General features: G+C 58.7%; 59 protein-coding genes and 2 pseudogenes (1 of these 61 running past the window's edge). 46 read left to right on the forward strand and 15 right to left on the reverse strand.

Going from position 1 to position 55,520, the window contains the following annotated elements:
• The first annotated feature begins 309 nt into the window (after positions 1-309).
• The 11 genes from OL236_RS00005 to OL236_RS00055 all read left to right on the forward strand — a co-directional run bounded on the left by OL236_RS00005 (position 310) and on the right by OL236_RS00055 (position 10,133).
• On the forward strand, positions 310-1,569 hold the full coding sequence (locus tag OL236_RS00005; RefSeq protein WP_265070861.1) for a DUF2318 domain-containing protein: 1,260 nt from the start codon (positions 310-312) through the stop codon (positions 1,567-1,569).
• Between the two features lie 19 nt (positions 1,570-1,588).
• Entirely contained in the window at positions 1,589-2,860 is a 1,272-nt protein-coding gene (locus OL236_RS00010) for an ABC transporter permease (protein WP_265070862.1), read from the forward strand.
• Between the two features lie 6 nt (positions 2,861-2,866).
• Positions 2,867-4,021, forward strand: coding sequence for an ABC transporter permease (locus OL236_RS00015; protein ID WP_265070863.1), 1,155 nt, complete (start codon positions 2,867-2,869; stop codon positions 4,019-4,021).
• Positions 4,022-4,030: 9 nt separating this feature from the next.
• The gene (locus OL236_RS00020) at positions 4,031-4,732 is read left to right on the forward strand and encodes an ABC transporter ATP-binding protein (RefSeq protein WP_006193832.1); all 702 of its coding nucleotides are present in this window, start codon (positions 4,031-4,033) and stop codon (positions 4,730-4,732) included.
• Entirely contained in the window at positions 4,729-5,232 is a 504-nt protein-coding gene (locus OL236_RS00025; protein ID WP_265070864.1) for an FMN-binding protein, read from the forward strand. The genes OL236_RS00020 and OL236_RS00025 overlap by 4 nt, the downstream gene beginning before the upstream one ends.
• A 58-nt stretch (positions 5,233-5,290) precedes the next feature.
• Positions 5,291-6,331 carry an FAD:protein FMN transferase gene (locus OL236_RS00030; protein ID WP_265070865.1) on the forward strand — a complete coding sequence of 347 codons (1,041 nt, stop codon included), beginning with the start codon at positions 5,291-5,293 and terminating at the stop codon, positions 6,329-6,331.
• Positions 6,328-6,747 (forward strand): NusG domain II-containing protein, encoded by a 420-nt coding sequence (locus tag OL236_RS00035; RefSeq protein WP_265070866.1) that lies wholly within the window; start codon positions 6,328-6,330, stop codon positions 6,745-6,747. Before OL236_RS00030 ends, OL236_RS00035 begins: the two co-directional genes overlap by 4 nt.
• Positions 6,744-7,358, forward strand: a complete 615-nt coding sequence (locus OL236_RS00040) for a Gx transporter family protein (RefSeq protein ID WP_265070867.1) — start codon at positions 6,744-6,746, stop codon at positions 7,356-7,358. The genes OL236_RS00035 and OL236_RS00040 overlap by 4 nt, the downstream gene beginning before the upstream one ends.
• 64 nt (positions 7,359-7,422) lie before the next feature.
• Positions 7,423-8,076: a cupin domain-containing protein gene (locus tag OL236_RS00045; RefSeq protein ID WP_265070868.1), complete on the forward strand. Its 654-nt coding sequence runs from the start codon at positions 7,423-7,425 to the stop codon at positions 8,074-8,076.
• Between the two features lie 200 nt (positions 8,077-8,276).
• Entirely contained in the window at positions 8,277-9,575 is a 1,299-nt protein-coding gene (eno, locus tag OL236_RS00050; RefSeq protein WP_009646950.1) for a phosphopyruvate hydratase, read from the forward strand.
• A 186-nt stretch (positions 9,576-9,761) separates the two neighbouring features.
• The gene (locus tag OL236_RS00055; protein ID WP_264917573.1) at positions 9,762-10,133 is read left to right on the forward strand and encodes a heavy-metal-associated domain-containing protein; all 372 of its coding nucleotides are present in this window, start codon (positions 9,762-9,764) and stop codon (positions 10,131-10,133) included.
• A 56-nt stretch (positions 10,134-10,189) separates the two neighbouring features.
• On the opposite strand, the gene OL236_RS00060 is transcribed toward OL236_RS00055, so the two are convergent.
• Both OL236_RS00060 and OL236_RS00065 read right to left on the reverse strand, forming a co-directional pair.
• Positions 10,190-11,368, reverse strand: a complete 1,179-nt coding sequence (locus OL236_RS00060; protein WP_009646983.1) for an HD-GYP domain-containing protein — start codon at positions 11,366-11,368, stop codon at positions 10,190-10,192.
• A 51-nt stretch (positions 11,369-11,419) separates the two neighbouring features.
• Positions 11,420-12,586 (reverse strand): HD-GYP domain-containing protein, encoded by a 1,167-nt coding sequence (locus OL236_RS00065; RefSeq protein ID WP_265070869.1) that lies wholly within the window; start codon positions 12,584-12,586, stop codon positions 11,420-11,422.
• A gap of 238 nt (positions 12,587-12,824) precedes the next feature.
• On the opposite strand from OL236_RS00065, the gene OL236_RS00070 reads away from it, so the two are divergent.
• Positions 12,825-13,523, forward strand: coding sequence for a hypothetical protein (locus tag OL236_RS00070; RefSeq protein WP_265070870.1), 699 nt, complete (start codon positions 12,825-12,827; stop codon positions 13,521-13,523).
• A 50-nt stretch (positions 13,524-13,573) separates the two neighbouring features.
• Here the strand turns inward: OL236_RS00070 and OL236_RS00075 are convergent, their stop codons facing one another.
• A complete protein-coding gene (locus tag OL236_RS00075; RefSeq protein WP_265070871.1) occupies positions 13,574-13,924 on the reverse strand; it encodes a hypothetical protein in 351 nt (116 codons plus the stop codon).
• Positions 13,925-14,454: 530 nt separating this feature from the next.
• Here OL236_RS00075 and OL236_RS00080 point away from each other — a divergent pair.
• The 8 genes from OL236_RS00080 (at position 14,455) to OL236_RS00115 (ending at position 20,471) form a co-directional block, all read left to right on the forward strand.
• Entirely contained in the window at positions 14,455-16,287 is a 1,833-nt protein-coding gene (locus tag OL236_RS00080) for a hypothetical protein (RefSeq protein WP_265070872.1), read from the forward strand.
• The gene (locus tag OL236_RS00085) at positions 16,235-17,101 is read left to right on the forward strand and encodes a hypothetical protein (protein ID WP_265070873.1); all 867 of its coding nucleotides are present in this window, start codon (positions 16,235-16,237) and stop codon (positions 17,099-17,101) included. The genes OL236_RS00080 and OL236_RS00085 overlap by 53 nt, the downstream gene beginning before the upstream one ends.
• Positions 17,092-17,844: a DUF6339 family protein gene (locus tag OL236_RS00090; protein ID WP_265070874.1), complete on the forward strand. Its 753-nt coding sequence runs from the start codon at positions 17,092-17,094 to the stop codon at positions 17,842-17,844. Before OL236_RS00085 ends, OL236_RS00090 begins: the two co-directional genes overlap by 10 nt.
• Position 17,845: 1 nt before the next feature.
• Positions 17,846-18,151, forward strand: a complete 306-nt coding sequence (locus OL236_RS00095) for a nucleotidyltransferase family protein (RefSeq protein ID WP_265070875.1) — start codon at positions 17,846-17,848, stop codon at positions 18,149-18,151.
• Positions 18,141-18,293 (forward strand): HepT-like ribonuclease domain-containing protein, encoded by a 153-nt coding sequence (locus tag OL236_RS00100; protein ID WP_265070876.1) that lies wholly within the window; start codon positions 18,141-18,143, stop codon positions 18,291-18,293. The genes OL236_RS00095 and OL236_RS00100 overlap by 11 nt, the downstream gene beginning before the upstream one ends.
• Complete coding sequence (locus tag OL236_RS00105; protein ID WP_265071833.1) at positions 18,239-18,364, forward strand: hypothetical protein; 126 nt, start codon at positions 18,239-18,241, stop codon at positions 18,362-18,364. Before OL236_RS00100 ends, OL236_RS00105 begins: the two co-directional genes overlap by 55 nt.
• A complete protein-coding gene (locus tag OL236_RS00110; RefSeq protein WP_265070877.1) occupies positions 18,354-18,857 on the forward strand; it encodes a nitroreductase family protein in 504 nt (167 codons plus the stop codon). Before OL236_RS00105 ends, OL236_RS00110 begins: the two co-directional genes overlap by 11 nt.
• Before the next feature lie 303 nt (positions 18,858-19,160).
• Positions 19,161-20,471, forward strand: coding sequence for a dicarboxylate/amino acid:cation symporter (locus OL236_RS00115; protein ID WP_265070878.1), 1,311 nt, complete (start codon positions 19,161-19,163; stop codon positions 20,469-20,471).
• Positions 20,472-20,490: 19 nt separating this feature from the next.
• Here OL236_RS00115 and OL236_RS00120 read toward each other — a convergent pair whose 3' ends face one another.
• Together OL236_RS00120 and OL236_RS00125 are read right to left on the reverse strand one after the other, a co-directional pair.
• Positions 20,491-21,672: a multidrug effflux MFS transporter gene (locus tag OL236_RS00120; RefSeq protein ID WP_265070879.1), complete on the reverse strand. Its 1,182-nt coding sequence runs from the start codon at positions 21,670-21,672 to the stop codon at positions 20,491-20,493.
• A gap of 527 nt (positions 21,673-22,199) precedes the next feature.
• Entirely contained in the window at positions 22,200-23,678 is a 1,479-nt protein-coding gene (locus OL236_RS00125; RefSeq protein ID WP_265070880.1) for a class I adenylate-forming enzyme family protein, read from the reverse strand.
• A gap of 199 nt (positions 23,679-23,877) precedes the next feature.
• Between OL236_RS00125 and OL236_RS00130 the strand changes: the two genes are divergently transcribed.
• From OL236_RS00130 to OL236_RS00185, 12 genes are all read left to right on the forward strand, one after another.
• Positions 23,878-24,906 carry an ABC transporter substrate-binding protein gene (locus OL236_RS00130; RefSeq protein WP_009646958.1) on the forward strand — a complete coding sequence of 343 codons (1,029 nt, stop codon included), beginning with the start codon at positions 23,878-23,880 and terminating at the stop codon, positions 24,904-24,906.
• Between the two features lie 110 nt (positions 24,907-25,016).
• Entirely contained in the window at positions 25,017-25,238 is a 222-nt protein-coding gene (locus tag OL236_RS00135; RefSeq protein WP_009646993.1) for a hypothetical protein, read from the forward strand.
• Complete coding sequence (locus OL236_RS00140) at positions 25,210-25,815, forward strand: zeta toxin family protein (protein WP_009646960.1); 606 nt, start codon at positions 25,210-25,212, stop codon at positions 25,813-25,815. The genes OL236_RS00135 and OL236_RS00140 overlap by 29 nt, the downstream gene beginning before the upstream one ends.
• Before the next feature lie 187 nt (positions 25,816-26,002).
• Positions 26,003-26,218: a preprotein translocase subunit SecG gene (gene secG / locus OL236_RS00145; protein WP_006193800.1), complete on the forward strand. Its 216-nt coding sequence runs from the start codon at positions 26,003-26,005 to the stop codon at positions 26,216-26,218.
• 147 nt (positions 26,219-26,365) lie between these two features.
• Positions 26,366-27,115 carry an alpha/beta hydrolase gene (locus OL236_RS00150; RefSeq protein WP_265070881.1) on the forward strand — a complete coding sequence of 250 codons (750 nt, stop codon included), beginning with the start codon at positions 26,366-26,368 and terminating at the stop codon, positions 27,113-27,115.
• Between the two features lie 23 nt (positions 27,116-27,138).
• Positions 27,139-27,564, forward strand: coding sequence for a PaaI family thioesterase (locus OL236_RS00155; protein ID WP_265070882.1), 426 nt, complete (start codon positions 27,139-27,141; stop codon positions 27,562-27,564).
• Positions 27,551-30,154 (forward strand): ribonuclease R, encoded by a 2,604-nt coding sequence (rnr, locus tag OL236_RS00160; RefSeq protein WP_265070883.1) that lies wholly within the window; start codon positions 27,551-27,553, stop codon positions 30,152-30,154. The genes OL236_RS00155 and rnr overlap by 14 nt, the downstream gene beginning before the upstream one ends.
• A gap of 54 nt (positions 30,155-30,208) precedes the next feature.
• Entirely contained in the window at positions 30,209-30,685 is a 477-nt protein-coding gene (gene smpB / locus OL236_RS00165) for an SsrA-binding protein SmpB (protein WP_006193795.1), read from the forward strand.
• Positions 30,686-30,794: 109 nt separating this feature from the next.
• Positions 30,795-31,046, forward strand: a complete 252-nt coding sequence (locus tag OL236_RS00170) for a type II toxin-antitoxin system RelE family toxin (RefSeq protein WP_265070884.1) — start codon at positions 30,795-30,797, stop codon at positions 31,044-31,046.
• A complete protein-coding gene (locus tag OL236_RS00175; RefSeq protein ID WP_265070885.1) occupies positions 31,043-31,246 on the forward strand; it encodes a phosphoribosylaminoimidazolesuccinocarboxamide synthase in 204 nt (67 codons plus the stop codon). The genes OL236_RS00170 and OL236_RS00175 overlap by 4 nt, the downstream gene beginning before the upstream one ends.
• Before the next feature lie 152 nt (positions 31,247-31,398).
• Complete coding sequence (locus OL236_RS00180) at positions 31,399-31,701, forward strand: ArsR/SmtB family transcription factor (protein ID WP_265070886.1); 303 nt, start codon at positions 31,399-31,401, stop codon at positions 31,699-31,701.
• 52 nt (positions 31,702-31,753) lie between these two features.
• Positions 31,754-33,484, forward strand: a complete 1,731-nt coding sequence (locus OL236_RS00185; protein WP_265070887.1) for an FAD-dependent oxidoreductase — start codon at positions 31,754-31,756, stop codon at positions 33,482-33,484.
• Positions 33,485-33,557: 73 nt separating this feature from the next.
• Here OL236_RS00185 and OL236_RS00190 read toward each other — a convergent pair whose 3' ends face one another.
• Entirely contained in the window at positions 33,558-34,040 is a 483-nt protein-coding gene (locus tag OL236_RS00190) for a pyridoxamine 5'-phosphate oxidase family protein (RefSeq protein WP_265070888.1), read from the reverse strand.
• Between the two features lie 322 nt (positions 34,041-34,362).
• Between OL236_RS00190 and OL236_RS00195 the strand changes: the two genes are divergently transcribed.
• The 4 genes and pseudogenes from OL236_RS00195 to OL236_RS00210 all read left to right on the forward strand — a co-directional run bounded on the left by OL236_RS00195 (position 34,363) and on the right by OL236_RS00210 (position 38,717).
• Entirely contained in the window at positions 34,363-35,718 is a 1,356-nt protein-coding gene (locus OL236_RS00195) for an MATE family efflux transporter (RefSeq protein WP_265070889.1), read from the forward strand.
• 59 nt (positions 35,719-35,777) lie between these two features.
• Positions 35,778-37,334 (forward strand): SH3 domain-containing protein, encoded by a 1,557-nt coding sequence (locus OL236_RS00200; protein ID WP_265070890.1) that lies wholly within the window; start codon positions 35,778-35,780, stop codon positions 37,332-37,334.
• A gap of 57 nt (positions 37,335-37,391) precedes the next feature.
• Positions 37,392-37,610, forward strand: a pseudogene (locus OL236_RS00205) (nuclease); the annotation flags it as partial.
• A 33-nt stretch (positions 37,611-37,643) separates the two neighbouring features.
• Entirely contained in the window at positions 37,644-38,717 is a 1,074-nt protein-coding gene (locus OL236_RS00210; RefSeq protein ID WP_265070891.1) for a recombinase family protein, read from the forward strand.
• Positions 38,718-38,760: 43 nt separating this feature from the next.
• Here the strand turns inward: OL236_RS00210 and OL236_RS00215 are convergent, their stop codons facing one another.
• The gene (locus tag OL236_RS00215) at positions 38,761-39,204 is read right to left on the reverse strand and encodes a MerR family transcriptional regulator (RefSeq protein ID WP_265070892.1); all 444 of its coding nucleotides are present in this window, start codon (positions 39,202-39,204) and stop codon (positions 38,761-38,763) included.
• A 320-nt stretch (positions 39,205-39,524) separates the two neighbouring features.
• Between OL236_RS00215 and OL236_RS12495 the strand changes: the two are divergent.
• From OL236_RS12495 to OL236_RS00255, 9 genes and pseudogenes are all read left to right on the forward strand, one after another.
• Positions 39,525-39,659 (forward strand): annotated as a pseudogene (locus OL236_RS12495) (aldo/keto reductase); the annotation flags it as partial.
• Positions 39,660-39,719: 60 nt separating this feature from the next.
• A complete protein-coding gene (locus OL236_RS00220; RefSeq protein WP_265070893.1) occupies positions 39,720-40,805 on the forward strand; it encodes an alpha/beta hydrolase in 1,086 nt (361 codons plus the stop codon).
• Positions 40,806-40,841: 36 nt separating this feature from the next.
• The gene (locus tag OL236_RS00225; RefSeq protein ID WP_265070894.1) at positions 40,842-41,936 is read left to right on the forward strand and encodes an alpha/beta hydrolase; all 1,095 of its coding nucleotides are present in this window, start codon (positions 40,842-40,844) and stop codon (positions 41,934-41,936) included.
• Between the two features lie 193 nt (positions 41,937-42,129).
• Positions 42,130-42,723: a cupin domain-containing protein gene (locus tag OL236_RS00230; RefSeq protein WP_265070895.1), complete on the forward strand. Its 594-nt coding sequence runs from the start codon at positions 42,130-42,132 to the stop codon at positions 42,721-42,723.
• A gap of 23 nt (positions 42,724-42,746) precedes the next feature.
• Positions 42,747-44,459: a carboxylesterase/lipase family protein gene (locus tag OL236_RS00235; protein WP_265070896.1), complete on the forward strand. Its 1,713-nt coding sequence runs from the start codon at positions 42,747-42,749 to the stop codon at positions 44,457-44,459.
• 48 nt (positions 44,460-44,507) lie between these two features.
• Positions 44,508-45,161, forward strand: coding sequence for a flavodoxin (locus OL236_RS00240; RefSeq protein ID WP_265070897.1), 654 nt, complete (start codon positions 44,508-44,510; stop codon positions 45,159-45,161).
• 12 nt (positions 45,162-45,173) lie between these two features.
• Positions 45,174-46,031, forward strand: a complete 858-nt coding sequence (locus OL236_RS00245) for an aldo/keto reductase (protein WP_006689645.1) — start codon at positions 45,174-45,176, stop codon at positions 46,029-46,031.
• 19 nt (positions 46,032-46,050) lie between these two features.
• A complete protein-coding gene (locus tag OL236_RS00250; protein ID WP_265070898.1) occupies positions 46,051-47,064 on the forward strand; it encodes an alpha/beta hydrolase in 1,014 nt (337 codons plus the stop codon).
• A 17-nt stretch (positions 47,065-47,081) separates the two neighbouring features.
• Complete coding sequence (locus OL236_RS00255; RefSeq protein ID WP_006689641.1) at positions 47,082-47,531, forward strand: flavodoxin family protein; 450 nt, start codon at positions 47,082-47,084, stop codon at positions 47,529-47,531.
• Positions 47,532-48,372: 841 nt separating this feature from the next.
• On the opposite strand, the gene OL236_RS00260 is transcribed toward OL236_RS00255, so the two are convergent.
• The 7 genes from OL236_RS00260 to hisC form a co-directional block, all read right to left on the reverse strand.
• Positions 48,373-48,849, reverse strand: a complete 477-nt coding sequence (locus tag OL236_RS00260; protein ID WP_265070899.1) for a DUF2752 domain-containing protein — start codon at positions 48,847-48,849, stop codon at positions 48,373-48,375.
• Positions 48,850-48,852: 3 nt separating this feature from the next.
• Positions 48,853-49,224 carry a DUF4234 domain-containing protein gene (locus tag OL236_RS00265; protein WP_264919798.1) on the reverse strand — a complete coding sequence of 124 codons (372 nt, stop codon included), beginning with the start codon at positions 49,222-49,224 and terminating at the stop codon, positions 48,853-48,855.
• Between the two features lie 54 nt (positions 49,225-49,278).
• The gene (locus OL236_RS00270) at positions 49,279-49,965 is read right to left on the reverse strand and encodes a DUF4234 domain-containing protein (RefSeq protein WP_265070900.1); all 687 of its coding nucleotides are present in this window, start codon (positions 49,963-49,965) and stop codon (positions 49,279-49,281) included.
• A 91-nt stretch (positions 49,966-50,056) separates the two neighbouring features.
• Positions 50,057-50,461, reverse strand: a complete 405-nt coding sequence (locus OL236_RS00275; protein ID WP_006193774.1) for an Asp23/Gls24 family envelope stress response protein — start codon at positions 50,459-50,461, stop codon at positions 50,057-50,059.
• A 104-nt stretch (positions 50,462-50,565) separates the two neighbouring features.
• Positions 50,566-51,753 (reverse strand): serine hydrolase, encoded by a 1,188-nt coding sequence (locus OL236_RS00280; protein WP_265070901.1) that lies wholly within the window; start codon positions 51,751-51,753, stop codon positions 50,566-50,568.
• On the reverse strand, positions 51,747-52,721 hold the full coding sequence (locus OL236_RS00285; RefSeq protein ID WP_265070902.1) for a polysaccharide deacetylase family protein: 975 nt from the start codon (positions 52,719-52,721) through the stop codon (positions 51,747-51,749). Before OL236_RS00285 ends, OL236_RS00280 begins: the two co-directional genes overlap by 7 nt.
• A gap of 67 nt (positions 52,722-52,788) precedes the next feature.
• A complete protein-coding gene (gene hisC / locus OL236_RS00290) occupies positions 52,789-53,841 on the reverse strand; it encodes a histidinol-phosphate transaminase (RefSeq protein WP_265070903.1) in 1,053 nt (350 codons plus the stop codon).
• 172 nt (positions 53,842-54,013) lie between these two features.
• Here hisC and OL236_RS00295 point away from each other — a divergent pair, with 172 nt between their 5' ends.
• Positions 54,014-54,658: a lactate utilization protein gene (locus OL236_RS00295; RefSeq protein WP_265070904.1), complete on the forward strand. Its 645-nt coding sequence runs from the start codon at positions 54,014-54,016 to the stop codon at positions 54,656-54,658.
• Between the two features lie 490 nt (positions 54,659-55,148).
• On the opposite strand, the gene OL236_RS00300 is transcribed toward OL236_RS00295, so the two are convergent.
• Positions 55,149-55,520 carry the 3' end of a glycoside hydrolase family 3 protein gene (locus OL236_RS00300; protein ID WP_265070905.1) on the reverse strand. It continues 825 nt past the right edge of the window, so 372 of the gene's 1,197 nt are visible here — the last part of the coding sequence; the start codon falls outside the window, past its right edge; the stop codon is at positions 55,149-55,151.

Below are 55,520 nucleotides of genomic sequence, written 5' to 3' on the forward strand. Positions count from 1 at the left end.
GTGAAGCTGATTGGGCAACGGCTCGTATGCGAAAACGTCCCGCAAATCAAGCCTGAAGGGCGAAGATGAGCGGCAGACGTTGACCGCTGCTGACCTGTCCGTGAGACGAACCTCGAAGAGGTGAAGGCGAACGGGAAACAGGTCGTATGCGAAAACGTCCCAAGAGCGCAAGCCGAAGGCGCAGTGCGATTGGCAGACGTTGACCGCCCACGAAGCAAGTCTCTCCTAAAGGGCATAAGCCCACCACCATCCAATGGGTGGCGGTGGGCTTTGCTTTCATATTCCTATAGCTAAAGTGAGGTGCAGAATATGCTGCAGATGTTCCTGCAACAGTTTGTGCCGGCGATGGAGCAGGTGCTGACGCTTGCTGTGCCGCTCGGCATCCTTTTCGCCATCCTGCGGCGGCTGCCGCTCGAAAAGTATCGCCGCAATTATAACACTGCGATTCATTGGGGCTTCTGGCTTTCCGTCGCCATCGTGGCAGCTCGCGTCGGCACGCGAAATGCCGTGAGCCGCGAGGTCGCTGAAGCCGGCGCGATTGCCTTCGCCATGATCGCCGAGGTCGTGCTCGTCGCCATGCTCGCGCGCGGCGCGGGGCAGAAGGAGGAGCTTTCGCGCCCGCTGCAGGTTTCCGCCTGCGTCATCGGCGTCTTGCTCTTCTTCTATCACGGCATGGAGCTTTGGCTCATCCCCGTCGGCACGATCATCTCGGCGGCGGGCGACTACATGACGCAGACGGTCGCCGTGAAGCTCGCGGGCTTTGCCGCGGGGCTGTTCTTCGGCGTCGTCAGCTCCTTCGTCGCCTACAAGGCGGCGGCGGCGCTCAACCCGAGGCGGCTCTTTTTCGTCTTCGTCATTCAGGCGGGCGCCATGTTCATCCAGCAGGGGATCTTCCTCGTGCAGGTGCTGATGGCGCGGCACATCCTCGACAGCGCGGCGCTGCTTTCCATCATGGCGCCGATCATCGACCACTCGTCGTGGCTCATCTTCATCATCTTCTTCGCGCTGCTCTTCGTGCCGCTGACGCTCTTCTCCCAGAAGAAGCCGGCGCGTCCTGCCGGCACGAATCCCGCCGAGTACCGCCGCATGATCATGCAGGCGATGCACAAGAGGCGCTGGGGCACGGCGACGGTGCTGTTTCTCGCGGGCATGGTCTTCTTGTCGAGCTTCGGCGCGAGCTATGCGAACCGCAAGGAAGAACTCGTGCCCGCTGTCCCCGTGACGGCGGTTGACGGCTTCGTCGACGTGGATCTCTCGGTGGTCAACGACGGACATCTGCACCGCTTCGTCTATCAGACGGCGAGCGGCCAGATGGTGCGCTACATCGTGATTTTGAAGGGCGGCAATTCCTACGGCGTCGGGCTTGACGCCTGCGAGATCTGCGGTCCGACGGGCTATTACGAAAAAGACGGGCAGGTCATCTGCCGCCTGTGCGACGTCATGATGAACAAGGCGACGATCGGCACGAAGGGCGGCTGCAACCCCATACCGCTCGAATACAGCGTGGCGGACGGCAAGCTGCGCGTGCCGCAGGACGCCTTGGACAAGGCACGCGACGTGTTCCGCTGATGCGTGAAGGAGGGATACAATGTTTTGGCAGATGGTAAAGGGCGCGCTGATTCGCCAGAGGAAGCGCTTCTTCCTCATCGCGCTGACGGCGGCTCTCGGCGTATCGCTGGCCGCCGCCATGCTCAACGTCATGTTCGACATCGGCGAGAAGGTCAATCAGGAACTCAAGGCTTACGGCGCAAACATCACGGTCACGCCGAAGACGGCTTCCGTGCTGCAGGACGTCTACGGCCTTGAGGGCGGACGCAAAGAATACTTGAACGAGGCGGATGCGGCGAAGATCAAGACGATCTTCTGGACGAACAACATCGTCGCCTTCGCGCCCGAACTTTCGGGCGAAGTCGCTCTCGCGGACGGCAAGAATGTGCCGATCATGGGCACGTGGTTCGACCACGAACTTGAACTGCCGACAGGCGAGAAGATGCAGACGGGCGAGAAGGAAATGAAGTCGTGGTGGAAGATCGACGGCGCGTGGCCGACGGAAAGCCCCGACGAGGCGCTGGCGGGCGTGAAGCTCGCGGACGCTCTGGGGCTGAAGCCCGGCGATACGGTTTCCTATCGCACGAAGGACGGCGCGGAAAGGACGCTGAAGATCACGGGCATCGTCACGGGCGGCGGCGCAGAGGATGACGCTCTGACCGTGAACCTCGCGCTCGCGCAGGAGCTTCTGGGCGCTGCCGGAAAGATCGACAAGATCGAAGTCTCCGCCGTCACGACGCCCGAAAACGATCTTGCGCGAAAGGCGGCGGAGAACCCCGAGCGCCTTTCGCAGAAGGAGCGCGAGATCTGGTACTGCACGGCTTACGTCAGCTCCATCGCCTTCCAGATCGAGGAGGCGATTCCCGGCTCTTCGGCGCAGCCCGTGCGGCAGATCGCCGAGTCCGAGGGCAAGATTCTTGAAAAGACGCAGATGCTCATGCTGCTCATCACAGGGCTTTCGCTTCTGTCGGCGGCGCTCGGCGTGTCGAACCTCGTCAGCGCGAACATCATGGAGCGAAGCCGCGAGTTTGGCCTCATGAAGGCGCTCGGCGCGACCGACCTCTCCGTCGTACTCATGGTGCTCGCCGAGATCTTCATCGCAGGCGCCTTGGGCGGCTTCTTCGGCTACTTCGGCGGCCTGGCGCTCGCGCAGGCGATCGGGCAGACGGTCTTCGGCTCAAACATTGCGAACAATCTCGTCGTCATCCCCATCGTGGGCGGACTCATGGCTCTGATGCTCCTCATCGGCAGCCTGCCCGCCATCCGCATGCTTCTCTCCTTGCAGCCCGCAAGCGTCCTTCATGGCAGGTGATTTGATATGGCAGGAAGAATAAAGATACTCGAAATGTTTCTGCGCATGATCGTGCGGGCGCTCTTCCGCCAGAAGTCGCGCATGTTCGTCGCGCTCCTGGCGGTCGCGGTCGGCGCGGCGATCATCTCGGGCATGATCACGGTCTACCGCGAAGTGCCCGCGCAGCTCGGGCGCGAGTTCCGCGCCTACGGCGCGAACGTGCTGCTCTTGCCGGCGGGCGAGGCGAAGACCTTCGACTCCGCCGCCTTGCAGAAGGCGCGTGAGGCGCTGGCGGGACGCGACGTCGTCGGTCTCGCACCATTTCTCTACGAGCGCCTTGAGGTCAACAAGCAGCCTGTCCTGACGGGCGGCACGGACTTCGAGGAAATCAAGAAGGTCAGCCCCTATTGGATGGTCAAGGGCGAGTACCCGAAGGCGGGCGAGCGCGAGATCCTCCTGGGCGCAGAGATGGCCTCGAAGATCGCACGCGATACGGACAAGCTCATCGGCCAGACCGTATCGGTCAGCGCGGGTGAGGGCAAGGCCATGCTCTCCTTCACCGTCTCGGGCATCGTCTCGACGGGCGGCAAGGAAGAGCAGTTCGCTTTCCTGAATCTCGACGAGCTGCAAAAGATCGTCGAGAAGCCCGGCGCCGTCGGACTCGCACAGCTCAGCGTCGTCGCCGACGGCGACAGCTTGAAGTCCGTCGAGGACGCCATTCGCACCGCGAATATCGGCATCGAGCCGCAGGAGGTGCAGCAAATCGCGCACTCGGAGTTCAACGTCTTGAAGAAGCTCGAAGTTCTGATACTTCTCGTGACGATCATCGTCCTCATTTTGACGCTCATCTGCGTGACGACGACGATGACGGCGGTGGTTACGGAGCGCCGCCGCGAGATCGGTCTGAAGAAGGCGCTCGGCGCTTCGAATGTGAACATCGTCATGGAGTTTCTCGGCGAAGGCTGCGTGCTCGGCCTTGTCGGCGGCCTTTTAGGCAGCGGCTTCGGCTACCTCTTCGCGCAGAGCGTCAGCATCAACGTCTTTTCGCGCGGCATCGCCTTTGCTCCGGGCATCGCCGTGCTCGCCGTCGTCTTGTCCGTCATCGTGACGGGCGTCGCGAGCCTCATTCCCGTGCGCATCGCGACGAGCGTTGACCCCGCCATCGTCTTGCGGGGAGAGTAGGAGGGTTTTATGAGTCTATTGGAATTGAAAGACGTGACGATGGCCTACGGCGGCAAGGTCAAGGCGCTCGACAACGTCAACCTCAAGGTGGAAAAGGGCGATTGGCTCGCCGTCATGGGGCCTTCCGGCTCGGGCAAGACGACGCTCATGAATATCATCGGCTGCATGGATCACGCGACGAGCGGCACGGTGCTTCTGGACGGCATCGACATCACGAAAGTCTCCGACCACGAGCTGACGCTTCTGCGCCGCGACAAGATCGGCATCGTCTTCCAGCAGTTTCACATGATCCCGTACTTGACGGCGATCGAGAACATCATGGCGGCGCAGTACTATCACAGCATCCCCGACAAGAAGGAAGCGCTCGAAGCGCTCGACCGCGTAGGGCTTGCTGACCGCGCCGACCATCTGCCGAGCCAGCTTTCGGGCGGCGAGCAGCAGCGCGTCTGCATTGCGCGCGCTCTCATCAACTATCCCGTGCTCATCCTCGCGGACGAGCCGACGGGCAACCTCGACGAGGTCAATCAGAATCTCGTCATGAAGATCTTCCGCGAACTGCACGCGGAAGGTCATACGATCCTCACGGTCACGCACTCCGCCGAGGTTGGCGCGGCAGCGGAGCGCTGCGTCATCATCGAGCATGGGCGCATGGTGGAAAAGAGCGCCGAGGAGCAGGCGGCGGCAAAGCTGAAGGAAGGGGCGAAACAATGAAGTTGAGCAGGAAGTCTCTGACGCTGGTCTTGGGCGTCACCTTCGCGGCGGCGCTCTTCGCGGGCTGCGGCGACGATGCGGCGAAGAACGAGCCGAAAGACAGCGGGGCGCAGGGCGTCGCCGTCAAGAAGATCGCCGACATCGACCTCTCACAGGCGAAGGACGGCACGTACAACGGCGAGAGCAGCGAGAATTCCGAGTACGGCCACGGCAAGATTGCCATCACGATCAAGGATCACAAGATCGAGAGCGCGACGTACTTCGGCATCGACAAGGACGGCACGCTGAAGGGCGAGGACTACGGCAAGAAGAACGGCCAGGTTAGCGACGCGCAGAACTACAAGAAGGCGCAGAACGCCGTCAAGGCGAATGCGGCCTACGGCGCACAGCTCGTCGAGCGCCAGCAGCCGGGCAAGGTCGATGCCATCTCGGGTGCGACGATCTCCTACGAGCAGTTTATCGAGGCTTCAACGAAGGCGCTCGATGAAGCGAAGAAGTGACATGGTTCTCTTGCGGAATCGGAAAACTCAAGGCGCAGGGCATCTTGCCCTGTGCCTTTTGCTCGTTTTTCTTGTCGCTTCTCTTCTGGCGGGATGCTTGCCCGAGCGGACGAAGAGCGCGGCTTCCAGCGACGTTTCCCGTGCTGCAGAGGAGGCGAGCGAGGAGTTCTTCGCGATGGATACGAAGATGACGGTCAAGGTCTACGGGGAAGGTGCACCCGAGGCGGCGCGGGAGGCGAAGGAGCGCCTTCTCGCGCTTGACGCGCTTTGGAGCGCGACGCGCGAGGGTAGCGATGTCGCGCGCTTGAACAGCGGCGCGGGTGAGAGCGTCGCGCTCGCGCCTGAGACGATGCGGCTTCTGCGCCTCTCCGAGGCGGTGCGCGAGGAGACGAAGGGCGCACTCGACGTGACGCTTCTGCCGCTCCTCAAGCTCTGGGGATTTTCGGGCGGCGCACATCGCGTGCCGACGGCAGAGGAAATCGAGGCGGCGCGTGCCTTGACGGGAGCGGGAAAGCTCAAGCTCGACGAGGCGGCGGGTACGGCGCGGCTCGAAAAGGGCAGCAGCGTCGAACTCGGCGCGGTGGCGAAGGGCTATGCGGGCGAGCTTGTCGCGGCGGAGCTCAAGTCGCGCGGCGTGCGCTTGGCGCTCCTCGATCTCGGCGGCAACATCGAGGCGGTCGGCATGCGCGAGGACGGCACACCGTGGCGCGTGGGGCTTCGGAATCCTTTCGGTGGAGCACTTCTCGGCACGGTCGAGGTCGCGGATGCCGCCGTCGTGACCTCGGCGATCGACCAGCGCTTCTTCACGGATGAGGCAGGAAACCGCTATTGGCACATCCTTGATCCAGCTACGGGCGCACCTGCGGCGAGCGGCCTTGCTTCTGCCACTGTCATCGCGAAATCGGGCGGCAGGGCGGACGCGCTTTCGACGGCGCTCTTCGTCATGGGCGCAGAACGCGCCGCCGCTTTCTGGCGCGAGCGGCAGGATTTTGAGATGGTGCTCGTCGGCATGGATGGTCATGTGTGGATTACAGAGGGGCTTCTTGACCGCTTCTCGGCGGGCGAGGGGCTGACGGGAGAAGCGGAGGTCATTCGATGAACGGGGAAAAGAAGGCGCGGCTCTTCGCTCTTTTCGCCGTGCTCCTGCTCGGTGCGGCGGGCGCGTGGCTCTTCGCAGCCGCTTCTCGCGGCGAAGACGCATCGGAGTCGGGCGCGGTCGAGGTCGTGCAGGACGGCGCGGTGATCTATCGCTTCACGCAGGAGGAACTGCAGGAGGAGCGCCATATTCGCGTGCCCTATGGCGAGCACGAGAACGTCATCGCGACGGGCGGCGGCACGATCCGCATCGAGAGCGCTGACTGTCCCGATCAGATCTGCGTGCATACAGGCGAATTGAAGGGGGACGGCGCACCGATCATCTGTCTGCCGCATCGCTTGGAGATTCGCTGGGCGAAATCGGGCAGCGCGGGCAAGGCAGCGGGCGAGGCCGATGTGCCCGACGCGGTGGCGAGGTGAGGGGCGCGCGGCGAGAGCGCGGCGTTCGGCAGGGTGCGTCCGAGGCGCGGGCGCGTATATGCGCAGAGGGAGCGCAGGAAGCGGGTCTGGCGCAGCAGGGGGCGGCGCGGCTGACGCTTCTTTCCATCTGCCTCGCACTCTCGTTGATGCTCTTCTTCGTCGAGCTTCGCCTGCCGCTCGTCGCAGCGGTGCCGGGCTTCAAGCTCGGTCTCGCGAACATCGTGACCGTCGCCGCGCTCCGTCTCTTTCGCGCGAGGGAAGCGCTCTTGCTGCTTGTCCTGCGCATCGTGCTCGGATCGGTCTTCGCGGGCAGCCTGCCCGCGCTGTCGTTCAGCCTTGCGGGCGGCCTTCTGGCGCTTTCGGTCGGCGTCCTCTTGCTGCGTGCGACCCCGCGCGTGCCGCTCGCGCTGCTCGGCGTCGCGGGCGCACTCTCGCACAATGTGGGTCAGCTTCTTGCCGCCGCTTTCTGGCTCGGCACGCTCGACGTCTTTTACTATGCGCCCATGCTCTTTGTTCTGGCCGTTTTCACGGGATCTGCCACGGGTTTCCTCGCGCAAGAGATCTTGCGGCGGCTGCCTTTGAGAAATAAGAAAATTTCTCAAAAGCTGTAACAAATGTTCCCGCTGTGAAGATTTCCCTGTGCTATACTAGGAAAAAAGAGAGGAGATGACAGCCATGAAAGGTCAGGCAGGCAGGGTGCTTCGCCCCGCCGAGGAAATGGCGCCCGTCTCGGGCTGCACGGTGTCGGAAGCTATCAGCGCGGCAGGCGGCAACAACGTCGTCTGGTTCTCGCTCGCAGAGGCGACGGACATCAGCGCGGAGAGCTACGAGCGTCGCCGCCTCTGGTACGTCGCTTCGGGCGCGATGGAAGCGGTCGAGGAAAGCGGGAATACGCCGCTCGCCGCAGGAGATTTCTTCGTCGTGCCCGTCGGTACGCCCGTGGGCGTCAAGACTGAGCGCGGTGCCGTATATCTTGAGATCAGTTTGCAGGAGGGAAAGACCATGAACAAGGCAATCGAGGACAAGAAGGTATTTCAGCTGGCAGAGCTTCTGCCGTGCCAGGAGGGCAAGATCGTCAACATGGATCTCGTGCAGAGCCCGAACCTCAAGTTCGTGCTCATGAGCTTCGGCGCGGGCACGGGGCTCGACGAGCACGCGGCACCGGGCGAGGCTCTCGTCTTCGCGCTCGAAGGCGAGGCCGTCATCGGCTACGAGGGCAAGGAGTACACGGTTCACGCGGGCGAGAACTTCAAGTTCGCGAAGAACGGCAGACATTATGTGCGTGCCGTGAAGAATTTCAAGATGGCGCTGATGCTGGAGCTTGCTTAAACCGATACGAATACAGGCATGTTTGTGCCTGTACGGCTTCGGCTAGTGGAAAAAGCGTGCGGGCAGGACGAAGCCCGTGCGCTTTTTTTTATGAAAGCGGCGACAAATGCGAATTGCTTTCAGCAAAAGGCTTGACATCCGCCGCTTTCGTGATAAGCTAAGAGTATAGTGTTTCATTAGATTTACAAGGAGTGGATACGATGAGGAACAGCAAGATCAAATGCATCCATGCACGCGAAATCGTTGACTCGCGCAGCAATCCGACGGTGGAAGTCGATGTCGTTCTGGAGGACGGCAGCTTCGGCCGTGCGGCGTCGCCGTCGGGCGCATCGACGGGCCAGTTTGAAGCGCTTGAACTGCGTGACGGTGACAAGGCTCGCTACCTCGGCAAGGGCGTCCTGAAGGCGGTCGAGAACGTCAACACGACGCTCGCCAAGGCGGTCGTCGGCGTCGACGCTGCGGATACGGCTCTCGTCGACCGCACGATGCTCGAAGCGGACGGCACGGAAGACAAGTCGAAGCTCGGCGCGAACGCCATCCTCGCCGTTTCCATGGCGGCGGCGAAGGCGGCCGCTGCGAGCGAGGAAACGCCGCTCTATCGCTTCTTGGGCGGCAGCCAGGGCGGCCTTTTGCCCGTGCCGATGATGAACATCCTGAACGGCGGCGCCCATGCGGCGAACAGCATCGACGTGCAGGAGTTCATGATCATGCCGGTCGGCGCTCCCGATTTCCGCACGTGCATCCAGTGGTCGTCGGAAGTCTTCCATGCACTGCAGAGCCTCTTGAAGGCGGACGGCCATGCGACGGGCGTCGGCGACGAGGGCGGCTTCGCACCGAACCTCAAGTCGGACGACGAGGCGATCGACTACATCATGCGTGCCATTGAGAAGGCAGGCCACAAGCCCGGCAAGGATTTCGTGCTCGCGATGGACGCGGCCGCCAGCGAATGGAAGGGATCGAAGAAGGGCGAGTACAAGCAGCCCAAGTCCGGTCAGGTCTTCACGACGGCAGAGCTCGTCGAGCATTGGAAGAAGCTCGTCGATAAGTATCCGATCATCTCTCTCGAGGATCCGCTTGATGAAGAGGATTGGGAGGGCTGGCAGCTCATCACGAAGGAGCTTGGCGACCGCCTGCAGATCGTCGGCGACGATCTCTTCGTGACGAATACGAAACGCCTCAAGAAGGGCATCGACATGAAGGCCGCGAACGCCATTCTCATCAAGGTCAATCAGATCGGCACGCTGAGCGAGACGCTCGCCGCCGTTGCCATGGCGCACAACGCGGGCTTCAAGGCCGTCGTATCGCATCGCTCGGGCGAGACGGAAGATACGACGATCGCCGACCTCGTCGTCGCGCTGAACGCCGGGCAGATCAAGACGGGCGCACCGAACCGCAGCGAGCGCGTCGCGAAGTACAACCAGCTTCTGCGCATCGAGGAAGAGCTGGGCAAGAACGCCGTCTTCGCGGGCAAGAATGCCTTCAACGTGCCTCTGCCGTGAATTTGAACGGAAAGTTTCAGTGATTCTCAAGATTTACAGCCTCCCCGACGGGGAGGCTGTTTTCGTCTCAAAGCATATTGCCAACACTAAGAATCACTATTGACAAGTCGATAAAGCGCGGGTAAAATAGAGCGATAGCATGGTATATAAGGGCAATGCCCTTTGGTAAGGAAAGAAGGAGAAATCATGGCAACGTATATTTTGGGAGCGGTTCTCTTGGCGGCGCTTTTCTTCGCTGTGCGCGGCATGGTGCGCCACTTCGGCGGCGGCGGTGCGTGCTGCGGCGGGGGCGGCAGCATCGAGGGCGGCCCGAAGAAGAAGCTCTATCACGACGTCATCGGCGAGAAGGTGCTGCATATCGAGGGCATGCACTGTGACAACTGCAAGAACGCCGTCGAGCGTATGCTCAACGGCATCGACGGCGCGGCCGCCGAGGTCGATCTCGGAAAGAACATCGCTGTCCTCAAGATGGAGCGCATGATCTCCGACGAGGAGCTTCATGCAGTTCTCGACAAGACGGAGTACAAGCTTGCCCGCGCAGAATTGCGCGAGGCATAAGAGCATACAAAAAGACCCTGCCGGGCGGCAGGGTCTTTTTGTATGCCTTTATCAACTCAGATTTCATGCTTCCCCATGCGCGGATAGTCCTTCATCGCGCGAAGATCGTCGTCAAGGAATACGGCGGGGTCGATGCCTGTATGACGGATGAAGTTCAAGAGTTCCACGTCGTCCATGACGTAATGTATGGCATCGCGGCGGCAGTGGGCGAGGTTTACGCCGAAGGGTTTTGGGAGAAGCTTACCGTTCTTGTCTGCAAAGACGATGACGATGGGGGCGAGCGTGTGGCCGAAGACGACCTTCTTGACGATGGCGTAGCCGAGCTGTGTTTTCATGACTGTACCAACGGGGTAAATGGCGACATTGTCGAAGAAGAGGCGCAGGCGATCCATGTCAAAGTGACCGGGGGAGTTCTTCATCATCATCTGATAGACGACGTTCGGCTTGTATGCCCTCTTGTAAGGACGCACGCTCGTCAGCGCGTCGTAGACGTCGGCGATGGCGGTGATGCGGCTGTACGGATGGATGGACTTGCCGCGCACATGGTAGGGATAGCCTGAGCCGTCAAGGTGCTCGTGGTGCTGGACTGCAATGATGGCGAGGATCGAGGCGAGCGGCGACTTCAATTCCTTGAGGAGTCTGCGCCCTTCACTTGGATGCCGGCGGATGATCTTGAATTCGTCCGCCGTCAGGGCGCCAGACTTGTTGAGGATGGATGTGGGCACGGCGAGCTTGCCGATGTCGTGTAGGAGTCCTCCGAGCGTGATGACCTGCAGCTTGCTCTTGGAGTAGCCGCAGAGATTGCCGAGCATCGTCGCGAGGACGGCGACGTTGACTGAATGGGAAAATGTGTAGGAGTCGTGCAGACGAATGTCTGTGATTTGCACGAGATTCTTCTTTTTCGACATGATGTCGCATACGAGGAGATCGGCACATCGCTCCATGAGGCTCATGTTGAACTGGCCATACTTTTCCGCCTGGCGGAAGGTCTCCGCGACGTTTTCGACGGCCTGCACGCGCGTGTGCTCCTTGATGATGTCAGGGGGCGGTTGCAGCTGAAAATTAGAAGAAAGCGATGTGACGTGAAGTTCGGGCACGCTGAGCTGACGAAGCCGATAGATGTAGCGATCAGTCAGCGGCGTGCCACGTACGAGAAAGGCGGCACCCTTCTCATTGAAGATGCTTTGCGCCGTCACCATGCCGGTTTTGAGCTGATTCGATTTCAAGCGTATCATGGAGAAAACACCCCGGTTTCAGTGGCGGAACACCTTGAAATGCGCCGTAGTTCATTCAGTATTTTCTTGTGACGCGTCTTCTTTCTCTGTGTTTTCTTGGAGGAAGATGGCCGGATCGACGTTGATGTTGTGGATGAAATGGTACAGCTCGCTGTCGGAAATCACACCATCAAGCATCCCTTTTGGCGCTTCTTTCAGATCGAGGTCGCTGGGGGCATTGAGAAGTTTGCCCTCACGGTTGGCAAAGACGCAGACGACGGGCGTCAGCGTATAGCCGAATTCGACCTTCTTCACGATGGCGTAGCCATCCTGTGTCTTGAGGATCGTGCCGACGGGGTAAATCGCGACGTTGTCGAAGAAAAGCTTCAAGAGATCGAGATCGAAATGCCCGGGCGAACATGTAGCCATGAGGCGATGTGCGACGGATGGCGTATAGGCTCTCTTGTACGGGCGCACGCTCGTCAGGGCGTCGTAGACGTCAGCGATGGCGACGATGCGTCCGTAGCGGTGGATCTGCTCGCCTTTCAGATGGTTGGGATAGCCCGAGCCGTCGATGTGCTCGTGGTGCTGCAGGGCGATGGTGGAGAGCAGCGTGTCGTTGGGAAACATCTTCTTCAGACGCTGCCTGCCGGCTTCCGGATGTCCCTGCATCACGCTCCACTCGTCGTCTGTGAGATGGCCGGCCTTCGTGAGAATCTCATAGGGTACGGTGATCTTGCCGATGTCATGCAGGAGACCGCCGAGCGTGAGCTTTAGCTGCTCCTCCCTGGAAAGCTTCAGAAGCACGCCGAGGAGAGACGAGAGGATGGCCACGTTGACCGAATGGGCGAAGGTATAAGTGTCGTGCAGGCGGATGTCCGTGAGCTGCACGAGGTTCTTCTGCTGTGCGATGATGTCCTGCAGGATGTTCTCCGAAATGCCCTGCAGCGGCGCCGGGTCGAAGGTGCCGTTCTCCTCGACGCTATGGAAAGCCGTCGCCACGTTTTGTATGGCGGAGATGCGCGTTTTTTCCTGCACGATATCATCGGGCGGCGCGAGCTTGAGCTTGGGATCCAGGGAGGTGACGGTCACGCCGTCAAATCCCGCTTTCTCCAGACGCTCGATGTATGTCGGACTGAGTTCCATGCCCTTCGTCAGGTAGCTGGCGCCGAGCGGATTGTATATGCTCTGCGCCGTGATCATGCCGTTTTTTAGTTTTTTTATAGGTATATGAATCATTTTACCCGCCTATCATCTTACTTGATGCAGTGTTTCGAGCATCGTTTTATATTCGACGAATAATTTTGAGTTTTTTATCCTAAAATATAAAGGAGAAATATCTACTCATCTTCATGATACTATATTTTGCTCCAAAAGGGAAGAATCTCGTCCGCGAATACTGAATAAAGTGCAATAGTTTTTGCCGTGTGATTGGTGTTCGTGTGCTATAATGAAAGGACGAAACGTGTGGGGAGGGATGATTGTGATCGTACGCCAACGCTGGGGGACTGTCGTGCTTCTTGCCGTTCTTCTGCATATGTTCGCGTTTGGCATCGCGGGGCTTCTTTTGCCGCATGAGGAGTCGTTTTGGGACACGGCGCAGGAAATCACCTGGCTCGATGTGCCGGACTCGGATGAGGCTGCCGCGAAAGTTTCGCCTTCTGCGGAGGAGAAGCTACTGGCGGAGGAGAAGCCGCGGGTGGAGAATGAGACGTTGGCGACGGAAGAGGAGAGCGTTCCCGAGTCTTGGAAGCCGCCTTCACAAGAAGCGCTGAAGTCGCCGAGTGAGGCAAAGAAAAGACCAGTCGAGGGTCAAAAAGCGAAGCCGCCGAAGAAGCGCGACTATCCTGCGATGCGTAAGCCGAACAAGCCCGCCGTGCTGCGTGAGGAGACGAAGCGCGGCCTGACCGAGAAGGAGACTGCGTACCGAGGGCATGTGCAGTTCTTTGCGGACATCTCGCCGGAAGGCCGCGTGACGGGCGTCCAAGCGTGGCAGTTCGAGCCGGAAATCACCGACGAGAGGGAGCGCCGACTTCTCGAAGAGCGTCTGGACAAGAGGATCAAGGAGAGCTGGCGCTATGCGCCGAGCCTCACGCCCGAGGGCGTGCCGACGACGCAGACGAAAGCCGAGGAGCTTGATATCCCTGAAAAAGAAAAGCCCAAGGATGACCGTTAGGGACGGCTCTTGGGCTTTTCTCGTTTGGCCGTATGGGAATCGCGGACGAATCAGTGGCAGACGAAGGTCTCGATCGCGCCGAAGCGGATGTAGCGGCTCGCTTCGGCGGGGTCGTTCTCAAGAATTGCCGTGCGCACGCTCGTCAGATCGTCTTCGGCGATTTCGATGCGCGAGGCATCCTGCTCCTCCTTGACCTTCTGCCAAAGAGCCTTGCGCGAGGCCTGTGTGTCGCGGTAGATCTCGTGGTTGTAGAAGATATTCATCGAGTCGTGGGATTTTTCGGCGTCGCAGTTGAAGAAGATGTAGGCGACGTTCGAAGCCCTGCGCGTGCGCGAGGGGGTACTGCTTTTCTTTGGGACGGCGGTCTTTCTTGCGCCGCTCGATTTTGCTGCTGTTGGCATGGAAAAGACTCCTTTCGTTTTGTGCGGCACGTTGTGAGAAGATATGCCGCATCTGAGAAATGATGAAATGTATGAAGCCGTGCGGTCTGCCGCACGAGCCTAATTATAGCACAATTCCCGCACAGGTGCAAAAAAGTTGCGGGAAAATACCAGAAATTGAGAATACTGGAAAAGGAAAGAAAGCGAAAGAAAACAGGCAGCGAGCCTAGGCTCGCTGCCTGTTCTTTTCTTGTTGGCCTTGCAGCCTGAACCCCTGGCGGGATTCGATTATATTGCCACCAGGAGGAACCATACGCGATGATTCCTTCTGGTGGTTAGTAAGGTACGGCACTAAAGGCGGGATGACGCTTAGTCCACCTGCCGCACCTTTATTATAGCATATTGGCTCGTATATGCAAGAGGGCGCAGGTAAATTTTTGCAATATTTAGCTTTTGTTAATTTTTGGCCGCACCTCACGCATTGTCACTGGGCGGTCTCTTTGCTATACTAGGAAACGTATAGGAATGAGGTGGAAAAATTGTTTCCTTTCATGGACAGGAAGAAGGGCGGCTGGCGTGCGCCGGCAAACGACAGCGGCGAGCTTGTCGGCTACAACGACCTCGCACGCGTTTCCTTCGGCATACGCACGGTGCACTACCTCGTGCGCGAGACGATCCAGAACTCGCTCGACGCGCGAAGAGATGACGCTGAGGGCGCCGTCCTCGTTTCCTTTCAATCGTTTGACATCCCGCGCGAGAAGTTTCCGGGGCGCGAGGATTTTCAGAATATCCTGGAGCGCTGCTTCCTCAGCAATCGGGACGACAAGAAGTGCCGCGAGGCGTTCGAGCGTGCGGCGGATGTCCTCAAGGCGGAGCGCATCGCTGTCCTTCGCATCAGCGATTTTCGCACGCGCGGGCTTGAGGGGGCGCTCGCGGGCGAGAAGGGTTCGCTTTGGAGCGGACTCGTCAAGGAGCAGGGTTTTTCCGTGCAGAAGGAGGAGAACGCGGGCGGCAGCTTCGGCATCGGCAAGGCGGTCGTCTATAGCTGCTCGGAGCTTCGCACGGCGTTCTTCGCCTCGTTGGACAAAGACGGCGTGGAATCGTATACGGGCGTCGCGAAGCTCGTCTCCTACAGGGACGAGAAGGATCGATGGACGACGGGCACGGTCTATTACAGCGACGAGAACAAGAAGGCGCTCTTGGACATCTTCACGCTCGATCCCGCTTTTCGGCGGCGCACGAGCGGCACGGACATCTTCATCATGGGACTCGTGCCCATCGAGGGCTTGGAGCAGGAGATGATCCGCGCCGTTCTCGACAATTTCCTTCTCGCGATATGGCTGGGCAACCTGGAGGTGGAGATCGGCGATCACCGCATCACGAAGACGAGCCTCGGCCTTTACGCGGATTCACTTCCCGTTGAAAAGACGGCTGGCAGTCCGCATCACAAGGAATACTATGAGGAGAACCGCATGATCCAGCGCTACGCGCGCATGCTTCTAGGCGAGGATGAGGCGACGCAGAGGATCGAGCTTCGTGCCGCAGAATACGGTGCGAAGTATGGCTTTCCCGACGGCGCGGCAACGCTCTTTTTGACGCGCGGCGAGGGGCTGAACCGCCGCATCCTCATGTCGCGCCACATCGGCATGAAGCTCTTCGAGCAGAAGGGGTTTCCGAGCGGCATCGACTTCACGGGGATCTTCCTCATCAAGGAGAACGCGATGGGGCAGGCGTTTCGCCGCATCGAGGTGCCGTCGCACGACGCGTGGGAGCCGGGTGTCCTGCAGGACGCGGCAGAGGAGAAGCAGGCGAAGGAGATGTACCTGGGGCTCAAGCGTTACCTGAAGGAAAAGGTGCGCGAGCGGCTGATGGCGGAGGAGGAGCGCGGCGTCGACGCCTTCGGCGCGGGCGATTTCCTGCCCGACTTGGAAGACGCAGCCGTGCGCCGCGCCCTTGCTGCACGAAAGGGCGGGCGCAAAGAGGAGCTTCAAAGCGGTGTCGAGAAGATCCGCAAGAAGAAGGCGGCGGCATCGCGCCTCTCGCCGCTTCACATGCGCTCTTTTTGCGTCGAGCGCGAGAAGGGACGCTATCGCCTGAGCCTCATCGCGCCGCGAAAGGTCGAGCGCGTGCGCCTGGAGCTTTTTCTCGCAGGCGAGCAGACGGATGTTCCCGTCAAGCTGCTTGCGGCCTCGCTTTCGGGCAGAGCCAGGGCGAAATTGGTGAAGTTCGAGAAGAACGTCATCGAGCTGCAGAGTGTCGCGAAGGGCGCGAAACTCTTTGTCGACTATACGATGGATTATCGTGACTACTGCCTGATGGAGGTGAAGTACGTTGAAGATCCGGGGGCATCTGGCGCCGTATCCGCTGCTGGCGAAGACGAATGACAGCTACCGCAAGTCGTCGTTCGACGGTATCGCCGAGCTGAAGGCGTCGGGAGGAGAACTGCGCCTTGAGTTTCGCGCCGTGCTTCGCTGTACTTCGCTCAGGAACCTCGTGCGTGCGGGGCTTGCTGGCTATGCGCTGCACGTCGAGTCGCCCGTCACGTCGTATCGCCGCCTCTTCGAGTTCAACGATGCGCCGTTTCATTTGACGCTGGCGGCGGACGAGGTGCGCGTCTCTCTGCAGGTCACGCCGTTCGTCGTCGCGAAGGCGGCGATCGAGGGATACGCGAGCGATGATTTTCATGAAGCCTACGAAGGGCAGGTCTTTTCCTTCGCACGCGGACATATCCTCGCCGTCGATCAGACGACGGAATTCCTGCTGCAGGCGCATGACGAACGCGAGACGCTTCCTTCCATCGTGCGCGTCGAGCCTTTGGGACGCGAGGCGGGCGAGGCGGCGCTTCGCGTCGACTGCGGCTCGGACTACATCGTCGCTCGTCTGCCGCAAGGCATGTACGACGCTTATCGCCGCTACGCGAAGGGCGTCTACAGCGCGACGTTCCTCTCGTGCGTCGTCCAGCCGGCTCTCACTGCGGCGCTCGAAAAGCTGCAGAGCGGCCTGCGTGCGGGGGAAGAGCCGAGGACGCGCTGGCAGAGGGTGCTCGTGCATCTCTTGGAAGAAGAGAAGATCGATGTCGCGGCGAAGGACGCAGAGCCTCTCGCCGTCGCCCAGCGCCTCCTGCGCGATCCGCTGAACCGCGCCGTGCAGGAGTTGGAGGATCTGGCGCAGCGCGAGGAGGTGGGCGCATGGAACTGAGCTTCATGACGCAGGCGGGCATCGACGATATGAAGACGCATGTCGAAGAATATGCCGCGATGTATCAGAGCGCGGACAATGCGGCGATGCTCGCGCATCTTTCGGCGCGCGGCTATCTCGAAAAGACGGAGTTTGCCGCACTTTCGCCCATCGAGCTTCTGACAGAGGGCGACTTTGCCTCGACGGACGTGGAGAACGTGCGGCGCATTTACGGCGCATGGCGCACGCTCGCGCCCTATACGGCGGCGGATGAGCGCTTCTGGGCGGGGCTTTCGCACACGCTCTTCTGGCGCTATATCCATTACCGCAAGGAAAAGGATTTCGGTGAGGGAAAGGCCGCCGCGCTTCGGAGCGATTTCTTCTTCGCGCAGGGGCGGCGCCGCTCGCTCTTCGTGAATCCGATCGCCCGCCTGTGGTGGGCGGGGCACGTGGTCTTCGATGAGCGCCGCCGCGATCCGTTCGAGCTTCTGCCCGTGCTCGCGCAAGAAGCGTTCGCCTCGCAGCTCGTGCTCCTCGCCTCAAGCAGCCTCATGAGCCGCAGGGAGACGCGCTTCGCCGTGCTCGCGCTCTTGGAGCGCTTCGAGCGCGGTGGGAGGAAGGTCAAGCGCGAGCATCTGCAGGCGCTCCTCGGCCGCCTCAACGAGATTTCCTCGCTGACGCTCGTCGACATGCTCGCGCAGGAGGAGATCGAGAAACGGTTGGAAGGAGCGCTTTTCCCGCGATACGAGAATCGGAGGGATTGATATGCCGAAGGGGATTTTTACGTTCGACGAAATAAAACGGCGATTGCAGCCAATTTTTACTAGCCATCGGATTCGTCAGGCGATTCTTTTTGGTTCTTTCGGCAAGGGGACGGCAACGCAAAAAAGCGATGTGGATTTATTGGTGGACAGCGATTTGCGCGGACTGAAATTCATGGGCTTCGTGGAGGAGTTGCGCGAAGCTTTGGATGATAAGGATATGGATGTGTTCGATGTCGCTCATATCGAGCCTAAGTCTCGGATTGTCGAGGAAATTAAGCAGACGGGGATCGAGATTTATGCGCGATAAGATCAGGAATCGCATCGTTCATGACTACGAGGGCGTGAATTTGCGGCTTATTTGGGAGATTGTCTCTGACGACATGCCAGCGTTGCGATGCGAATTGAACGGTATGAAGAAGTGGTTTGGCGAGGGCGGACAGGTGTGCTGACGCTCGTCGACATGCTCGCGCAGGAGGAGATCGAGAAACGGTTGGAAGGAGTGCTTTTCGATGGAGAATGACGTCGTGTTTCAGCGCCGCAGCATAAGGAAATATCAGGAGAGGCCGGTCGAGCCGGAGAAGGTCGAGCGCATCCTGCGTGCCGGGATGCAGGCGCCGTCCGCCTGCAATCAGCGGCCGTGGGAGTTCTTCGTCGTCGAGAACCGCGAAAAGATCGCCGCGCTCGCCAAGGTCACGCCCTATACGGGCTGCGCGGCAGGAGCGCCGCTCCTCTTAGCGCTCGTCTACCGTACGGAAGGCTTGACCGTGCCTCGCTTCTCGCACATCGACATGGCGGCGGCGCAGCAGAACATCTGGCTCGAAGCGACGTATCTCGGCCTCGGCGGCGTCTGGTTCGGCATTGCTCCCTACGAGGAGAACATGAAAAAGGTGGAAGAAATCCTCGAAATGCCCGCGAATCTCAAGGCATTCTCCCTCTTTGCCATCGGCTATCCGAATGAGAGAAAGCTGCACGCAGACAGGTTTGAAGCAGAGCGAGTGCATTATGTGAGGTGAGGACGGAGGGATTTGTCACTGTATGTATGGACGGGGTATGAGACGCAGTGTACGAGAATATACATTTGAAAAGACGGGCTGTCATACGGAGCGGAAAAAGCTTCGTATGACAGCTCGTCTTTTCTGCGCTTTCGAGGATTTTGTAAGATTTCTTGTCGTGCCCCTTGACAGTGCAGGCGGAGATTCGTATAATATAAACCATACTGATTTTATATGAATTATCAACCGCCTACTTCTGAGGAAGCGGTGATTGGTTTGTCGACGTGGCGGGAGGCTTCCTGCCATGCAGAAAGAAGGGGTATCATGTCGGAAGAAAAGAATCATGCAGCCGTCGAGGAGACGGCGCAGGCGGCGATCGCAAAGAGCCGCCAAAACGGACAGGGCAAGCAGTTTGTCCTGTGGTTTCTCGCGCTCATTGTCGGCGCCGGCCTTGGCTGGCTGAACGTCGGGCCTTTGAACGAATTGTTTGATTTTGTCGCAACGGTATTCACGCGCCTCTTTCAGTTCATCGCCGTGCCGACCATCGCTCTCGCTGTCATCACGACGCTTGCGGCGCTTGGCGCGAAGAAGGATACGGGACGCATCTTTGCCCATGCTGTCACTTATACACTGTTGACGACCATTTCGGCGGCGACTGTCGGACTTGCACTCTATGTGTGGATAGCGCCGGGCAACTTGCCCGCTGAGATCATCGGAGCAGGTACGGCCGATGTGCCGCAGAAGCTTGGGACGCTTTCCTACTATGACCACATCCTTTCGGTCATTCCGAACAATTTGCTGCAGCCGTTCCTCTCGGGCAATGTGCTCTCCGTCATGTTGATTGCGGCATCTGTCGGGCTGGCGCTCGCCTTCATGCCAAAGACGGAAAATCGTGCCGTGCTGTTGAAGGCGCTCCATGGCGCACAGGAGCTTCTCTTCACACTGATCCGTGCACTGCTCTACGTTCTGCCCGTCGGCATCCTAGCATTTGCCGCGCAGCTATCGGCACAGATCGAAGCTGGTGTCATCGTCGGTGCGCTCGGCAAGTATACGGCTGTCGTCCTCGGCGGCAATCTCATCCAGTTTTTCATCATCCTGCCGCTCTTCCTCCTCGTGCGCGGCCTCAATCCGCTCCATGTCTTCCGCAAGATGGCGCCGGCCGTCACTGTGGCGCTCTTTACGAAGAGCTCGGCGGGCACTTTGCCCGTGACGTTGGCTTCGGCGGAGAAGAATCTCAAGGTGAATCCGACTGTCTCGCGCTTCGTCCTGCCGATCTGCACGACGATCAACATGAACGGCTGCGCGGCCTTCATCCTCGTGACCTCGCTCTTCGTCATGCAGAATGCGGGCTTTGAGATTACGCTCGGCACGATGGTCACGTGGCTCTTCGTCGCCGTCCTCGCCGCCGTCGGTAATGCGGGCGTGCCCATGGGCTGCTACTTCCTGACGCTCTCCTTGATGTCCTCGCTCGGTGCGCCCTTGGGGCTTATGGGCGTGATTCTCCCCATCTACACGATCATCGACATGATCGAGACGGCGGAGAACGTCTGGTCTGATGCCGCCGTCTGTGCCATGACGGATCACGATCTCGAAGGAACGCTCGACGACGAAGAGGTACACCCAGCGGAAATTTGAAGGAAGCACGAAGGCGCCCTCAGCCGTTTTTGACGTTGCTGTAGAAGACGATTGCGCCGAGCGCGTAGCCGGTGAGCATGAGAACTGCCATGGGAATCGCCGTATGGTCTCCTGCGATGCCGACGAGGGGCATCATGACGCCGCCGAGCACCATGGAGAAGAAGCCGATGAGAGCCGACGCTGCACCCGCGTTCCTGCCCTGGCGTGAGAGCGCGAGCGAGAAGCTCGCCGTTCCCATGACGGAGAGCGGCACGACGGTGATGAAGAGCAGGACGATGGTGAGCGCGAGCGGGGCGAATCCCGCAAGGAGGGAGGCAAGGAGGAGCGCACTGCCGACGAGCGGTACGAGGAGCGAGGCCTTGAGCATGGAGATGTCCTTGACGCGTCCGGCGAGGCGTGCGGGCAGGAGTCCCGCGAGGAAGAGTCCCGTGCCGATGCCGCCGAAGATCAGGCTGTAGCCTTGCGCCGAGACGCCGTAGATGTTCTGAAAGACGAAGGAAGAGCCGGCGATGTAGGAGAAGAACGCGCCGAAGACGAAACACTGCACGAGGCAGTGGCCGAGAAAGTAGCGGTCGCGAAGGAGCGTGGGAAAGGCATGGAAACTCGCCGTCATGCTCTTTTGGCGCTTCCCTTCGGCCAGCGTCTCACGCGTTTTGAGCGTCCAGACGGCGAGGAGGACGCCGATGGCGGCGAGCACGGCGAAGACGATGCGCCACGAGGAGAAGACGAGGAGCTGTCCGCCGGCGACGGGAGCGAGGATCGGCGCGAGTCCGTTCACGAGCATGAGGATGGACAAGAAGCGCGTGAGCTCGACGCCCTCGGCTACGTCACGCGCGATGGCACGCGCGATGACGATGCCGCTCGCGCCCGCAAATCCCTGCAGAAAGCGCAGTGCGAGAAAAGGTTCGATAGAGCTTGCGTAGAAGCAGCCCGCCGAGACGAGAGCGAAGGCGACCATGCCCGCAAAGAGCGGCCGTTTGCGCCCGTACATATCGCTCAAAGCCCCGAGGAAGATCTGCCCGATGGCCATGCCGAGCAGCGTCATCGTCAAAGTCAGCTGCGTCGCCGAGGTCGAGGCGGAAAATTCTGCTGAAAGCTCGGGCAGAGCAGGCAGGTACATGTCGGTCGCCAGCGGCGCCATAGCCGACATTATGCCTAGAAAAATAGTCAGGCTTATGCGACGGAGTTTTGTCGTTTTCATAAGTACACTTCTTTCTAGCAGATATTCCATTAAAATACAGAGGGAACAGGGTTTCCCAGTTCGAGGGTCGTCGGATTGAAAAAAATTAGAAATCGTTGGCTTTATCCCTTGACTAAACCATTGTCCTAGAGTATAATTAAAAACAAGAACAGAAGCTCCGTCGGACTTCCGGAAAAGCGGGATACGACGGAAGCCCAAGGGATGTCCTCCGCCATAGGGGACAACAATCGGGTGGAGCCGAGGATTGGAACTGACCTCGCACAGCGTGCAGTACATTCGTACAAATCGATGGCTTTCAGCAGCCCGCGTCTCCCTTACAGGAGAAGCACGATGCACACGGCGCGGATCAAGCCGCTCTTGGTACCCGTGGGGAGGACGTCCCGTCCAAGACCTCATCCCTTCATTTGCGCCGCGTTCTGCGGCGCCTTTTTTTGTTTGTGCAGAACCGTAAATAGAAAGAAGGGACGGGAAAGCCCCGCCCCTTCCTCGCTTGCCGCCCTGCGCGGCATTTTCTTTTTGTGTGGGCCTCACTTATCCTCGCGATAGAGGCGTGCGATCTCGCGCTTGGCAATCTTTCCGGTCGAGGTGCGCGGCATTTCAGGAATCTGGCAGAACTCGCGCGGCACCTTGTAGACGGCGAGATTCTTCTGCAAGAACTTCTTCAAGGTGCGCATGTCGACCTCTTCGTTCTTCTTGACCGTGTAGTAGCAGGCGCCCGCCTGCCCGCGCAGAGGATCGGGAATGGCGATGACGGCGGCGTCCTCGATGCCGGGGAAGGAGTAGACGAGCTCTTCGATCTCGCGCGGGTAGACGTTCTCGCCCATGCTGATGATCATGTCCTTGATGCGGTCGACGATGTAGACGAAGCCGTCCTCGTCCATGCGCGCGATGTCGCCCGTATGCAGCCAGCCGTCCTTGAGTGCACGAGCCGTCGCCTCGTCCTGATGCCAGTAGCCCTTCATGACGGTTGGCCCTTTGACGAGCAGCTCGCCCGCCATGCCTCGTGCGAGTTCCGTGCCGTCGGTGTTGGCGATGATGACCTCAAGCCCCTTCATGGGCACGCCGATAGAGCCGGGGCGGTAGTGACGCGGCGAGTCCATCGTGACGACGGGAGAGGCCTCGGAGAGTCCATAGACCTCGTAGATCGTGAGGCCGAACTTTTCGCGGTAGGCGGCAGCGATTTCCTGCGGCAGCGCCGTGCCGCCGATGCCCGTCAGGCGAAGGCTCTTGAGGTCTTCCGCATCTGCCTGACGCGTGAGGATGGCGCAGACGGAAGGCACGGCGTACATGATAGTGACCTTCTCGTCGCGGATGGCGCGGATCGTCTCCTTGGGCATGAAGCCGTTGACGATGACGATCGTGCCGCCGGCTGTGAGCGTCGCAAGGACGGAGCACGTCCAGGCAAAGCAGTGGTACATCGGCAGCACGCAGAGAACCTTGTCGTTCGGCGTGATGGAGTGATGCTCCATGACCTGATGCGCGTTCGTGCACTGGTTTCGATGACTGAGTACGGCGCCCTTGGGGGCGCCTGTCGTGCCCGAGGTGTAGATGATGACGCAGGGATTTTCCTCTGAGAAGATGTTCGAAAGCTTCGGCGCGGGCATGGCGCTTGCGGGCTTCATGACGTCGAGGAGGGGCAGCTGATGAAGCTCACCGCCGTATCCCTGCTGTCCGAGGTGGGATTCGAGGGGAAGCTCCTTTTCCGTCACGAGGTGACGCACGCCCGCGTCCTTGATGATGTAGGCGACTTCGCGCACGCTGAGCTGGTAGTTGAGCGGGACGGCGACAGCGCCGAGCGAGTTCACAGCGAGGTAGGCGATGAGGAGTTCGACGCGGTTATGGGAAAAGAGCGCGACGTGGTCGTGCGCACGGATTCCGGCGGCGTAGAAGCGGTCACGCGAGGCTCTCAGGGCTTCGCGCAGTTCGTCGTAAGTGATGCGGCGACCGCGGTCGATGACGGCGATGTCTTCGCCGCGCCCGTTTTGCAAGATTTCGTGCAGTAGCATGGAACACATCCTTTATCTCTGAAAAAAACATTGCTCATAGCTGAATTTTAAGGCCTAAAGGTCTATAAGTCAACTGAAATTATCATTGTATGGATTGACAAAAACGGTGTTCGATGCTAGATTTAAGATAGTATTAAGTTATGCCTTGGATAGTGGATGTTTATGCTTGTATCAAGGAGTGCGAAAAGGAGAGAGCGATATGAGGAAAATCTTTGCCTTGCTGCTTGCTGCATTCGTGGCGATTGCAGCTGCGGGGTGTACGACGAATGGGCAGGACGCGAGCAAGGTCGGCAGCGCAGAACCGGGTTCCGGAAACCGCAAGATCACGATGGGCTACTCGCAGATCGGCGCCCAGTCCACATGGCGCGCCGCGCATACGGCGTCGATCAAGCAGGCAGCGGAGGACGCGGGCATCGAGCTGCAGTTCTCCAACGCGGAACTCAAGCAGGAGAATCAGATTCGGGCGATCCGCTCGTTCATCGCGCAGAAGGTCGACATCATCGCCTTCTCGCCCATCGTGGCGACGGGTTGGGATGAGGTGCTGAAGGAAGCGAAGGCGGCGAAGATTCCCGTGATCATCGTCGATCGCGACCTTCAGACGAACGACGATAGCCTCTACGTCATGCGCATCGGCACGGATTCCGTGCGCGAAGGGCGCGAGGCGTTCCGCTGGCTCGACGGCTATATGTTGGCCAAAGGGAAGAAGCCGCGCGACGGCGGTGCGAAGTTCAACATCGCCGAGATCAAAGGCCCTGCAGGTTCGTCCGTTGTCGAGCGACGCGACACGGGCTTTCGCGATGAGATGACGGCATCGCCGAACAAGGACGCCTATGAGATTCTCGTCGCACAGAACTCGACGTTCCAGAAGGACGGCGGCAAGCAGGTCATGACGGAGATGCTTAAGAACTACAAGGACAAGATCGACATTCTCTTCGCGCAGAACGACGATATGGCGCTCGGTGCGATCGAGGCGATCGAGGCGGCGGGATTGAAGCCCGGACAGGACATCGTGATCGTTTCGTGCGACGGCACGCGTGCGATCTTCCAGGCGATGATCGACGGCAAGAGCAACTGCACCGTCGAAGGCAACCCGCTGCAGGGGCCGCTCTTGATGGAGATGGCGAAGAAGGTTTTAGCCGGCGAGAAGGTCGAGCGCACGGTCTTCGTCAAGGACAGCGTCTATCCGGCAGAAATCGCCCCGATGGCGATACAGGAAAGAAAATATTGATGGGAGGGGCTGTCGCACATGCATTGCTGTGCAACAGTCCCTTTTCGTTGAAAACGGAAAGGGAAATGTGATATAGTGGCAGTTAGGGGAAGATTTTTGAAGGAGGCGGCATGATGGCAACAGATGCAATCACGGATGAAATGGTCGTGCGACGTGTTGATGCGGCGGTGCGTATTGCGCTTGAGAAGAACAAGGCTATGGGGGTGCCAAGCATCGTCTATGATCGCAAGACGCAGAAAATCTATGAACTGAGAAGTGATGGCACGCGCGTCCCCGTGGCGGAGCGTGCGCGGAAGGGGCGTTATGGTGAGCAGCACGCGGAAGAAACCTGAAATTGTCCTTTTCGCCGGCCCTAATGGATCGGGCAAGAGTACGTTTACAGAGGTTCTGCGTCCCATTATGGACTATATCAATGCCGATGAAATCAAGAAGAATCTTAAATGCAGCGACATCAAGGCTGCGCAGATCGCAGAACATCAGCGCGAAGAATGTCTAAGCAAGCTGCGCGATTTTTGCTTCGAAACAGTGCTCTCCACATCACGCAATCTGTATTTGCTTGAGCGGGCAAGGGATGCGGGCTATTTTATTCGTTGCTATTATGTTTTGACTGCAGATCCACGAATCAATGTATACCGTGTGAAGATGCGCGTAGCTTCAGGAGGGCACGATGTTCCAGAAGAGAAAATCTATACGCGCTATGATCGTGCTATGGCTCTTGTTCCTGCGGTCGTAGCGGTGAGTGACATTTGCCATATTTACGACAATTCGGAGGCGCAGGCATTCCGTATTTTTAAGAAGCGAAAGGATGTGTGCTTTTTTGATGAATGCGATGATTGGAGAAGGAAAAATATTGAGATTTTAACAGGGATTGCGAATATGGAGCGGAAAAACTTGAATCATCGCATGTAGTTTGCATGAGAAAGCCAATCGGTCTGCACTTTCGGCTTGACCTGTTGGGGATTCATAAGAAAAAGCGCGGCGTCTGATGGCCGCGCCTTTTTCTTGACTTCTCGGGCTTTCATGATAGAATAGTATAATAAGGAGGAGAGGAGAGACTCTCTGAACTGGAGGAGGTTCACTTTTGCTTACGTTATTGATGGTGCTTGATGCGCTTGTCGCCATACTCCTGATTGTTGCCGTCTTGGGGCAGGAGCCTAAGTCTGCGGGCATGGGCGGCTTCGACGGGGGCGGCGGCGATACCGTGTTCAGCGCGAAGGCGCGCGGCATGGATGCGCTCTTGGCGCGTGTGACAGTCGTTCTGGCGGTGCTTTTCGGTGCGATTACGCTCGTGATTGCCAAGATGACGATGTAGGGCGGCCATAGAGCGCAGAGGGGTTCTGCGCTTTCTTGGCAGCTGTTTGCGGCGGACGCTCGGCAAAAGGCCGGGCGTTTCTTTCTATTGGAGGGGCGCGGCCTGTGGGGCTTTTCTGGCTACAGCCGTCGAGGGAGGGGTGCGGCGATGATCATCGAGGGAGCGGAGCCTTTCCTTTTGCCGGGCGGCCCGCACGGCGTGCTGCTCCTGCATGGCTTCACGGGCATGCCGCCCGAGATGCGGCTTCTCGCCGAAGCCCTTCATCGTGCAGGTCATACGGTGCTTTGCCCGCGCCTCGCCGGGCACGGCACGAGTCCCGAGGATTTGGCACATATGGACGCTGAGGACTGGTACGATTCGGCTCTCGATGGCTATGCGATCCTTTCAGGGCTCGTGCCGCGCATTTCTGTCGTCGGTCATTCGATGGGGGCGCTCCTCGCTCTTCGTCTCGCGGCGCAAAAGAGCGTCACGGGTGTCGTGACGCTCGCAGCACCGATCTTCATTGACGAGGGGCGCGGCATGAAGCACCTGCCGCCGCGCAGCGCGTGCATCGGCAGGTTTCATCCGAAACTGCGCAAGGCTCTGCGCGACGTGCCCGAGTTCTGCAATGTAACGTATGACAGGATGCCGCTCGTCGCCATCCACGAACTCGTCGGCTTCATCGAGCATGTCAAGGCGCTGCTGCCAAAGGTATATGCGCCGCTCCTCCTCGTGCACTCGCTGCACGACCGCACGGCGCACAGGAGAAGCCTCCGCTATATCTATGACCATGTGGGGGCGGCGCATAAGGAAGTTCTTTGGCTCGTGCGCTCGGGTCATCTCGTGATGCTCGACGCTGAGCGACGGGCGGTCTTCCGGCGTACGGCATCGTTTTTGCGCGAGATGGGGAGCGTTTGAGAGAATGGGGAAGGAAACGATTTATGCCATACGAAAAGATCGGGCAGGGTGAGGACTACTGCTTTGCCTGCGGACCGAAGAATCCCATCGGGCTTCATTTGGAGTTTCAGCTGGCGGACGGGAAATTCCGGGCGCGCAAGGCGCTTGCGCCCGAGTACCAGGGATACAGCGGCATCGTGCACGGCGGCATCGTCACGACGCTGCTCGATGAGGCGATGGGCGGCTATCTCTACGACAGACTCGGCGAGCGGGCTGTGACGGCGCGTCTGGCCGTGCGCTATCGAAATCCTGCGCCCATCGGCGAGGAGCTTTTGATCGAGGGATGGGAGGAGAGCCGCCGCAAGGGGTTCGTGAACATGCGCGCCAAACTTTCGCTCGCTGACGGCACTGTGCTTGCGGAAGCGACGGCGAAGATGGCGCTGGTAGGAGAAATGAATGGAACAAAATGAATTGCAGGAGCGCATCGTAAACTACATGCGCACGGCGGCGTACAAGCCGCTGACGGCGGACGATCTCGCCGCCGCCATGAACCTCGCGCAAGAAGAACTCGCGCTCTTCTGGACGGCTTTGGAAGAGCTGGAGAAGACCGCGGCCGTCATCAAGACGCGCCACGAGCGCTTCGGCGTGCCCGAGCGCATGAACCTCGTCGTCGGCAGGCTCTCTATGTCGGCGAAGGGGTTCGGCTTCATCATCCCCGAGGTGCGCGAGAAGGAGACGGACAGCGACATCTTCGTGCCGGGCGTGAGTCTTGGCGGCGCGATGAACGGCGACCGCGTCGTCGCGAGGATTTCGCCGTCGGAGATTGCCGGACGCTCGCGCGAAGGCGAGATCATCCGCATTGTCGAGCGAGCCAACGAGCAGATTGTCGGCACGTTCGAGGAGAGCCGTCACTTCGGCTTCGTGACGCCCGATGACAAGAAGATCGGGCAAGACATCTTTATCCCTAAGGGCGCCGTGCATGGCGCAAAGGCGGGCATGAAGGTCGTCGTGCGCATCACGAAGTGGCCGGCGGGCAGGAGGAACGCCGAGGGCGAAGTGGAGGAAATCCTCGGCCGCGCGGGTGAGCCCGGTGTCGACGTGCTCTCCGTCATGAGCCAATACGGGCTTTCGGAGGAGTTTCCCGCCGATGTGGCGGCAGAGGCGGCAGCGATCGAGGACGTCGTCTCACCCGAAGAATTCAGCGGCAGGCGTGACCGCCGCGGTTTTCGCATCGTGACGATCGATGGCGAGGACGCGAAGGACTTAGACGACGGCGTCTACGCCGAGCGGCGTGCGGACGGCAGCTTTTTCCTCGGCGTCTACATCGCTGATGTCAGCTGGTACGTGCGCGAGAATTCGCCGCTCGACCGCGAGGCGCGTGCACGCGGCACGAGCGTCTACCTCGTCGACCGCGTGATTCCCATGCTGCCGAAGAAGCTGTCGAACGGTATATGCAGCCTGAACGCGGGCGAAGACCGCCTGGCGATGGCGTGCGAGATGGAGATCGGCGCGGACGGACTCGTCAAGAGCTACGAGATCCTGCCCGTCGTCATTCACGTCTATCGCCGCCTGACCTATACGCTCGTCAACGAGATTTTCGCCGAGGGAGCGGATGCGGTGCGCACGGAGAATGCCGACCTCCTGCCGCTTCTCACGCCTCTTCGCGAGGTGCATGACGCGATGGAAAAGGCGCGGCATGAGCGCGGTTCCATCGGCTTCGACGTGCCCGAAATCAAGGTGAAGCTCGACGAGAGCGGCAAGCCCGTCGCGCTCATCAAGCGCACGGGGTCCTTGGCGGAGTCGATGATCGAGCAGTGCATGCTCGCGGCGAACGAGACCGTCGCGGAGCACATGGAGAAGAAGGAGCAGCCGTTCCTCTACCGCGTGCACGAGCAGCCGTCGGACGAGAAGATCGAGCGCCTGAACAACCTTCTGGCGACGTTCTCGCTGCACCTCGTGCCGAACGAGGCGGGCGAGGTAGCGCCGAAGGACGTGCAGCAGGTCTTGGAAAAGGTCAAGGGAAGGCCCGAAGAGCGCATCGTCAGCGCTGTTTCCCTGCGCTCGATGCAGCAGGCGCGTTATGCCGACGCCCCGCTCGGCCACTACGGACTCGCTGCGCGTCACTACACGCACTTCACGTCGCCGATCCGCCGCTATCCCGACCTCATCGTGCATCGCCTGCTGCGCGAAACGTTTGCGACGGGCACGATCGCGGCCGAGCGGCAGGAACGCTTGAGGAGCCTCTTGCCCGAGATCGCCGAGCACACCTCGGCGCGTGAGCGCATCGCCATCGAGGCGGAGCGCGAGACGCAGGACATGAAGAAGATCGAGTACATGGCGCAGTTTGTCGGCGACGCTTTCGACGCCGTCATCAGCGGCGTCACGGCGTTCGGCATCTTCTGCGAGCTGGAAAACGGCGTCGAAGGACTCGTGCATGTATCGAGCATGGTCAACGACTACTACGAGTACCGCGAAGACCTCTACGCGCTCGTCGGCGGCGCGACGCACGTCTCCTACCGCCTCGGCGAGCCTGTGCGCGTCGTGCTCGTGCGTGCCAATATCGCCGAGCGCAACCTCGACTTCATCTTGGAGGACAACGGCGTTTTTGTCGCTGCGAAGAAGAAGCCCGAGGAAGGCGGCGTAAAGCGCGGCGAATCTTTGAAAGAAAAGGGCGCGAAGAAGGACGCACGCTCGAAAAAGGGCAGAGGTCGGAAGGCGGCGAAAGAAAAGCGTACGGATGAGATCATCGCCGATGTGAAGGGCGACAAGCGTCCGGAGAAGACATCCGCCCCTGTGGAAACGGGCGAACGCAAGCCGCACGGCAAGGGACATAAGGGTGCGAAGCCGCACGACAAAGGGCGCGGCGCGAAGCGGCCGGAAAGATTCCAGGCGGAAAGGCAGGGCGCTCTCGCCGACGAGTCGAGCAGCAGCCGCCCCAAAGCGTTCTGGATGAAGCCGCCGAAGGACTTGCGCAAGAAGGGCAAGAAGTCTGCGCCCAAGCCGGAAAAGAAGCGCCGCCCACACAACAAGACGCAGCGAGCGACGGCGAACAGCGATTGATGCAGGGATGCTGCAGGAAGCGGCGATTGCCGCATAAGGAAGCAGGGGGGAGCGATGGGACGCAAGAACGACGGCGTGAAGATCGTCGCGGAAAACCGCAAGGCGCGTCACGACTATTTCATACACGAAACCTTTGAGACGGGACTCGTGCTGCAGGGAACGGAGGTCAAATCCCTGCGTGCGGGAAGAGTGAACCTCAAGGACAGCTTCGCCTCGATCAAGAACGGCGAAATCTTCGTGGAGAACATGCACATCAGCCCCTACGAGCAGGGCAACATCTTCAACCACGAGCCGCTCAGGAAGCGAAAGCTCCTCATGCACAAGGCGGAGATCGTCAAACTCTTCTCCAAGACGCGCGAGAAAGGCTTCACGCTCGTGCCGCTGAAGCTCTACTTCTCGAAGGGCAGGGCAAAGCTCGAACTCGCGCTCGCCAGCGGCAAGCACAACTACGACAAGCGCCGCGACCTCGCGGCAAAAGCCGCCAAGCGCGACATCGAGCGCGCCTTGAAGGATCACGGCAAGGGTCGGTGAATACAGCAAAAAGAGATGGCATCCGCCATCTCTTTTTGCTATAATTTCCTTAGCGGAAAGGATCTTGCGACTTGATGTTTGCGGCTTTGCTGAGAAGAGGAATCCATCCATGAAGATACAATATGCAAGGCTTGCGGTAAAGAGCATTGAGACGATGGACAGGCCGACGAAACAGCGCATCAAACAGGCAATTGAAGGTCTGCCGCAAGGCGATGTGAAACGACTCAAGGGGAGTGACGAACTCTATCGGCTGCGCGTTGGAGGCTGGCGAATCGTATTTTCATATCCTGCAAAGGATACGCTCTTGATTGAAAAAATTGCGCCGCGAGGCGATGTCTACAAGGGAGGTTTCCTGCTATGACGGTAAAAGCTCAGATTGTGGAGATGATAGAGTTCATTCCGGACCGCGAATTGCCGATTCTTCTGGAGGTCGTGAGGCGATTCTTGCCGAAAGAGATGGAGGATTTTGCGTCAGAGGACGACATGGAGGCGCATCACATCGCTATGCAGGAATATATGCGTGGAAAAACCGTATCGCATGATGATATCGACTGGGAGTAGCCGGTATGTTGACAACTCGATTAAATGCGTTGCTTGCCGGACGGACGGATTTTTCGTATTTGCTGAAATCGCTCGATGAGGGGGGAAGTTTTTATTGACATATAAATCGCTATATCGTAATATATAAATATAACGATTTTGGAGTTGATTCTATGGCAGAAGATCAAGAGCTTGCACGTGCGGCTGAGATGCTCAAGGCGCTCTCGCATCCCGTGCGCCTCTGCATCGCGCGCGGGCTTTGGCAGAGCGGCGGCTGCAATGTGGCGCACATGCAGCAGTGCCTCGAAGCGCCGCAATCGACGATTTCGCAGCATCTCGCGAAAATGCGTGCCGTCGGCATCATCGAGGGCGAGCGCAACGGGCTGGAAGTCGTCTATCGCCTCAAGAGCCGGGCAGTGGAGCAACTGCTCGAAGGGCTTTTCTGCAAGGAGAAGAATTATCACGATATGGGCTGATTTCGCTCTTTCGACGAGCGAAGCGCGGCGGCACGGAAGGAGGCATATCCGTATGGAAATGGAAATGAAAAAGGAAAAGGCAAAGCGCTATGTGATCGTCGGCGGCGTGGCGGGCGGGGCGACGGCGGCGGCGCGGCTCAGGCGCTTGGACAAGGATGCGAAGATCGTGCTCTTTGAGCGTGGCGAGCACATCTCCTTCGCGAACTGCGGCCTGCCATACTATGTGGGCGATGAGATCAAGGAGAGCGAGAGCCTGCTGCTCATGACGCCCGAACTGTTTCGCGAGCGCTTCGCCGTTGACGTGCGCACGGGAAGCGAGGTCGTGCGGGTCGATGCGGAAAAACGCCGCGTCCAGGTGCGGACGGCGGCGGGCGAGACGTATGAAGAGCCGTACGACGCGCTTCTTCTGTCGCCCGGAGCAAAGCCTCTGCGCCCGCCGATTCCGGGCATCGAAAGCCCGCGCGTCCTCGCGCTTAGGAGTGTGCCCGACGCCGAGGCTCTGCGCCGCCTGGCGGATCAGTATGCGGCGACGGGGCGTGCCGTCGTCGTGGGCGGCGGCTTCATCGGCGTCGAGATGGCGGAGAATCTTCGAGCGCGCGGGCTTTCCGTCACGCTCGTCGAAGCGGCGCCGCATGTGCTCGCGCCATTTGATGCGGACATGGCGAAGATCGCGGAAAAAGAGATGAACGAGAACGGCGTCGGACTCGTCCTCGGCGATGGCGTGAAGGAGTTCAAGGAAGAAGCTGAGGGCGTCCTCGTGCGCCTTGCGAGCGGGCGCGAGGTAGCGGCGGACTTCGTCGTGCTAGCCATAGGCGTGAGTCCCGACACGGGCTTTTTGCAGGCGAGCGGCATCGCGCTCGGCGAGCGCGGCCACATCCTCGTGAACGAGCGCATGGAGACGAGCGTGCCCGAGGTCTACGCCGTGGGCGATGCCGTGCTGACGCTCGACCGCCAGACGAAGAAGGCGGGCGCTCTGCCGCTCGCAGGACCCGCGAACCGGCAGGGACGTATCGCCGCCGACAACATGGCGGGCAGGCGGCGCGTCTATGACGGATTCGTCGGCACGGCGATCCTCAAGGTGTTCGGCCTCACGGCGGCTTCCGTCGGCAAGAACGAGCGCACCCTTGAGCGTGAGGGTCTATCCTATGGCGAGGATTACCGCGTCGTGACACTTCATCCGCTCGCGCATGTCGGCTATTATCCGGGCGCCCGGACGATGACGATGAAGCTCCTCTATCGCACGAAGGGGGCTGTCGGCAAGATTCTCGGGGCCCAGATCGTCGGTGCGGGCGGCGTGAAGGCGCGGATCGACGTGCTTGTGGCGGCGATCGCCATGGGCGCAGACACGGACTTTCTGACGAGTCTGGAGCTTTCCTACGCGCCGCCATTCGGTGCGGCGAAAGATCCCGTGAACATGGCGGGCTACATGGCGGAAAACGATCTCGCGGGACTCGTGCGCTTCCTGCCCGCAGATCGCCTCAAGGAGGCGCGGGAAGAGGGCGTGCGCGTGCTCGACGTGCGCACGGCGAGCGAGCTTTCCCATGCGCCAGCCGCATCCGACGCGCAGATTCCGCTCGACGAGCTGCGCGAGCGTTTTTCGGAGCTTGACCGCTCGCAGCGCTGGGCGGTGCTCTGCAAGGTCGGGCAGCGCGCTTATACGGCGGCGCGTTTCCTTCAGCAGGCGGGCTATGACGCGGAAGTCATAGCGGGCGGCTATACGTCGCTGAAGATGGAGGAATTCAAGGCGTCGCCCGTGGCCGCCGCGCCTGCGAAAGCCCTTTGATGCGACGCTTATATGATGAGGAAGGACAGCCCTGCAGCATCCCGAGGATGGTGCAGGGCTGTCCTTCTTTTCGCTATACGAGGTCTTTCCCCTTCTTGCCCGTCAGGTGCTCGATCTTCAGTTCGACCATGTTGAAAGCCGGCCAATGCTTTTTGATCTCCTCATCACAGGCCTCGGGATGGCCGGGATAGTAGGCTTCGCCGAGAAATTCCGCCGCTTCTCGCTTTTCCTCGTCACTCTTGAGGACGCGCAGCCTGCCGAAGGCGATGACGCTGCGGTATTGCGTCAGAAAGCGGTGCGGCACGACCTTGTCCTCGGCAATGATGCAGAACGACGCCTTGTCGCATCGCTCAATCGCCGTCATCTTGTGACCGACGCGTGCCGTGTGAAAGAGCAGGCGTTCCTTTTCCTCGTCGTAGGCGAAGCTCATGGGCACGGCGTAGGGATAGCCGTTTTCGCCCGCGAGCGCGAGCACGCCCGAAGTCGCTGCCGCGAGGATGTCGCGGGCTTCTTCATCGCTCATCTGTTGATTCTTGCGGCGCATTTCTCTGAACATGGCAATCGTCTCCTTTTGAGGAAGCATGGAGAAAAGCCGTGCTTCCTTGTGCAGTCTTGTTTCATGCGAACTTGGTCAGGGGGCTAAGGCGCTTCATTCTCGCCCAAAACTTGACAACACCCCTACTATATAGCTTACAATGAAAGTCCAAGAAGTCAAGCCCGAAGGGCGCAGGCTGATTGGCTCTTTCATGTAAGGGCGTGCGCACCATGTCCACGAAGTGGACGTTTGTGCGTTAAGTTTACAATGAAAGTCCAAGAAGTCAAGCCCGAAGGGTGCAGGCTGATTGGCTCTTCTGGTCAAGCTGCAAAAGGAGAATTTCATGAACACATTGGCAAAGCATTTCAGTCTCGGCGGACTTTTGCGCTTCGCTGCGCCCGCCGTCGGCATGATGCTCGTCATTTCTATCTATACGGTGACGGATGGCATCTTCATCGGGCGCTATGCGGGAAGCCTCGCGCTCGCTGCATCGAACATCGTCTATCCTGCGCTGAATCTCGTATTTGGGCTTTCCATCATGCTTTCTTCGGGCGGCTCGGCTCTCGTTGCCAAGACGCTGGGCGAGGGCGATGCGGCATTGGCGAGAAGCCGCTTTACGCTGCTCGCCGTTGTCGGCGCAGCGCTCGGCATATTGCTCGCAGGCACGGTGTTCCTCTTCATGGAGCCTATTTTGGCGCTTCTCGGCGCTTCACCCGAGCTTTATGCCGACTGCCGCGCGTATCTCTCGGCGAATATGTTCTTCGCGCCCTTTGTCGTTTTGATGATCATATTCAACGCTTTTTATATCGCGGATGGCCGCCCCGTGCAGGGATTTCTCGTATCGTTGACAGCGGGACTTGTCAATGTCGGACTCGACTATGTGTTTCTCGCGCACTTCGGCATGGGTATCTTCGGTGCGGGCCTTGCGACGGGCATCTCGGATGTCGTCGCGGCGGTCTTGGGTCTCGTTTACTTTTCGCGCTACAGCCGCACGCTCGCGTTCGAGCGGTTTTCCTTCGCCGTGCGTCCGCTTTTCCAGGCACTTTACAACGGCTCTTCCGAGATGGTCACGCAGCTTTCCGTCGGCATTACGACGTATCTCTTTAACCTCGTGACATTCTCCTATGCAGGAGCGGACGGCGTCGCGGCGATCAGTGTCATCCTCTATGCGGAAATGCTCCTGACGGCAATACTCATGGGTTTCGCCAATGGTGTCGCACCTGTATTTTCCTACCAATTCGGCGCGAAAGGATATGCCGAGCTTCTGCGCCTTCTGCGGCTGTCGCTTGGCATTATCTTTCTCTTCGGAATTCTGTCCTTTGCGGCGGCAAATATATTTGCCGTACCGCTGATGACGCTGTTTCTGCCGGATGGAGGACGTGCCTATGCGCTGGCTCTCGGCGGCTTCGGGCTGTTCTCGTGGAGCTTTTTGCTCTGCGGTTTCAACCTTTTCTCTTCGACCTTTTTCACGGCGTTGTCGGACGGCAGGATGTCGGCAATCCTGTCCTTTGTGCGCAATCTCGTCGGCATCGTGGTGTTCCTGCTGCTCCTGCCGCACTTTTTCGGCCTTGACGGCGCATGGCTCGCCGTTCCTGCGGCAGATGCGGCCGCCGTACTGCTTTCCTTCCGCCAGCTTTGGGGGGCGGCGCGTTCCTTTCGCGAGGACAAGGCGGCGGGCGCTGTGATTTTGGAGCGTTGAGAGGTATGTGTGCGAAAATGAAAGTTTCGAGAAATATCGGGAAGCATGCTGCGTGCTTTTTGGCTGCGGTCGGCGTGTTTTTCGGCGGGGCGGATTTGACGGCTGCTAAAGCGGGAACGACTGCCGCGGCGGTGTTGTCCGTGACAGATGCGGCGGCAGTTTCCGTGCAGTCTGCATCGAAGGCTGAGCTGGCGGACGATGTGCGGGCGCAGACGGAGGAAGATGCATCGCCCGACTATGGCGTGGCGCTCGGCGCTCCCTACGATGACGCCGGCTTCTGGTGCGATGCGGCAGGCGATCGCCTCCTTGGCACGGCAGAGGACGTGGTGCGTCTCAACGAGGAGCTGCACGCGAATCAGCCGAGTCTTGTTTCTCTGGCGGAATTGCCGCGTGCCGTATCAAGGCGGCAGCTCCGACACTGGATGGAAGAAGCCGCGCCCGAGCGTGAAGATTGGTACGCGCCGACGGAGTCGCTTTCGGACGAGGCATATCGGGCGACTGTTGAAAACTGCGCGGCGGACAAGCTGCCGCTCAGAAATCCTCTGCGCTATGGAATCTGCGTGCGCCGCGCCGACCTGCGCTGTTTACCGACCGAGGACACTTGGCTCGATGCGCCCGATGATGTCCATTACGACATCCTGCAGGCGACCGCCGTCGATCCCGCTGAGCCGCTTGCCGTTTGGAGCGAGAGCGCAGACGGCAAGTTCCTCTTCGTTTCCATGCGCTATTATCGCGGCTGGCTGGCGCGGGAGGCGGTTGCCTTGACAACGCGCGAGACGTGGCTCGCCTATGTGCAGCCTGAAGATTTCCTCGTCGTCACGCAAAATCGCTACGAAGCGCCCGAGGAGAGGGGCGGGCAGCTCTATCAGCTCGGCAGCCGCATTCCGCTCGCAGCGCAGGGCGGAGCGCATCTCGCGCGTCTGCCGCAGCGTGCGGCGGACGGCAGTCTCCAAGAAATGCTTGTGGCGCTTCCGTACAGCGAGAGCGCGAGCCTTGCTGTGGAGGACGCGGGCGGCATGGAAGCCGCCGCACTCCATCGCGGTAGCCTGCCCTATACGGCGAACAATCTGCGCCGTGCGGCTTTCGCGTGTCTCGGCGACGTCTATGGCTGGGGCGGGCAGGATGAGAGCGTCGACTGCTCCTCGTTCGTCGCCGACGTCTATCGCACGGTCGGCATCGAGCTGCCGCGCGACGCCGATGAGCAGGGAGAGGCGTTTCTGCGGGCGAGTGCCCATGTGAGCGATGCAGAGAATGCGGCGCACGATGTGCGGGGCAATGGATCAGCCTCCGGGGTGCGTCGGCGCGGCACGGAAGATGCCGCGCCGCACATCTTTTTCACGCCTCTCGACGATCTCACGCCCGAGGAGCGAACCGAAGCGCTTCTCGCCGCGCCGCCCGCGAGCCTCCTCTTTCGCCCCGGCCATGTGATGCTCACGCTTGGTTCGGTCGATGGCAAGACGTATGTCATACATTCCTTGAGCGGCTGCTGGGAAAAGACGCAGGAAGGCCTCAAGCGCTGCCGCATCCGCCGCGTGCTCGTCAGCGACGCCTACTTTTTGACGAGCACGGAAGGCAGGAATCTCGACGATTGCACAGGGATGGGCAGTTTCCGATAAGGCATGATGTGGTGACAAACCGTTTGACAGCCCTTGATGGTTTGAAGTGGTAAACTAAAACTGGACACAGAGGGGGTACATACCATGTGCGAGCTGATAGAAAAATTCGGTGAGAGAAAATTGGAAGAGGGACGTCTTGAAGGACGTGTCGAATCGGCTCGTCAGACGGCGATGGCTTTAATTGCTTTGGGGAAACTCACATTTTCCCAGATTGCTGAAGCAACACAGTTGTCCCAGGAAGAAGTTGAACGATTGGCAGGATCAACAGGGGCATAAGCGAGGAGCATTTCCGAGAACGTCACATGGGGCTTGCGGAAGAGGTTCGCAGACGGCAAGTTCTCCGTCGGCTACTCGCGCTTTCTCGGCTACGACAAGGGCGAGGATGGAAATCTTGCCATCAACGAGGAGCAGGCCAAGATCGTGCGGCTCATCTTCCGGCTTTTCCTTGAGGGGATGACGGCTTGCCGAATTGCCAAGGAACTGGCCGCACGGCATATCTTGACGGTCACGGGCAAGGAGAAATGGAACGCTAAGACCATTCGGGGAGTCCTCGCCAACGAGAAATACACGGGCTGTGCGAGGATTCAAAAGACCTTCACGCCGGACTTCCTCACCAAGAAAGCCGTCAAGAACTGCGGGCAAGTGCCAAGCTACTTCGTGGAACAGAGCCATCCTGCGATCATCGACCCTGCCGTGTTCGAGATGGTGCAGCGGGAGAGGGAGCGACGCACACGGGAAGGCGGGAGATACAGCGGCGTGAGCATTTTCTCGGGAAAAATCCGATGCGGCGAGTGCGGCGGCTATTTTGGCACTAAAGTCTGGCACTCAACAGACAAGTACAGACGCGTCATCTACCGTTGCAACAACAAGTATGACGGGCAGAAATGCCAAACGTCGCATGTGACGGAGGATGAAATCAAGGCAGCCTTCGTCAAGGCATTCAATCGGCTGGTGACGGAGCGGAATGAGATTATCACAAATGCACGGCTCGTTAGGCAGACACTTTGCGACACGACGGCACTTGCGGAGGAGAAAGCCAAGCTGCAGCAGGAACTGGCGGTATTGGTTGAGATGACGGAAAAATGCATCCGAGAGAACGCCCGCATTGCACAGAATCAAGAGGAGTATCTGCAGCACTACGAGGGACTTGTGGTGAGGTACGATGCCGCAAAGGCTCGGTTTGACGAGGTGACGGAAGCTATCTCTGCCAAGGAGGCACAGTCCGAGCGATTGGCATTGTTCATCAAGTGCATCAAGGAACAGAGTGCGCCTGTGGCAGAGTTCGACAGCCAACTGTGGGCGAGTATGGTAGAGTGCGTGACCGTGCGTGCGGATAAGGATATGACGGTGGTGTTTCGGGATGGGTCGGAAGTGAGCGTGTAGATGTTTCGAGATTAGGGTAACTCTAATAAATTCAGCAGTTTCATTATGGAATAAGGCTCTGCGAATTTATCTCTTTCGTTGATTCTGCATCCGCTTCATTCGGCAGGAAATTGCTGATGTAAGGCGTGCGTCCCGCGAGCACATCGTCATAGAATCCTTGCTTCCAGTCGATGTAATCGACGGCTTCCTGCAGAGCCTTCATTTTTTCAAGCAATTCCTTACGCTTCCCCTCAAGCATAATCTTGCGCTCCGGGATGGTGGGGATGTCACCGAGACAAAGCGCGAGGTATGCTTTCATTTCGGCAAGGCTCATGCCGCAGTTCTTGAGACAAGTGAGGCTTTTCAGCCATGCAACATCATGATCGTCAAATATACGGTGATTGTTTCGATCCCGCTTGACGTTCGGCAAAAGTCCCTGATTGCAGTAGAATTTCAACGTTTCATAGTTCATACTGGTCGCTTCACAGGCGTCCTTCATTGTATACATGATCGTCCTCCAAAAAATTTCAAAAAAAGCTTGTGCGGTAGTTACTACCGCCTGTTATGATAGCATTGTACAACAAAGAGCGGCGTGAAACAAGGAGCGCAACATGACCATTACAGAATTGCCCCTACAGAAAGGAGTGTCTCATACATAGAAAAGAAAGAACTTGGAAACAGCGGTATTTTTGTGTGTCCGATCAGTCTTGGCTGCATGGGTTTCAGTCATGCGATGGGAATACCCGTAGAACGTGACGAGGCTGTACGAACGCTGCGAACGAATACGGCTATGATTTCTTCGACACGGCAGAATGCTATCTCGGCTCGTTTGCCGATGGCAGCATCTCCTACAACGAAGAGCTTGTCGGTGCAGCGCTCAAAGGGCTGCGCGACAAAGTGATCATCTCTACGAAGATGGGCGTCTATCACGACGCGGATCGCACACTCACATTGGACAGCCGTCCCGCAACGATTCGCAAAAGTATCGAGGGAAGACACCAACGGCAAAGGAGAGATTTCATCATGATGTGGAAAACGAAGATTTTAACGGCAGCCGTCATCCTCGGACTGAGTTCCGGTTTCGGCTCTGCTCTTGCCATGACGCATCCTGTCACGATCGAGGATCAGGGCAGCTTTATGGCGGGCGGCGTGAAGATCACCGCGCCCGGCGTATACAAGGACAGCGAACCAACGAACTTTGACGGTGAGACCCTGCACGGCGATGCTGCCTATGTTTTCTGGCAAAAACCTCTGCACGCGAAAAAGAACGCCCTAGTCTTCCTGCACGGCTACGGGCAGTCGGGAAAAACATGGGAAACAACACCGGACGGGCGCGACGGCTTCCAGAACATCTTCCTTGCAAAAGGCTGGACGACCTATATCGTCGACGAGCCGCGCCGCGGGCGTGCAGGACAGTCGACCGTGCCCGCAGAGCTCAAGGCACAGCCGCAGGATCAGCTTTGGTTCAACAACTTCCGCATCGGGCAGTACCCGATGATCTTCGATGGCATGGCGTTCCCGCGCGACGAGGAGTCGCTGCGGCAGTTCTTCCATCAGATGACACCCGACACGGGAAAATTCGATGTGGAGGTTGTCGCAAAGGCGATGGAGGCGGTCATTGACCGTACGGGCGATAATGTCCTCATCACGCACTCGGCGGGCGGCGGTCCGGGGTGGCTCGCGGCGATTCGCAGTCCCAAAGTGAAGGGCGTGATCGCTCTCGAACCGGGTACGTTCCCGTTCCCGCCGGGCGAGGTGCCTGTGGTTGAGGAGACAACAAGCCCGTTCCCCGCGCGCGGAATGGAGGTGACGGCGGAGGAGTTCGAGGCTCTTCTGAAAACGCCGATGGTCGTCTATTTCGGCGACAAGATCCCGACGGGCGATAAGCCGCACGAAATCTGGGGGCTCGACAACTGGCGCACGCGGCTGAACCTCGCAAGCCGCTGGGCGGAGGTCGTGCGGACACATGGCGGCGATGCGGAGATCATCGTTCTGCCCGATGTTGGCATCAAAGGAAACACGCACTTCCTCATGTCCGACCTCAACAACGCAGAGGTCGCGGCGGAGATGGAGCGATGGATGCACGAGAAGGGCTTGGATAAAAAGTAATAATCATTTGGGGATTTGGGAAAGGAAGTTTTACCAATGAAAAAATCAATCATAAAATCAGCACTTTTGATGTCTCTCGGACTCTTTGCATTTGGGGGCGGCGGTGCCTCGGCGAGCGAGAGCAAGCGTCCGAACGAGAATCCGTTCGGGCTCGTCTATCAGGGCGCACTGACGGAGAATGTCACGGGCAAGGTGAACATCCGCCCCGTAACGTACGAAGTGGAGGGCATCGAGGTTGCCGCGAATCTCTACCTTCCCGCAGACTACGATGAAACGAGCGACAAGAAATATGCTGCCGTGACCGTAGCGCATCCCAACGGCGCGAGCAAGGAGCAGGTGGCAGGGCTGTATGCACAGCGACTGGCGGAGCTTGGATACATCGCCCTTGCCTGCGATGCACGCTATCAGGGCGCGAGCGGCGGCACGCCGAGACTGAGGGACTATCCCTCGAACCGCATCGAGGATATCAGCGGCATGGTGGACTATCTCTCGCAGCTGCCGAAGGTGGACAAGACCCGCATCGGTGCGCTCGGCATCTGCGGCGGAGGTGGCTATACACTCGCTGCGGCACAGACCGACAAGCGCATCAAGGCGGTTGCCGCGCTGTCGATGTTCAACTCCGGCAGGGTGCGCCGCAACGGTTTCCAGGATGCGGACATCAAGGGCATCCAGACACGTCTACAAAAGGCAGCGGATGCACGGGAGAAGGAGCTCGCAGGGGAGATTGTCTATGAGGGATTCCTCCCGCCGAACGCCACCGATGAACAGCTCCGCGCCAAGATGGCGGAGCTTCCCGAAAACACGCTCTATCGCGACGGCATCGAATACTACGGCCTCTCCCACCGTCATCCGAACGCTACGGGAATCTACACCACCGAATCCTTTATGAAGCTCATGGCGTTTGATGTGGAGGATCGTATGAAGCTGATCAATCAGCCCCTCCTGATGATTGCAGGCGAGAAGGCGGACACCCTCTATATGACGAAGGATGCCTTTGCCAAGGCGACCGGCACGGAAAACAAAGAGCTTTTCCTGATTCCGGGCGCGAGCCACATCCGTACCTACTGGGTGCCTGAGTACGTGGATCAGGCGATGGCACAGCTCCAGATGTTCTACGCAAAGAATCTTTGATGAAATGAGATGATGTCAATGAAAAAGGGCAAGAGCTTTATCGCGGCGGCGACTATGTCGCTCGCCCTCACTGTCGGCTCCGCATGGGCAATGCCGCTTCCCCTCGGCACAGATAATGACCGTCATCGGCATCGCAGGGACGGGACTTTATTAGGAGTGGGGCAAGGAGGCGGTTCTGATTCGTCCCGGGGATGTGGTGAATATTCCCGCAGGAGTGCCGCATTTCCACGGCGCGGCAAAGGATGCCCCGTTCCAGCAGTTCGTCATCTATGACAGCACATGGAAAGCGCCCGAAGGACACGCAGCACATACCGGCGCGCTCACCGAGGAGCAGTACGAGGAGGCGAATGAGAACGCCGCCGCCCCAAGCGCAATGCAGAACAATGACAGCGAGTTTTTGTTTGGCACTGGGATGACGGAGCTGACAACGCCCAATTTCAACTCTGCGGTATACCTCAGAAAGATTCTGGGTACGCCGAATGCCGCAAATTCGCCCGAGTGGGTCTATGTTGCCTTTCCTGCAGGAACGTACAACCGCTGGCACAGTCACAAAACGGGGCAGGTGCTCATTGCGACCGACGGCATCGGCTATCATCAGATCAAGGGCGGTGCGTTGGAGGTTCTGCATCCGGGGGATGTGGTTTTCTGTCCGCCCAATGTCGTTCATTGGCACGGTGCATCTCCCACAAGCAAATTCGCCCACATCGCGATCAGTCCGCAGGATAATCACGATGTTACATGGTACGATTTCCCTACGGCGGAATATGAGGCAATCGTACCCGAATGATTCCGTAAAAAGGAGAATAACGAATGAAAACAGCACGAACAAAAAAGACGTTCCTGTCGCTGCTTTCGCTCGGTCTGCTCATGTGCATGCCCTTTTCCGAGGGGCAGGTATTTGCCGCAGATGGAATGAAGGCAAATACGGTTCGCATGGAGCAGGGCGATTTCCTTGCGGGACCCGGCATTGCTGTGGCATCGACCGAGAGCGGTCTGGTGCAGGGCTATGTGCGCAAGGGCATCTACACCTATCACGGCGTTCCCTATGCCGAGGCAAAGGAGCGTTTCGTCCGCGCCGAGCGCGTAACGCCGTGGCAGGGGGTACGTCTCGCGTTTGACTACGGAGCGATTGCGCCGCAGGAAAAGGGCGGTTTTCTGAATACAACATGGGAAGACCCCGCGCGTGAGTTCCCGATGGACAACAACTGCCAGAATCTCAACATCTGGACACCCAGCATCGCGGACGGCAAGAAACGCCCCGTCATGGTCTGGCTGCACGGCGGTGGATTCTCCGCAGGTTCGTCTGCCGAGATTCCCGCCTATGACGGTGCCAATCTCAGCCGCGCGGGCGACGTTGTCGTTGTTTCTGTCAATCATCGTCTGAATGTGCTCGGTCATCTCGACCTCTCCGTCTATGGAGAGAAATACCGCAATGCAGACAATGTCGGTATCTATGACCTCGTTGACGCGCTGCGCTGGGTGCGGGACAACATCGCACAATTCGGCGGTGATCCTGCAAACGTCACGATCTTTGGTGAGTCGGGCGGCGGTGCAAAAGTACTCGCACTGATGACAACCCCATATGCAAAGGGGCTGTTCCACAAGGGCATCGTCGAAAGCGGTGCGGCTCCGACCATGGGACCGGTATTCATGCCAAAAGAAGCGGCAGCGCGTGTGACGGAGCTGACGCTGGAAAAACTCGGCATTACGGCAGAACGCATTGAGGAGATTCAGACCATTCCCTATGAGCATCTCACGACAGCATCGAATGAGGCACTCAAACAAGCAGGGGAGGAATTCAAGGTTCCACAGGCACTCGGAACAGGCTATGGTATGAGCTGGGAGCCGGTGATTGACGGCGACTTCATGCCGACGAATCCTGTGACGGCAGACGGCTTTGCCGCCGCAGGGAAGGACATCCCACTGCTCATTGGTTCGAATCGGACGGAGTGGACGAACTTCCGTGACATCCTCGGGATGGAGAAAACGCAGTCCGACAATGTGAACACATGGAGCACAGAGGAAGTTGACCGCCGTCTGAGGGACGCATACGGTGATAAGGCGGAGAAAATCGCGGCGGCATTCCTGCGCGCCTATCCGCAGAAGAAACGTGCAGATGCACTCTACGTCGACACGATGATCCGCCTGCCGATCAAAGAGATCATGGATCACGAGGCAATGCAGGGCGGCGCACCTGTCTACGCCTATCTCTTCGCGTGGGATTCGCCGATGATGGGCGGAGTCTATATGTCCTACCACACGGCAGAGATTCCCTTTGTATTTCACAACATTGACCGCGCGGAGAAAAGCATCGGCACAAGCGCGGAGGCAAAGAAACTCGAAGCGCAGATGAGCCGCGCTTGGATTAATTTCGCCCGCACGGGAAAACCCGAAGCGCCCGGCATGCCGAATTGGGATGCCTATACACTGCAAGGAGGCGCAACCATGATGTTTGACGCTGATACGAAGCTCGTACATCACCACGACGCAGAATTATTGAAACTGCTCGCACCTGCGCAATAAATTTGGCAAAGCAAACGTATGGGAATCGAATGAAATGGAGGTCATGAGATGAGAACCTTATTGACGATCCTGATGGCGACGATGATGATGCTGCTGACAGCGTGTGACGGAGGCAATGCGCAAACGGGCGCAGATACTTCTGCACAGAAAGAACCACAGACGACATCATCTGCACGAAGCGATCAGCGCGTCCTTGTCGCATACTTCTCTCGCGCCGACGAAAACACAGGCGGTGTCGGCTACATCGAGAAGGGAAACACAAAGATTCTTGCAGAGATGATCGCCGAACGCACGCACGGTGACATCTTTGAAATCAAGACCGTCAAGCCGTATCCGAAGGAATACCGTCCCGCAACGGAAGCCGCCAAGCAAGAAAAGGAAGAACACGCCCGTCCTGAAATCGTCGACGAACTGCCAGATCTCAGCAAGTACGATGTCGTCTTCCTCGGTTATCCGATTTGGTGGAGCGACATGCCGATGCCTGTCTACACCTTCCTCGATCGGGAGAATTTCGCGGGCAAGATCATCCTGCCGTTCTGCACACATGAAGGGAGCGGGCTCTCTGATACGCAGCGGTCGATTGCGGACGTGACAAAGGCGGATGTCAGGGAGGGCTTTGCGCTCCAGGGACATATCGCGCAGAAGTCGCCCGAGGAGGCGCGGACGGCACTCTATGAATGGATGTCGAAACAAGGATATTAAGGAGGATTTCAAATGGCAGTGGAAAATGTAAAACTCAATAATGGTGTAATGATGCCGCTTGAGGGCTTCGGCGTGTTCCAGATTCCCGACCTTGCAGAGTGTGAGCGCGTGACCATCGAGGCGATTCGGCAGGGCTACCGCCTGATCGACACGGCGGCAGCATATCAGAACGAGGAGGCGGTGGGTGCGGCGATTGCAAAGTCGGGTGTGCCGCGTGAGGAACTGTTCATCACAACGAAGCTCTGGGTGCAGGATATCTCCTATGAGGCGGCGGGTACGGCGTTTGAGCGTTCCCTGCAAAAACTCGGGTTGGACTATCTCGATCTCTACCTCATTCATCAGCCGATGGGGGATTTCTTCGGCGCGTGGCGGCGGCTCGAGGAGCTGCACCGCGCGGGGAAGATTCGGGCGATCGGCGTGTCGAACTTCTATCCTGCCGTGCTTGCGAACTTCTGTGAGACGGTGGAGATAAAGCCAATGGTGAATCAGGTGGAGCTGCATCCGTTCTTTCAGCAGGAGGCGGCACTCGCGACGATGAAGGAGTACGGTGTCGTGCCGCAGGCATGGGGACCGCTCGCCGAGGGCAAACACGGCATCTTTACGCATCCCGTACTGACGAAGATCGGGGAGAAGTACGGAAAGACGGCGGCGCAGGTGGCACTCCGCTGGAATACGCAGCGTGGCGTGTCGATCCTGCCGAAGTCCGTGCGTGCTGAGCGCATCGCGGTAAATCTCGATATCTGGGACTTTGCGCTGAACGAGGCGGAGATGGCAGAGATCGCAAAGCTCGACCTCGGGCACAGCGAGATCGTCAACCACGACGACCCTGCGTTTGTGAAATGGCTGCACGAGCGCAGGATTCACGATTGAGGCATAGCGAAGAATAGAAATGAGGGAACGTAGTGGTGACGGTATGCGGCTTTTCGTCTGCGGCATCATCGCAGCAGCGGCGGCTATGCTGTGCTTCGGTAGCTGTTTATCCTTTGCGCGGGAGGCAGAAAACATACAGACCGGCACCGATGCAGAGGAGGAGATGAGCGTGTTTTCAGCAGAGTCCCGCGTGGAGGATGTGGCAAGGGCACTCCTGTTTGCACCGTACGGTCGGCTGCTCTTTCCCGTACAGAGCGGGTACATGGATGGCGATACGCTCGGCAGTCTGCGCCTGACATGGTATTCTCACATCTCGCCTGCGCGAACCGTGGCAGTTGTGAATCGGCTTGCGGCAGACGCAGCGGCGGGGCATCGGATTTTCTATCCGATCTACACAGAGGAGGAGATGCGGCGCGACCCCGCGAAGCGTGATACAGGGCTGTTTTTCTTTCGTGGGCGAACGGGAGCGCCTGTCGCCGTCGTGAGTGCGGGCGGCGGATTTGCCTATGTGGGGGCGATGCAGGACAGTTTTCCACATGCGCTCGTCCTCTCTGAGCGCGGAGTGAACGCCTTTGCACTGATCTATCGACCGCGTGCGCAGACGGCGTGCGAAGATCTTTCACGCGCGGTTGCCTTTCTCCACGAACATGCGGCAGAACTGGGCGTTGACATGCGTGGTTACTCCATCTGGGGCGGCTCGGCGGGAGCGCGTATGGCAGCGTGGGTCGGTTCGCATGGAACGGAGGCGTTTGGACAGCGTTCATATCCGCGTCCTGCCGCCGTCATTATGCAGTATACGGACTTGTCGGAGGTCTATGGTACAGAGCCGCCGACATACAGCTGTGTCGGGACGGCCGATGGCATTGCCTCATGGCAGACGATGCAGCGGCGTACACAGGCGATCCGCAGAAACGGACAGGCGGCAGAGATCGAAGTGTTTAAAGGTCTGCCGCATGGCTTCGGGCTTGGTGAGGGCACTGCTGCCGAAGGATGGCTGAACCGTGCCGCAGATTTTTGGATAGCACAAAGATAAAATGAGGAGGCAACGGTATGAATATACTGTTTATCAACGGCAGTCCGAACAGAGACGGAAATACGGCAGCTCTTGCAGCGAGGTTTCTGCAAGGGCACACCTATGAGACGCTGAATCTTACGGACTATCGGATCAATGTTTATGGACAGGAGCTGCCAGGCGATCAATTCTCTGAGGTGCTTGAAAAAGTGCGGGCGGCGGATTTTATCGTCATCGGTTCGCCGCTTTATTGGCACAATATCTGTGGCGCTGTGCGCAATCTGCTGGATCGATTCTACGGTCCTGTCGAGGCGGGGAGTCTTCACGGGCAGATTGCCTTCCTTTTCCAAGGTGCAGCACCTGAGAAGTGGATGCTGGAGGCAGGCGAATATACAATGCGCCGTTTTGCTGATCTCTATGGATTGACGTATCTCGGCATGGTGACATCGGTACGCGAGGCAGACGTGCTTGCGGCGAAGATTGGCTAAGAATATTTTAGAATCAAGAACCTCGGACTGAGAATAGGCAGTCCGAGGTTCTTGTGTATGAGAATTCTTTAATCAAGAATACGAGTGTGAAGTTCAAGTCTGTGGGTGCAATGGTCAATGTTGTACCCGTTGATGTGCAAAATTGCCAGATCGACGTTCAGAGTTGTCCGATATCTGGGTTTCATTGACCAATTTTTAGATTTCCGTGTCCAGTTTTTCTGGCTAGGGTGTGCAAATGCACCCCCTTTCACTATGCCGCGAAGCCTTGATTTATGCGGCTTCACGGCGTATACTCTCTTAACGATAGTCAGGGGGGTGCAAGGGGGTGCATCGTTAATCGGGTATAGGGGGTGCATCGTTAGATTGTATCAAAGTTAGGGATAAGACGGACATGTTATTTCAACTTTGCTGCAAGGAGCGCACAATATCTGCAAGGATGACGTTTGTGCATGTGGACATGAGCGGTGGTTCGCTTCTTCCTGCAGGCTCTGGACGAGTCGGCGGCGGATGCCGTTGAGGCGATCGATCGCTTGACGGAGCTGCATGAAAAAACGCGGCTTTCGTAGACACGTTGGGAAGGGTGAAAAAATGCCTCGCGCGTCTTTCGCTATATCGAAGCGAATCCGATCGCCGATATACGAAAGATGGCAGAGGCATGGGGGATGTCCTTCAATACGGCCACGGCGGTAATCCAGCGGCTGGCGAATGCGAAATCTTGGTAGAAACAAGCGAGAAGAGAAGAAGACGCATCTTTGCCTATGAAGCTTATTTGGACATATTGAGGAAGGGAACGTGAAAAAACGGCAAGTTGCAACGCATAGATGGTCTGATAAGCTGCCTTTCACCGTAAGAAATTGCGCCAGATCGTAAAAGCTGCGAAGACGATGAGGAGGAAGAAAACGAAGGGACGAGGCGGCTCTTTTCTTTTGCCTTGCAGAATCCAATGGAGATCGTCGCGCAGGAGAAAGATGCACAGAAGCGGGCCTAGAATGAATATGGCTTCATTCGCATGGAAGGCGGCAGCGAGGTCGCCTTCGGAGAGCGAGAGCATCAAACGGGTGATGCCGCAGCCGGGGCAATCGAGTCCTGTCATGGCGTGGAAGGGGCATGGCAGACTGAGTCCCGTCGTGCGGCAGAAGATGAGATAGGCGACGCCGACGGCGAGGAGTAGGGCGTAGCGCTGGAAAATGACCTTGGCGCGTGTTCGCTGCTCGGCAGCAAGCCATCTTGCTGCCCCTTCTGCATTGCCTGTGATGGTTTTTGCGGCAAAAAGAAACCGCCCGAAAGCGGACGGCTTCTCTCTTTTCGTATCGTTCATGATTTAGAAGGCCTGCGATGCGCCGCCATCGTGGTCGATGATGTCGTTGAGCGCACTCTGCATCAAGGCGTAACTGATGATGCCGAAGCCGAAGAGGGCGAGGACGAGATAGATGATGGGGAGGTTCGTGTCTGCCGTCATGCCGCGTTTCTGCTTCGCCATGACGATGGTCTCGCCCATCTTGTAGAGCCAGTAGAAGCTGTAGATGCCGCAGGTGAGGAAGGAGAAGAGGATGACCATGCCGCCTGAAGCGGTCGTACGTTCGCCCGCTGCTGCGTGCGCATCTTCGGTGAGCGTATAGACCCAATAGAGGGCGTAGAGACCGACGGTAATGAAGGAAAGAACGATGGCAAGGGGAATGCTTCTTTTTGTCATGAGGAATCTTCCTTTCTGGTTGAACAGGATAAAAACGGTGGCTCTTGGCGAGCGCTAGGCGTGCGGCTTTTGCAGAGATACGCGCGGTGCATCTGCCGAAAAGATGGGTTCGGACGGTGCGCCGCAGTTCTTTTGCTGCAGAAAGTCGTTGAGAGAGGCTTGCAGGAATGCCATGGTGAAATTGTAGGTGCGCAGAATCGCCATGAGCAGGTAGACGAGCGTCGGACTGTCGTCCTTGCGCTTGTAGACTGCCCAGAGGACGATGCCGGAAAGGATGGCCTGAACGATGGCGGTGACGAGAAGCCCGATGATGAACGCCAGGATGACAATGCCGATGGCCATGGCGTCCTCGGCAGAATCGTGATGCATCGGGGCGGCTTCCGTAGCGGCGCTGAGAATGAATTGGAAGGTGTATTCGAGCATCGTGAAGACGATGTAGATGACTGTCATGATAATGGTGACGATCGTATACGTCTTGTTGCTCACGGAGTCGGGAGGCAGGCCGTTTTCGCGGCGCAGTTCGACGAGTTCGCCGCCGATCTTGTAGAGCCAGTAGTAGAAGTAAAGAGAGCAGGTGAGGATCGTATAGAGTACGGCCGTGCCGCCATCCACCGTGCGCGGCTTGCCCGAGAGGGCGTGGATCTCGTTCGTCAGCTTGTACATCCAGTAAAGTCCGTAGATGCCGCAGGTAATGACGGTCAGGACGATGGAGAGCGCGATGTCGCGCTTCTGTATCTGCATGAAAACCTCCTTATCAAATATTAGAGTTCTTTCAAAATGGCTCTTTTACGAGAGAAGCTCCATGGGGCGCCTGCCTCATGGAGCTTCTTCTTCAGCGCACGCGTGCGGCAGGCTCTTCCTTCTCCTCTTCGGGGAAGACGACGCCCTGCACCTGTACGTTCGTTTCGACGACCTTGAGGCCGGTCATGGACTCGATGGCGCGACGCACGTTCTTCTGCACGTCGGTTGCGACGTGGCGGATGTCGACGCCGTAGGTCACGACGATGGAGAGATCGACAGCGGCTTCCTGCTCGCCGACTTCGACCTTGACGCCCTTCGAGAAATTCCTGCGGCCAAGCATCTCGGCGATGCCGCCGATGAGACCGCCGCTCATTCCTGCGACGCCGTCGACGTCCATCGCCGCGAGTCCTGCGATGACGCTGACGACCTCATCGGCGACGCGGATCGAGCCGAGTCCTTCGTTGCTCGTCATGAGCGGAGCTGTATCTTCTGCCATGGAAAAAACCTCCTTGCTGCTGCTAAAACAACTTCTTCAATATCTCTGCCATTCCAGTATAACAGAAAATCGCATGGGTGGCAACGACATCGGTTTGCAAAGCGTCAGAGCGAGGCGGCAGCTCTTTGGGCGATTCGTTGAAAGAGCGCGATCGTCTCTTGGCGGTCGCGGCAGTTCTCGTCCATGACGACGAGAATCAGGTCGCCCGCGTCGCTCCACGCGATGCCGCCGTCGGCGTAGACGCCTGTGATTTCGCCCGTCTTGTTCGCGACGAGGAAGGCGGGGAGCGCCGACGGCAGACAGTCCTTGTCCTTCTGGCGCGAGAGGATCTGCAGCATCTTTTTGTCGTGCTCGTAGTCGACACATTCGCCGCGGTAGATGAGCGAAAGGAGCGTGCCGATGTCCTTGACGCTGGAGAGGTTCGGCCGGCCTTGGTTGGAGAGCATCATCTTGTGCTGCAGGCGCGTGTCTGCGTAGCCTTTCTGGCGGATGTAGCCGTCGATGTTCTCAATGCCGAGGCGGTCGATAAGGATGTTCGTCGCAGTATTGTCACTGTCCGTGATCATGCGCTCTAAGAGCTGCTCGATCGTGAGCTGCTTGCCCCTGTCGTACCAGTTGAGCTGTCCCGCGCCGCCGACGATGTTCGCCTCGGTGATGGAGAGCGGTTCGGCAAGGGAGAGCGTTCCGTCTTTCGCTTGCTGCATGGCGTAGGCGAGAATGAAGAGCTTGATCATGCTCGCAGGCTGCATGGCATGCGACTGGTAGAGAAGCGGCTCTTTTTCTTTGCGCGGACGCAGCAGGAAGACGGAGCAGTCGGGAGATTTTTGGGCGAGGATGGCGGAGAAGTCGGCACGCAGCGCTTCTTGATCGCTGCTGCGTTCGGCGAGCTTCGGTACAGGCGGTACGCTCTTAGCTGCTGCAGCCGAAGAATTCTGCTGTACGCTGCGTTCCGCCGCCTCTGCCTCGCCGCCCCTTTGCTTGGCGCGCACGGCGCTCGTAAGGCTCTGCCAATGCTCTTGCAGTTCTTTTTGCGCGGCGTCGCTGCCATCGAGAAGAGCGACGAGGAACGGCGAGGGCTTGTCCGGGTTCTGCTTCTGCCACATGTATTCGGCGACGCCGAGGCAGAGGGCAGTTTGCACGAGGATGAGCAAGGTGGTGCAGAGCATCGCTTTTTTCAGCCACGGGGAGGATTTCTTCGGCGTCTTTTCATCCGCGTGGAGACGATCGAGCTTCCTTTGCAGTTCTGCACGTTCGCCGGCTTTTCCCGATTTTTGCGTGCGCTTCTTTACCACGGCTGCGCCGTCCGCGGCGTCATGACGCCGAACGTGAAGCCTGCGCCCTGCAGCATGTCGATGATGGCGGGCAGCGCCTCGACCGTCGTTTCCTTGCCGTCCTTGCTGTGCATGAGGACGATGGCGCCGCGATCCTTGGGACGGTTGGCGCAGGTGTAGCTGATTGAGCCGAGGATTTTCTGCACGCTGACGTTGTTGCCCGTCGCATCTTCGCTGCTGACGTTCCAGTCGTGGTTCACATAGCCGTTTTCCTTGAGCATGGCGCTGTAGCCGGGCTTGAACATGCTGGCGGCGCCGCCCGGGGCGCGGACGATGAGCGGACGCACGCCGAGAATGTTGTAGATCACTTCATCGGTGTGGACAATCTCTTCGAGGAAGTTTTCCTTATTCGGATAGAGAATGTCGTAGCGGTGGCTGTAGCTGTGGTTGCCGATGGCATGGCCTTCGGCGAAGATGCGCTTGAGGACGTCGGGGTGCGCTTCTGCCATGCTGCCGATGACATAGAAGGTGGCGTGTATGCCACGCTCCTTCAGGATGTCGAGGATGGCGGGCGTGTTCTTCGCGTCGGGGCCGTCGTCAAAGGTCAGGTAGGCGACATTCGGCATCGTATAGGGGATGAGGTCCGGCATCTCGGTGGGAAGTCCCTTTTCGCGGCGCTCGGCGAGCGTATAGATGTCGTAGACGGGCGTCTGCGCGTCGGTGATCTGGAGGTTGCTGAAGTCGTCACTGACGACGACGTAGTTGCCGCTCGGCGGCGTCTTTTTTGCAGGGTCGGCCGCGGGAGCGCCGTTGTCCGTTGTCTGTGCCGTCGAGGGTTCCGCAGCGTTGTCTTCCGTATGAAGTTCGCTCCATGCGATGCGCCAGCCTGCGATGCAGGCGATCATGAGGCAAGCGATGAGCACGAACATCTTCGCGTGGCGGTTCTGCAGGAAGTTCTTGCCGCTGGTGTTTTCCGTGTTCTTTTGCAAGACAAAATCATCCTTTCCGTATGTTCCGTGATTTCTTACATTCCATTTCGCCGTCCTGGCGCATTTTTCATCTTTGGCTGAGGCGGCGGAGTTCTTCGAGAAGCTGCTTCATGTCCTCGTCCGTGCCGATGGTGATGCGCAGGTGTTCGTCGATGCGCGGTTTCTTGAAGTAGCGCACATAGATGCCGCGATTTCGCAAGGTTTCGAAGAGCGTTTGCGCCGGGATGTCGGGATTTCGCGCGAAGAGGAAGTTCGTCTTCGATTCCGTGACGGAAAAGCCAAGCTTTTGAAGAGACGCCTTCGTTTCCTCGCGCGTCTTGATGATTTTTCCAAGCGTTTCCTGAAAGTAGTCTTCGTCCTCGATGGCGGCTTTTCCTGCGGCGAGAGAGAGCGTCGTCATCGTGTAGGAGTTGATCGACGCCTTGACGTCCTCTAGGGCACGGATGAGCCGCTTTGATGCGAAGGCGTAGCCGATGCGCATGCCGGCGAGAGCGCGCGATTTCGACATCGTGCGCACGACGACGAGGTTCTCATATTTTTTGAGCAGCGGGAGCGCTGTTTCTGCGCCGAAATCGACGTAGGCTTCATCGACGATGACGACGGACTCGGGATTCGTCGCGAGGATTTCTTCAACGCCTGAGAGGGGAAGCGCAAGTCCCGTCGGCGCGTTGGGGTTCGCGAAGATGACGCCGCCGTTTTGACGCGCGTAGTCTTTGGGGCGGAGCGTGAAGTCCGCCCCGAGCGGCACGGTCTCGTAGGGAATGGCGTAAAGCCCAGCCCAGACGTCGTAGAAGGAGTAGGTAATGTCGGGGAAGAGCACGGGCTTTTCCCCGGCAAAGAAGGTGAGGAAGGCGAGCGCGAGAACGTCGTCGGAGCCGACGCCGACGAAGACTTCGTCCGGCTTGACCGCGTAATGCGCGGCGATCGCTTCCTTCAAAGTGTGGCAGTCCGGTTCGGGGTAGAGGCGCAGGCGGCCGGCGTCGCAGGCGGCGATGGCTTCGGCGACGCGCGGCGAGGGCGCGTAGGGGCATTCGTTCGTGTTCAGTTTGATGACCTTGCCCGCAGGCTGCTCGCCGGGGACGTAGGGGGTGACGCGGCGGATGTTATCGTACAGGCTCATGGCTTTCCCTCGTTTTCATTATGCTATAAGCGGTTTCTTAAGGTATATTTCCTATTCTACGTCCTTTTTGCCCGAAGGGCAAGGGGGCGGCAGGAAAGCGGCGGCTTTTGCCGAAAATTTCTTTAGGGTAAAGCGGGGATTTTCCGCGCGTTTGACGGAAGGAGAGAAAGTCATGACGGAAGATGGAAAAGTGCGTGAAGCAGAGCGCATCGAGCGCACGCTTGAAGCGTTTCGCCACAATCGCTATGACGTATCACTGTTTCAGACGAAGGAGGAGGCGGCAGATTACCTCGCGCGGGAGATCACAGGAAAGCGCGTGGGCTTCGGCGACTCGGAGACGCTGCGAGCGCTGAGGCTCTACGAGAAGCTCAGCATGAAAAACGAGGTCATAGATCCTGCGAGGAGCGGTCACATCGGCGGTTTGGAGGCTTTCCTCGCGGCAGGCAGGGAGGCGCTGATGACCGATGTCTTCCTATTGTCGGCGAACGCCATCACGGAGGCGGGGCAGATCGTCAACATGGACGGCGCGGGAAACCGCATCGCAGGTTCTCTCTTTGGTCATGAGAAGACGTATTTCGTCTGCGGCGTGAACAAGCTCGTCAAGGATGTGGAGGCGGCAATCGAGCGCATCCGCGCCATTGCCGCGCCGCAAAATGCAGCGAGGAAGAAAAAGCGCACGCCGTGTGCCGCCAAGGGCGACAGGTGCTACGACTGTACAAGCCCCGAGCGCATCTGCAACGCACTGACGATCCACTACAAGAAGATGAGCTATCGACCGATGGAACTGGTGCTGATTGAGGAGGAGTTGGGGCTGTAGATAGAGTTACGAAGACGCTGCATGAACGCAAACAGCCTCCTGCACTTCGCTTGGCGAAACAGGAGGCTGCTTGCTATATCAGCTTGCCATGACGGCTGGCCTTCAAAATGGTTGCAATAAGATTCTCAGAACATGGTTTTCGTTATAGTAGAGGCTGGCGCTTTCCTTGCGGCAATTCCTATGCTATAATCGCCGTAGTGACTGGCTTCAGTCGGTTCTCCTCCATGCGAGGAGGTGATGGGTGTGACGCTTTATGAAAAGCTCTCACTTCTCATTGCAGCGCTTGCGCTTGCAGTAGACATCACTTTTCATCTGCTTAGATTCTAAGTAGAAAAAAGAACCGCTCTGCGGTTGCGGCGGCTCCTCTTTCCAATGGAACTAAAAATTTCCGAAGGAGAAACCGACGCTACCACCCGCCAGTCACTCTTCTTCTGTAATTATAGATTTTTTGTACGTTGCTGTCAATCTTCTCGGCTATGATTGCAAGCAGCTATTCGAGATACTCGATCTTTGCCTTGACGATGCGCCGGACGGAAGCGTCGAGGCGGTCTTTGGAGATCTCGCCGCTCTTCACGGCTTTCAGGAGGCCGTTGTAGACGGCGGTTTCGTGCGCGTAGTCATGGCAGACGAGCACGAGGTCTGCTCCCGCCAGGATCGCTTCGACGCCCGCGCGGTCGAAGCCGTAGTGGCGTGAGATCGCGCCCATTTCAAGATCGTCGGTCACGATGACGCCGTCGTAGGAGAGCTCTTCTCGGAGGAGGCCCTGCAGGATGGCAGGCGAAAGGCTGGCAGGATTCTTGGCATCGAGCGCCGGGTACATCGTGTGCGTTGCCATGACGAACCAGCCGCTCGCCCCTTTCGC

Source organism: Selenomonas sputigena, assembly GCF_026015965.1.
Taxonomy (GTDB): domain Bacteria; phylum Bacillota; class Negativicutes; order Selenomonadales; family Selenomonadaceae; genus Selenomonas.

What these genes read in the sequence shown, in the direction of transcription:
- OL236_RS00015 (WP_265070863.1), top strand. Translation starts at nt 2,867, where the DNA reads ATGGCAGGAAGAATAAAGATACTCGAAATGTTTCTGCGCATGATCGTG.
- OL236_RS00095 (WP_265070875.1), top strand. Translation starts at nt 17,846, where the DNA reads ATGCCGAAGGGGATTTTTACGTTCGACGAAATAAAACGGCGATTGCAG.
- OL236_RS00140 (WP_009646960.1), top strand. Translation starts at nt 25,210, where the DNA reads ATGGTGAGCAGCACGCGGAAGAAACCTGAAATTGTCCTTTTCGCCGGC.
- OL236_RS00270 (WP_265070900.1), bottom strand. Translation starts at nt 49,965, where the DNA reads ATGCAGATACAGAAGCGCGACATCGCGCTCTCCATCGTCCTGACCGTC.
- OL236_RS00225 (WP_265070894.1), top strand. Translation starts at nt 40,842, where the DNA reads ATGAAAAAATCAATCATAAAATCAGCACTTTTGATGTCTCTCGGACTC.
- secG (WP_006193800.1), top strand. Translation starts at nt 26,003, where the DNA reads ATGGTGCTTGATGCGCTTGTCGCCATACTCCTGATTGTTGCCGTCTTG.
- OL236_RS00060 (WP_009646983.1), bottom strand. Translation starts at nt 11,368, where the DNA reads ATGATACGCTTGAAATCGAATCAGCTCAAAACCGGCATGGTGACGGCG.
- OL236_RS00005 (WP_265070861.1), top strand. Translation starts at nt 310, where the DNA reads ATGCTGCAGATGTTCCTGCAACAGTTTGTGCCGGCGATGGAGCAGGTG.
- OL236_RS00175 (WP_265070885.1), top strand. Translation starts at nt 31,043, where the DNA reads ATGACGGTAAAAGCTCAGATTGTGGAGATGATAGAGTTCATTCCGGAC.
- OL236_RS00020 (WP_006193832.1), top strand. Translation starts at nt 4,031, where the DNA reads ATGAGTCTATTGGAATTGAAAGACGTGACGATGGCCTACGGCGGCAAG.
- OL236_RS00070 (WP_265070870.1), top strand. Translation starts at nt 12,825, where the DNA reads ATGATTGTGATCGTACGCCAACGCTGGGGGACTGTCGTGCTTCTTGCC.
- OL236_RS00025 (WP_265070864.1), top strand. Translation starts at nt 4,729, where the DNA reads ATGAAGTTGAGCAGGAAGTCTCTGACGCTGGTCTTGGGCGTCACCTTC.
- OL236_RS00180 (WP_265070886.1), top strand. Translation starts at nt 31,399, where the DNA reads ATGGCAGAAGATCAAGAGCTTGCACGTGCGGCTGAGATGCTCAAGGCG.
- OL236_RS00215 (WP_265070892.1), bottom strand. Translation starts at nt 39,204, where the DNA reads ATGTATACAATGAAGGACGCCTGTGAAGCGACCAGTATGAACTATGAA.
- OL236_RS00275 (WP_006193774.1), bottom strand. Translation starts at nt 50,461, where the DNA reads ATGGCAGAAGATACAGCTCCGCTCATGACGAGCAACGAAGGACTCGGC.
- OL236_RS00065 (WP_265070869.1), bottom strand. Translation starts at nt 12,586, where the DNA reads ATGATTCATATACCTATAAAAAAACTAAAAAACGGCATGATCACGGCG.
- OL236_RS00130 (WP_009646958.1), top strand. Translation starts at nt 23,878, where the DNA reads ATGAGGAAAATCTTTGCCTTGCTGCTTGCTGCATTCGTGGCGATTGCA.
- OL236_RS00010 (WP_265070862.1), top strand. Translation starts at nt 1,589, where the DNA reads ATGTTTTGGCAGATGGTAAAGGGCGCGCTGATTCGCCAGAGGAAGCGC.
- eno (WP_009646950.1), top strand. Translation starts at nt 8,277, where the DNA reads ATGAGGAACAGCAAGATCAAATGCATCCATGCACGCGAAATCGTTGAC.
- OL236_RS00105 (WP_265071833.1), top strand. Translation starts at nt 18,239, where the DNA reads ATGCGAATTGAACGGTATGAAGAAGTGGTTTGGCGAGGGCGGACAGGT.
- OL236_RS00265 (WP_264919798.1), bottom strand. Translation starts at nt 49,224, where the DNA reads ATGACAAAAAGAAGCATTCCCCTTGCCATCGTTCTTTCCTTCATTACC.
- OL236_RS00260 (WP_265070899.1), bottom strand. Translation starts at nt 48,849, where the DNA reads ATGAACGATACGAAAAGAGAGAAGCCGTCCGCTTTCGGGCGGTTTCTT.
- OL236_RS00135 (WP_009646993.1), top strand. Translation starts at nt 25,017, where the DNA reads ATGATGGCAACAGATGCAATCACGGATGAAATGGTCGTGCGACGTGTT.
- OL236_RS00155 (WP_265070882.1), top strand. Translation starts at nt 27,139, where the DNA reads ATGCCATACGAAAAGATCGGGCAGGGTGAGGACTACTGCTTTGCCTGC.
- OL236_RS00055 (WP_264917573.1), top strand. Translation starts at nt 9,762, where the DNA reads ATGGCAACGTATATTTTGGGAGCGGTTCTCTTGGCGGCGCTTTTCTTC.
- OL236_RS00220 (WP_265070893.1), top strand. Translation starts at nt 39,720, where the DNA reads ATGATGTGGAAAACGAAGATTTTAACGGCAGCCGTCATCCTCGGACTG.
- OL236_RS00035 (WP_265070866.1), top strand. Translation starts at nt 6,328, where the DNA reads ATGAACGGGGAAAAGAAGGCGCGGCTCTTCGCTCTTTTCGCCGTGCTC.
- OL236_RS00045 (WP_265070868.1), top strand. Translation starts at nt 7,423, where the DNA reads ATGAAAGGTCAGGCAGGCAGGGTGCTTCGCCCCGCCGAGGAAATGGCG.
- OL236_RS00090 (WP_265070874.1), top strand. Translation starts at nt 17,092, where the DNA reads ATGGAACTGAGCTTCATGACGCAGGCGGGCATCGACGATATGAAGACG.
- OL236_RS00120 (WP_265070879.1), bottom strand. Translation starts at nt 21,672, where the DNA reads ATGAAAACGACAAAACTCCGTCGCATAAGCCTGACTATTTTTCTAGGC.
- OL236_RS00125 (WP_265070880.1), bottom strand. Translation starts at nt 23,678, where the DNA reads ATGCTACTGCACGAAATCTTGCAAAACGGGCGCGGCGAAGACATCGCC.
- OL236_RS00075 (WP_265070871.1), bottom strand. Translation starts at nt 13,924, where the DNA reads ATGCCAACAGCAGCAAAATCGAGCGGCGCAAGAAAGACCGCCGTCCCA.
- OL236_RS00190 (WP_265070888.1), bottom strand. Translation starts at nt 34,040, where the DNA reads ATGTTCAGAGAAATGCGCCGCAAGAATCAACAGATGAGCGATGAAGAA.
- OL236_RS00295 (WP_265070904.1), top strand. Translation starts at nt 54,014, where the DNA reads ATGACGGAAGATGGAAAAGTGCGTGAAGCAGAGCGCATCGAGCGCACG.
- OL236_RS00100 (WP_265070876.1), top strand. Translation starts at nt 18,141, where the DNA reads ATGCGCGATAAGATCAGGAATCGCATCGTTCATGACTACGAGGGCGTG.
- smpB (WP_006193795.1), top strand. Translation starts at nt 30,209, where the DNA reads ATGGGACGCAAGAACGACGGCGTGAAGATCGTCGCGGAAAACCGCAAG.
- OL236_RS00250 (WP_265070898.1), top strand. Translation starts at nt 46,051, where the DNA reads ATGAGGGAACGTAGTGGTGACGGTATGCGGCTTTTCGTCTGCGGCATC.
- hisC (WP_265070903.1), bottom strand. Translation starts at nt 53,841, where the DNA reads ATGAGCCTGTACGATAACATCCGCCGCGTCACCCCCTACGTCCCCGGC.
- OL236_RS00110 (WP_265070877.1), top strand. Translation starts at nt 18,354, where the DNA reads ATGGAGAATGACGTCGTGTTTCAGCGCCGCAGCATAAGGAAATATCAG.
- OL236_RS00080 (WP_265070872.1), top strand. Translation starts at nt 14,455, where the DNA reads ATGGACAGGAAGAAGGGCGGCTGGCGTGCGCCGGCAAACGACAGCGGC.
- OL236_RS00150 (WP_265070881.1), top strand. Translation starts at nt 26,366, where the DNA reads ATGATCATCGAGGGAGCGGAGCCTTTCCTTTTGCCGGGCGGCCCGCAC.
- OL236_RS00195 (WP_265070889.1), top strand. Translation starts at nt 34,363, where the DNA reads ATGAACACATTGGCAAAGCATTTCAGTCTCGGCGGACTTTTGCGCTTC.
- OL236_RS00255 (WP_006689641.1), top strand. Translation starts at nt 47,082, where the DNA reads ATGAATATACTGTTTATCAACGGCAGTCCGAACAGAGACGGAAATACG.
- OL236_RS00240 (WP_265070897.1), top strand. Translation starts at nt 44,508, where the DNA reads ATGAGAACCTTATTGACGATCCTGATGGCGACGATGATGATGCTGCTG.
- OL236_RS00115 (WP_265070878.1), top strand. Translation starts at nt 19,161, where the DNA reads ATGTCGGAAGAAAAGAATCATGCAGCCGTCGAGGAGACGGCGCAGGCG.
- OL236_RS00185 (WP_265070887.1), top strand. Translation starts at nt 31,754, where the DNA reads ATGGAAATGGAAATGAAAAAGGAAAAGGCAAAGCGCTATGTGATCGTC.
- OL236_RS00170 (WP_265070884.1), top strand. Translation starts at nt 30,795, where the DNA reads ATGAAGATACAATATGCAAGGCTTGCGGTAAAGAGCATTGAGACGATG.
- OL236_RS00245 (WP_006689645.1), top strand. Translation starts at nt 45,174, where the DNA reads ATGGCAGTGGAAAATGTAAAACTCAATAATGGTGTAATGATGCCGCTT.
- rnr (WP_265070883.1), top strand. Translation starts at nt 27,551, where the DNA reads ATGGAACAAAATGAATTGCAGGAGCGCATCGTAAACTACATGCGCACG.
- OL236_RS00235 (WP_265070896.1), top strand. Translation starts at nt 42,747, where the DNA reads ATGAAAACAGCACGAACAAAAAAGACGTTCCTGTCGCTGCTTTCGCTC.